At 64.6% G+C, this 57,069-nt stretch carries 52 protein-coding genes and 1 riboswitch (2 of these 53 running past the window's edge); of the genes, 29 read left to right on the top strand and 23 right to left on the bottom strand.

Annotation, left to right across the window (positions count from 1 at the left end):
* From AC1DEL_RS14150 to AC1DEL_RS14140, 3 genes are all read right to left on the bottom strand, one after another.
* Positions 1-1,713, bottom strand: partial view of a hybrid sensor histidine kinase/response regulator gene (locus AC1DEL_RS14150; RefSeq protein WP_454757544.1) — the 5' portion only. It extends 225 nt beyond the left edge of the window; the window shows 1,713 of its 1,938 coding nt (coding positions 1-1,713); the start codon lies at positions 1,711-1,713; its stop codon lies beyond the left edge, outside the window.
* A gap of 108 nt (positions 1,714-1,821) precedes the next feature.
* The gene (locus AC1DEL_RS14145) at positions 1,822-4,065 is read right to left on the bottom strand and encodes an NADP-dependent isocitrate dehydrogenase (RefSeq protein ID WP_092295863.1); all 2,244 of its coding nucleotides are present in this window, start codon (positions 4,063-4,065) and stop codon (positions 1,822-1,824) included.
* Between the two features lie 225 nt (positions 4,066-4,290).
* The gene (locus tag AC1DEL_RS14140; RefSeq protein ID WP_441592644.1) at positions 4,291-5,175 is read right to left on the bottom strand and encodes a YihY/virulence factor BrkB family protein; all 885 of its coding nucleotides are present in this window, start codon (positions 5,173-5,175) and stop codon (positions 4,291-4,293) included.
* Positions 5,176-5,379: 204 nt separating this feature from the next.
* Between AC1DEL_RS14140 and AC1DEL_RS14135 the strand changes: the two genes are divergently transcribed.
* Positions 5,380-6,012: a LysE family translocator gene (locus AC1DEL_RS14135; RefSeq protein ID WP_092295857.1), complete on the top strand. Its 633-nt coding sequence runs from the start codon at positions 5,380-5,382 to the stop codon at positions 6,010-6,012.
* 6 nt (positions 6,013-6,018) lie between these two features.
* Here AC1DEL_RS14135 and AC1DEL_RS14130 read toward each other — a convergent pair whose 3' ends face one another.
* Positions 6,019-7,047: an FUSC family protein gene (locus AC1DEL_RS14130; RefSeq protein WP_092295854.1), complete on the bottom strand. Its 1,029-nt coding sequence runs from the start codon at positions 7,045-7,047 to the stop codon at positions 6,019-6,021.
* A gap of 266 nt (positions 7,048-7,313) precedes the next feature.
* On the opposite strand from AC1DEL_RS14130, the gene AC1DEL_RS14125 reads away from it, so the two are divergent.
* From AC1DEL_RS14125 to AC1DEL_RS14095, 7 genes are all read left to right on the top strand, one after another.
* Complete coding sequence (locus AC1DEL_RS14125) at positions 7,314-10,277, top strand: type VI secretion system Vgr family protein (protein WP_477125330.1); 2,964 nt, start codon at positions 7,314-7,316, stop codon at positions 10,275-10,277.
* 38 nt (positions 10,278-10,315) lie between these two features.
* Entirely contained in the window at positions 10,316-15,046 is a 4,731-nt protein-coding gene (locus AC1DEL_RS14120) for an RHS repeat-associated core domain-containing protein (RefSeq protein ID WP_477125331.1), read from the top strand.
* A gap of 3 nt (positions 15,047-15,049) precedes the next feature.
* On the top strand, positions 15,050-15,457 hold the full coding sequence (locus AC1DEL_RS14115; protein ID WP_477125332.1) for a hypothetical protein: 408 nt from the start codon (positions 15,050-15,052) through the stop codon (positions 15,455-15,457).
* A 136-nt stretch (positions 15,458-15,593) separates the two neighbouring features.
* Entirely contained in the window at positions 15,594-16,085 is a 492-nt protein-coding gene (locus AC1DEL_RS14110) for a hypothetical protein (RefSeq protein ID WP_477153802.1), read from the top strand.
* Positions 16,086-16,112: 27 nt separating this feature from the next.
* Positions 16,113-16,499 carry a hypothetical protein gene (locus AC1DEL_RS14105; protein WP_477125333.1) on the top strand — a complete coding sequence of 129 codons (387 nt, stop codon included), beginning with the start codon at positions 16,113-16,115 and terminating at the stop codon, positions 16,497-16,499.
* 185 nt (positions 16,500-16,684) lie between these two features.
* Positions 16,685-17,089 carry a hypothetical protein gene (locus AC1DEL_RS14100; protein ID WP_477125334.1) on the top strand — a complete coding sequence of 135 codons (405 nt, stop codon included), beginning with the start codon at positions 16,685-16,687 and terminating at the stop codon, positions 17,087-17,089.
* A 46-nt stretch (positions 17,090-17,135) separates the two neighbouring features.
* Positions 17,136-17,516, top strand: a complete 381-nt coding sequence (locus tag AC1DEL_RS14095) for a hypothetical protein (RefSeq protein WP_477125335.1) — start codon at positions 17,136-17,138, stop codon at positions 17,514-17,516.
* Between the two features lie 156 nt (positions 17,517-17,672).
* Here the strand turns inward: AC1DEL_RS14095 and AC1DEL_RS14090 are convergent, their stop codons facing one another.
* From AC1DEL_RS14090 to flgA, 4 genes are all read right to left on the bottom strand, one after another.
* The gene (locus tag AC1DEL_RS14090; protein ID WP_177219943.1) at positions 17,673-17,843 is read right to left on the bottom strand and encodes a hypothetical protein; all 171 of its coding nucleotides are present in this window, start codon (positions 17,841-17,843) and stop codon (positions 17,673-17,675) included.
* A gap of 172 nt (positions 17,844-18,015) precedes the next feature.
* Positions 18,016-18,477, bottom strand: a complete 462-nt coding sequence (locus AC1DEL_RS14085) for a flagella synthesis protein FlgN (protein WP_092295848.1) — start codon at positions 18,475-18,477, stop codon at positions 18,016-18,018.
* Positions 18,478-18,486: 9 nt separating this feature from the next.
* Positions 18,487-18,804, bottom strand: coding sequence for a flagellar biosynthesis anti-sigma factor FlgM (flgM, locus tag AC1DEL_RS14080; protein WP_149138701.1), 318 nt, complete (start codon positions 18,802-18,804; stop codon positions 18,487-18,489).
* A 184-nt stretch (positions 18,805-18,988) separates the two neighbouring features.
* Complete coding sequence (flgA, locus tag AC1DEL_RS14075; protein ID WP_441592638.1) at positions 18,989-19,726, bottom strand: flagellar basal body P-ring formation chaperone FlgA; 738 nt, start codon at positions 19,724-19,726, stop codon at positions 18,989-18,991.
* A 288-nt stretch (positions 19,727-20,014) separates the two neighbouring features.
* Between flgA and flgB the strand changes: the two genes are divergently transcribed.
* The 11 genes from flgB (at position 20,015) to flgL (ending at position 30,820) form a co-directional block, all read left to right on the top strand.
* A complete protein-coding gene (flgB, locus tag AC1DEL_RS14070; protein WP_092295839.1) occupies positions 20,015-20,422 on the top strand; it encodes a flagellar basal body rod protein FlgB in 408 nt (135 codons plus the stop codon).
* A 12-nt stretch (positions 20,423-20,434) separates the two neighbouring features.
* Positions 20,435-20,842: a flagellar basal body rod protein FlgC gene (flgC, locus tag AC1DEL_RS14065; protein ID WP_092295836.1), complete on the top strand. Its 408-nt coding sequence runs from the start codon at positions 20,435-20,437 to the stop codon at positions 20,840-20,842.
* Between the two features lie 45 nt (positions 20,843-20,887).
* Positions 20,888-21,550, top strand: coding sequence for a flagellar hook assembly protein FlgD (gene flgD / locus AC1DEL_RS14060; protein WP_092295833.1), 663 nt, complete (start codon positions 20,888-20,890; stop codon positions 21,548-21,550).
* Between the two features lie 73 nt (positions 21,551-21,623).
* Positions 21,624-22,847 carry a flagellar hook protein FlgE gene (gene flgE, locus AC1DEL_RS14055; RefSeq protein ID WP_477125336.1) on the top strand — a complete coding sequence of 408 codons (1,224 nt, stop codon included), beginning with the start codon at positions 21,624-21,626 and terminating at the stop codon, positions 22,845-22,847.
* A gap of 31 nt (positions 22,848-22,878) precedes the next feature.
* A complete protein-coding gene (flgF, locus tag AC1DEL_RS14050; protein WP_092295826.1) occupies positions 22,879-23,622 on the top strand; it encodes a flagellar basal-body rod protein FlgF in 744 nt (247 codons plus the stop codon).
* Between the two features lie 36 nt (positions 23,623-23,658).
* The gene (gene flgG / locus AC1DEL_RS14045) at positions 23,659-24,444 is read left to right on the top strand and encodes a flagellar basal-body rod protein FlgG (protein ID WP_092295824.1); all 786 of its coding nucleotides are present in this window, start codon (positions 23,659-23,661) and stop codon (positions 24,442-24,444) included.
* Between the two features lie 11 nt (positions 24,445-24,455).
* Positions 24,456-25,154, top strand: a complete 699-nt coding sequence (gene flgH / locus AC1DEL_RS14040; protein WP_244844726.1) for a flagellar basal body L-ring protein FlgH — start codon at positions 24,456-24,458, stop codon at positions 25,152-25,154.
* Between the two features lie 7 nt (positions 25,155-25,161).
* A complete protein-coding gene (locus AC1DEL_RS14035) occupies positions 25,162-26,355 on the top strand; it encodes a flagellar basal body P-ring protein FlgI (RefSeq protein ID WP_092295818.1) in 1,194 nt (397 codons plus the stop codon).
* Positions 26,355-27,368 (top strand): flagellar assembly peptidoglycan hydrolase FlgJ, encoded by a 1,014-nt coding sequence (flgJ, locus tag AC1DEL_RS14030; RefSeq protein ID WP_441592637.1) that lies wholly within the window; start codon positions 26,355-26,357, stop codon positions 27,366-27,368. The genes AC1DEL_RS14035 and flgJ overlap by 1 nt, the downstream gene beginning before the upstream one ends.
* Before the next feature lie 253 nt (positions 27,369-27,621).
* Positions 27,622-29,541: a flagellar hook-associated protein FlgK gene (flgK, locus tag AC1DEL_RS14025; protein ID WP_092295809.1), complete on the top strand. Its 1,920-nt coding sequence runs from the start codon at positions 27,622-27,624 to the stop codon at positions 29,539-29,541.
* A 43-nt stretch (positions 29,542-29,584) separates the two neighbouring features.
* The gene (gene flgL, locus AC1DEL_RS14020; RefSeq protein ID WP_092295805.1) at positions 29,585-30,820 is read left to right on the top strand and encodes a flagellar hook-associated protein FlgL; all 1,236 of its coding nucleotides are present in this window, start codon (positions 29,585-29,587) and stop codon (positions 30,818-30,820) included.
* A gap of 69 nt (positions 30,821-30,889) precedes the next feature.
* On the opposite strand, the gene AC1DEL_RS14015 is transcribed toward flgL, so the two are convergent.
* From AC1DEL_RS14015 to msuE, 6 genes are all read right to left on the bottom strand, one after another.
* On the bottom strand, positions 30,890-31,069 hold the full coding sequence (locus AC1DEL_RS14015) for a hypothetical protein (protein ID WP_477125337.1): 180 nt from the start codon (positions 31,067-31,069) through the stop codon (positions 30,890-30,892).
* 65 nt (positions 31,070-31,134) lie between these two features.
* On the bottom strand, positions 31,135-31,902 hold the full coding sequence (gene map / locus AC1DEL_RS14010) for a type I methionyl aminopeptidase (RefSeq protein WP_477125338.1): 768 nt from the start codon (positions 31,900-31,902) through the stop codon (positions 31,135-31,137).
* Positions 31,899-32,108: a ParD-like family protein gene (locus tag AC1DEL_RS14005; protein ID WP_092295796.1), complete on the bottom strand. Its 210-nt coding sequence runs from the start codon at positions 32,106-32,108 to the stop codon at positions 31,899-31,901. The genes map and AC1DEL_RS14005 overlap by 4 nt, the downstream gene beginning before the upstream one ends.
* Before the next feature lie 128 nt (positions 32,109-32,236).
* Positions 32,237-33,262: a methionine synthase gene (locus tag AC1DEL_RS14000; protein ID WP_092295793.1), complete on the bottom strand. Its 1,026-nt coding sequence runs from the start codon at positions 33,260-33,262 to the stop codon at positions 32,237-32,239.
* 89 nt (positions 33,263-33,351) lie between these two features.
* Positions 33,352-34,335 (bottom strand): DUF1852 domain-containing protein, encoded by a 984-nt coding sequence (locus AC1DEL_RS13995; RefSeq protein WP_441592634.1) that lies wholly within the window; start codon positions 34,333-34,335, stop codon positions 33,352-33,354.
* Positions 34,336-34,378: 43 nt separating this feature from the next.
* Complete coding sequence (gene msuE / locus AC1DEL_RS13990; protein ID WP_092295787.1) at positions 34,379-34,960, bottom strand: FMN reductase; 582 nt, start codon at positions 34,958-34,960, stop codon at positions 34,379-34,381.
* Positions 34,961-35,184: 224 nt separating this feature from the next.
* Positions 35,185-35,435: riboswitch (cobalamin riboswitch) on the top strand.
* Positions 35,436-35,651: 216 nt separating this feature from the next.
* On the opposite strand from msuE, the gene AC1DEL_RS13985 reads away from it, so the two are divergent.
* Genes AC1DEL_RS13985 through cobW form a run of 3 tightly spaced genes read left to right on the top strand, consistent with a single transcriptional unit; the run spans position 35,652 to position 40,251 of the window.
* Entirely contained in the window at positions 35,652-37,679 is a 2,028-nt protein-coding gene (locus AC1DEL_RS13985) for a TonB-dependent receptor (protein WP_477125339.1), read from the top strand.
* Positions 37,680-37,689: 10 nt separating this feature from the next.
* Positions 37,690-39,138, top strand: coding sequence for a PepSY domain-containing protein (locus AC1DEL_RS13980; RefSeq protein ID WP_092295781.1), 1,449 nt, complete (start codon positions 37,690-37,692; stop codon positions 39,136-39,138).
* A 48-nt stretch (positions 39,139-39,186) separates the two neighbouring features.
* Positions 39,187-40,251, top strand: coding sequence for a cobalamin biosynthesis protein CobW (gene cobW / locus AC1DEL_RS13975; protein WP_092295778.1), 1,065 nt, complete (start codon positions 39,187-39,189; stop codon positions 40,249-40,251).
* A 102-nt stretch (positions 40,252-40,353) separates the two neighbouring features.
* On the opposite strand, the gene AC1DEL_RS13970 is transcribed toward cobW, so the two are convergent.
* The 3 genes from AC1DEL_RS13970 to AC1DEL_RS13960 form a co-directional block, all read right to left on the bottom strand.
* A complete protein-coding gene (locus AC1DEL_RS13970) occupies positions 40,354-41,253 on the bottom strand; it encodes a LysR family transcriptional regulator (protein WP_477125340.1) in 900 nt (299 codons plus the stop codon).
* A 253-nt stretch (positions 41,254-41,506) separates the two neighbouring features.
* On the bottom strand, positions 41,507-42,244 hold the full coding sequence (locus tag AC1DEL_RS13965) for a CbtA family protein (protein WP_092295772.1): 738 nt from the start codon (positions 42,242-42,244) through the stop codon (positions 41,507-41,509).
* A 12-nt stretch (positions 42,245-42,256) separates the two neighbouring features.
* Entirely contained in the window at positions 42,257-42,469 is a 213-nt protein-coding gene (locus AC1DEL_RS13960) for a CbtB domain-containing protein (protein WP_441592629.1), read from the bottom strand.
* A 187-nt stretch (positions 42,470-42,656) separates the two neighbouring features.
* Here AC1DEL_RS13960 and AC1DEL_RS13955 point away from each other — a divergent pair, with 187 nt between their 5' ends.
* Positions 42,657-43,232 (top strand): histidine phosphatase family protein, encoded by a 576-nt coding sequence (locus AC1DEL_RS13955; protein ID WP_477105334.1) that lies wholly within the window; start codon positions 42,657-42,659, stop codon positions 43,230-43,232.
* Here AC1DEL_RS13955 and AC1DEL_RS13950 read toward each other — a convergent pair.
* Positions 43,223-44,728, bottom strand: a complete 1,506-nt coding sequence (locus tag AC1DEL_RS13950) for a DASS family sodium-coupled anion symporter (protein ID WP_092295763.1) — start codon at positions 44,726-44,728, stop codon at positions 43,223-43,225. The genes AC1DEL_RS13955 and AC1DEL_RS13950 overlap by 10 nt on opposite strands.
* 143 nt (positions 44,729-44,871) lie before the next feature.
* Positions 44,872-45,816, bottom strand: coding sequence for a lactate/malate family dehydrogenase (locus tag AC1DEL_RS13945; protein WP_441592626.1), 945 nt, complete (start codon positions 45,814-45,816; stop codon positions 44,872-44,874).
* A gap of 190 nt (positions 45,817-46,006) precedes the next feature.
* Here AC1DEL_RS13945 and AC1DEL_RS13940 point away from each other — a divergent pair, with 190 nt between their 5' ends.
* The 6 genes from AC1DEL_RS13940 (at position 46,007) to AC1DEL_RS13915 (ending at position 53,826) form a co-directional block, all read left to right on the top strand.
* Positions 46,007-46,645, top strand: a complete 639-nt coding sequence (locus tag AC1DEL_RS13940) for a 4Fe-4S dicluster domain-containing protein (RefSeq protein ID WP_477125422.1) — start codon at positions 46,007-46,009, stop codon at positions 46,643-46,645.
* 14 nt (positions 46,646-46,659) lie between these two features.
* Positions 46,660-48,309, top strand: coding sequence for an FAD-binding protein (locus AC1DEL_RS13935; protein ID WP_477125341.1), 1,650 nt, complete (start codon positions 46,660-46,662; stop codon positions 48,307-48,309).
* A gap of 19 nt (positions 48,310-48,328) precedes the next feature.
* Positions 48,329-49,573: a complex I 51 kDa subunit family protein gene (locus AC1DEL_RS13930; protein ID WP_477125342.1), complete on the top strand. Its 1,245-nt coding sequence runs from the start codon at positions 48,329-48,331 to the stop codon at positions 49,571-49,573.
* A 64-nt stretch (positions 49,574-49,637) separates the two neighbouring features.
* Positions 49,638-50,666: a hypothetical protein gene (locus AC1DEL_RS13925; protein WP_092296221.1), complete on the top strand. Its 1,029-nt coding sequence runs from the start codon at positions 49,638-49,640 to the stop codon at positions 50,664-50,666.
* 135 nt (positions 50,667-50,801) lie between these two features.
* The gene (locus AC1DEL_RS13920) at positions 50,802-52,292 is read left to right on the top strand and encodes a DUF1254 domain-containing protein (protein ID WP_477125343.1); all 1,491 of its coding nucleotides are present in this window, start codon (positions 50,802-50,804) and stop codon (positions 52,290-52,292) included.
* Between the two features lie 49 nt (positions 52,293-52,341).
* On the top strand, positions 52,342-53,826 hold the full coding sequence (locus AC1DEL_RS13915) for a DUF1254 domain-containing protein (RefSeq protein WP_477125344.1): 1,485 nt from the start codon (positions 52,342-52,344) through the stop codon (positions 53,824-53,826).
* Positions 53,827-53,867: 41 nt separating this feature from the next.
* Here the strand turns inward: AC1DEL_RS13915 and AC1DEL_RS13910 are convergent, their stop codons facing one another.
* From AC1DEL_RS13910 to AC1DEL_RS13895, 4 genes are all read right to left on the bottom strand, one after another.
* Complete coding sequence (locus AC1DEL_RS13910; RefSeq protein WP_441592623.1) at positions 53,868-54,833, bottom strand: Bug family tripartite tricarboxylate transporter substrate binding protein; 966 nt, start codon at positions 54,831-54,833, stop codon at positions 53,868-53,870.
* A 132-nt stretch (positions 54,834-54,965) separates the two neighbouring features.
* Entirely contained in the window at positions 54,966-56,462 is a 1,497-nt protein-coding gene (locus tag AC1DEL_RS13905; RefSeq protein ID WP_477125345.1) for an FAD-dependent oxidoreductase, read from the bottom strand.
* The gene (locus AC1DEL_RS13900; protein WP_218158036.1) at positions 56,459-56,767 is read right to left on the bottom strand and encodes a (2Fe-2S)-binding protein; all 309 of its coding nucleotides are present in this window, start codon (positions 56,765-56,767) and stop codon (positions 56,459-56,461) included. Before AC1DEL_RS13900 ends, AC1DEL_RS13905 begins: the two co-directional genes overlap by 4 nt.
* On the bottom strand, positions 56,751-57,069 hold the end of the coding sequence (locus tag AC1DEL_RS13895; protein ID WP_477125346.1) for an NAD(P)/FAD-dependent oxidoreductase. It continues 824 nt past the right edge of the window; only the last 319 of its 1,143 coding nucleotides appear in the window; its start codon lies beyond the right edge, outside the window; it ends in the stop codon at positions 56,751-56,753. The genes AC1DEL_RS13900 and AC1DEL_RS13895 overlap by 17 nt, the downstream gene beginning before the upstream one ends.

The following is a 57,069-nucleotide window of genomic DNA, read 5'->3' as shown; positions in this document are numbered from 1 at the left end:
GTCCAGCAGCACCACGTCCGGCCACCATTGGGCGAGGGCCTCCAGCGCGCTCGCGCCATCGTAGGCCACCGTGGCGGTCGCGCCGTACATGTCCAGCAGCATCGCCACGCTGTCGGCGGCATCGCGGTTGTCGTCCACCACCAGCACGCGCACCGGGTTGGGCAGCGAGCCGGGCCGGCTTTTCGCGTCGTCAGCCGCGGCGGGGCCATCGCTGGCCGGCAGCGAGACGGTGAAGGTACTGCCGAGCCCCAGCCCGGGGCTGGCGGCCTGGACGTCGCCGCCATGCATCTGCGCCAGCTTGCGCGTCGTGGCGAGCCCGATGCCGAGCCCGCCCTGCGAGCGCGGCGCGTTCTTGTCGAACTGGCCGAACAGCGCGAACAGCCGCCCCAGATGCCCGGGCGGGATGCCGATGCCGGTGTCGGCCACGGCGGCGTGGATGCCGGCGGCGTCGCGCCACGCGTGCACGTCGATGCGTCCACCCGGGTCGGTGTAGCGCACCGCGTTCGCCAGCAGGTTGCCGAGGATCTGCGCCAGCCGCACCGCGTCGCCGAGCACCGGCAGCGGGGTGTCGGCCGGCTGGAGCGTCAGCACGTGGCCCGCCTGGATGGCGGCGGGGCGGGCGGCCTCCACGGCATTGCGCAGCACGTCGGCGAGGTCGAGCGGCTCAACCTTCAGCTCGATCACGCCCCGCGTGATGCGGGAGACTTCCATCAGCTCGTCGATCAGCCGCATCATGTGCTCCACCTGCCGATCGAGCATGGCCTGGAGGCGCGGCGCGTCCATCCGGGTGGCAGCGGCGGCCTGGAGCTGGAGCGCATTGTGGATGGTGGCCAGCGGGTTGCGTAGCTCGTGGGCCAGCGTGGCGAGGAATTCGTCCTTGCGGGCGTCGGCCTCGCGCAGGATGGCTTCGGCCTGCTTGCGCACCGTGATGTCGAGCGCCGTACCCAGCACATTGGCTTGATGCCGCCGGCGACCCTCGCCCTCGAACTCGACCTGTCCATTGGCCGCGTGCCAGTGCTCGCTGCCATCGGGCCAGAGGATGCGGTAGTCCACCTCGAAGCCGCCGCCACCACTCTCGTCGGCCGTGGCGATGGCGGTTTCCACGGCCTGCAGCAGCCGGGGCCGGTCATCGGGGTGCACGCGCTGGAGGGTCTCGGCCAGCGGCATGACTTCGGCCTCGCCGCCGCCGCGCAGCTCGCGCATGCGCGCATCCATATAGACCAGCCCGGTTTCCGTGTCCTGCCGGAAGGTGCCGAGCCGGGCGATGGCCACGGCCAGTTGTGCCTGGGTTTCGGTCTTGCGCAGCGCCGCCTCGGCCTCGCGCCGGGCGGTGATGTCGCGGAACAGGACGCCGACCAGCGGGCGCACCCCATCGCCCACGCGGAAGGCGTAGACCTCGAACCAGCGGTCCAGCGCGCGCGCCTGCTCGACGAAGCGACGCGGATGGCCGCGCAGCGCCACCTCGCCATAGATCTCGAACCAGTGGGCCTCGTGCCCGGGTGCGAGGTCGCGCATATTGCGGCCCTGCGCCTGATGCAGCCCGGTCTGGGCCTCGAACACGTGGTTGACGGTGACGAAGCGGTAGTCGATCGCCCGGTCGCCGTCGAAGATCACCTCGATGACGCAGAACGCCTGGTCGATCGCGTCCGCCAGCGCGTGGAAGGCGGCGCTGTCTAGGCCGGCGGCGGCGAGGGCATGCGGGGATTCCTGCACGATGTGGCTTGCCTGGTGGTCAATGCAAAAACGGCCGGCACCACGCATTGCGCGGGTCCGGCCGTTCCGGCGATTCCGCCCCGGGTGCCGGGGCGGAGGGAGCAGTCATCAGCCCTTCACGGCCTCCAGGGCCGCGTTGAGCGTCTTGCTCGGGCGCATCACCGCGTCCAGCTTGTCGAAGTCAGGCTTGTAGTAGCCGCCGATGTCGGCTGCCTTGCCCTGCACGTCCGACAGCTCGCCGACAATGGTCTTCTCGTTGTCGGTCAGCGTCTTGGCCAGCGGTGCGAAGGTCTTGGCCAGTTCGGCGTCGTCCTTCTGCGCGGCCAGTTCCTGGGCCCAGTACATGGCCAGGTAGAACTGGCTGCCGCGGTTGTCGAGCTGGCCGGTCTTCGGCGACGGGCTCTTGTTGTTGTCGAGCAGCTTGCCCGTGGCGGCGTCCAGCGTCTTGGCCAGCACCTTGGCGCGGGCGTTGCCGGACTTGATGCCCAGCTCTTCCAGCGACACGGCCAGGGCCAGGAACTCGCCCAGCGAATCCCAGCGCAGGTGGTTCTCTTCCACCAGCTGGGCCACGTGCTTCGGAGCCGAACCGCCGGCGCCGGTCTCGTACAGGCCGCCACCGGCCATCAGCGGCACGATCGACAGCATCTTGGCGCTGGTGCCCAGTTCCATGATCGGGAACAGGTCGGTCAGATAGTCGCGCAGGATGTTGCCGGTCACCGAGATGGTGTCCAGGCCGCGGATCACGCGTTCCAGCGTGTAGCGCATGGCGCGCACCTGCGACATGATCTGGATGTCCAGGCCGTTGGTGTCGTAGTCCTTCAGGTAGGTTTCCACCTTCTTGATCAGCTCGGCCTCGTGCGGACGGTACGGGTCCAGCCAGAACACGGCCGGCGTGCCCGAGTTGCGGGCGCGGGTCACGGCCAGCTTCACCCAGTCGCGGATCGGGGCGTCCTTGACCTGGCACATGCGCCAGATGTCGCCCTGCTCGACCTTCTGCGTCAGCGCCGTCAGCACTTCATTGGTGGCGTTGTCGACGATGCGGGCCTCGCCGTCTTCGGCAATCTCGAACGTCTTGTCGTGCGAGCCGTACTCTTCGGCCTTCTGCGCCATCAGGCCGACGTTCGGCACCGTGCCCATCGTCACCGGGTCAAAGGCACCGTTGGTCTTGCAGAAGTTGATGATTTCCTGGTAGATCCGGGCGAAGGTCGATTCCGGGATCAGGCACTTGGTGTCCTTGGTGCGCCCGTCGGCGCCCCACATCTTGCCGCCGATACGGATCATGGCCGGCATCGAGGCATCGACGATCACGTCGTTCGGTGCGTGCAGGTTCGAGATGCCCTTGGCCGAATCCACCATCGCCAGTTCCGGGCGATGTTCGTGGCAGGCGTGCATGTCGCGGATGACTTCCTCGCGCTTCGACTCCGGCAGGGCCTCGATCTTGGTGTACAGGTCCACCAGGCCGTTGTTCACGTTCACGCCCAGTTCGTCGAACAGCTTCTGGTGCTTGGCGAAGGCGTCCTTGTAGAAGACCTTCACGGCGTGGCCGAACACGATCGGGTGCGACACCTTCATCATGGTCGCCTTCACGTGCAGGCTCAGCATGACGCCGGTCTTGCGCGCGTCTTCCATCTGTTCTTCGTAGAAGGCCAGCAGGGCCTTCTTGCTCATGAACATGCTGTCGATGACTTCGCCGTCCAGCAGGGCCACCTTCGACTTCAGGACGATGGTCTTGCCGCTCTTGGTGACCAGTTCCATGCGCACGTCACGTGCGCGGTCCAGCGTGATCGACTTTTCGCCGTGGTAGAAGTCGCCATGCTTCATGTGCGCCACGTGGGTGCGCGAAGCCATGCTCCAGTCACCCATGCTGTGCGGGTGCTTGCGGGCGAAGTTCTTCACGGCGGCCGGTGCGCGGCGGTCGGAGTTGCCTTCGCGCAGCACGGGGTTCACGGCGCTGCCCAGGCACTTGGAGTAGCGCTTCTGGATGGCCTTTTCTTCGTCGTTCTTCGGATCTTCCGGGTAGTCGGGGATCTTGTAGCCCTTCGACTGGAGTTCCTTGATCGCGCTGACGAGCTGGAACAGCGAGGCGCTGATGTTCGGCAGCTTGATGATGTTGGTGTCCGGCAGCAGCGTCAGGCGGCCCAGTTCGGCCAGGTTGTCCGGCACGCGCTGCTCTTCGGTCAGGAATTCGGGGAATTCGCCCAGGATGCGGCCAGCCACCGAGATGTCGCTGGTCTCGACGTTCACGCCAGCCGGGGCTGCGAACGTGCGGATGATGGGCAGGAAGGCACTGGTCGCCAGCAGCGGAGCTTCGTCGGTCAGGGTGTAGATGATGGTTGGCTGCTGGGTACTCATTGCTTATCTCGCATCAAGAATCAGGTTGGAAAATGCCCCGGGTGGGTCACAGCCGGGGGCAAGACCCGAATTTTGCCTTATTTTTGGTGTCGGGAGGGGCGAACCATTGCGGTTTTTGCGCGGATGTATGCAAAGGCATTCAGATGTCGAAGTCGTCTCTGTCGCGCATCAAGCCTGCAAGTCCGTCAATTGTCGGCCATCTTCATTCAAATTGCCGACTGACGGCTAGGTGTGGAACCCTTGCGGCGCAGGGTCCACGCCGGAGCGCTCCACGGCGGCAATGACCTGGGCGCCGAACAGCAGCAGCGTGGCGGCAATCTCCAGGCTCAGCAGCACCACGATGGCCGTGGTCAGGGAGCCGTACACCCGCCCCACCTGCGACAGCGTGGCGAAATACCAGACCAGCACGTGGCGGGACACCTCCCAGAGCACGCAGGCGAAGACCGCCCCCACCAGCGCATGGCGCACGGACAGCCGGCCCACCGGCATGACGAGGTAGATCGAGGTCAGCAGCAGGATCTCGCCGGCCAGCCCGAGCAGGTAGAGCAGGGTGCCGGACAGGCGGTCCAGCGACCATTCATGGCCGAGCACCTCCAGGTGCCGTTCGCCGATGGTCTGGAGCCCGCCCGCCACCAGCGTCACCACCAGCAGTCCCACGCTCAGCACGAGGATGTAGCAATAGGGCAGGATGGCCGAGACGAGGAAATGCCGCCGCCGGATGGCCACGCGATGGATGAAGATGACCGACATGGCGTTCTCCAGCACGGTGAAGGCCAGCGAACTGAAGAAGATCATCGTCACCAGCAGCACCCAGCCGAGGGCGCGGTGGTCCATGAAGCGCGCCAGTTCGGCCACCAGCGCGCGCGACTGCCCGGGCAGTAGCCATTCCAGATAGCGCGCCAGCGTATCGAGCAGCCGAGCCGGGTCGATCACGTGCGACAGGCCAATCAGCATCAGGATCAGCAAGGGCACGATCGACAGCAGCGCGTAGTACGCCACCGCCCCGGCCAGCAGCAGGCCCTGGTTGGCGCGGAATTCCCGGAGCGTGGTCAGGATGAAACGCCCGGGGTGCTGGAGGACGTGCCGGATGCGGGTGTCGAGGATGGGCATGGGAGGCAAGGAGGCGTCACAGACCAATGTGGCCCATCGGCGGTGCCCCGGCAAGGCGAGTTTGTCCGACACGGTGCCCGGGGCTGTACACGGTGCTGTACAGATCGGCCCGAAAGTCATGCCGATCTGTATCCAATCGACGCTGGCCCCCGTCCCTATAATGGCCCAATCCCCCGAAGTCGCCCTTTTTGAAGGAAATCCGACATGCTCGACTGGCACGACCTGGCCTTTTTCGCCCTGGCGGCCCTTGTTCTGGTGCTGACGCCGGGGCCGAACATGATCTATTGCGTGTCCCGCGCGCTGTGCCAGGGCCGAGCGGCGGGGCTGGTCTCGCTGGCGGGCGTGCTGCTCGGGTTTGTGGTCCACCTGATGGCCGCCGCGCTGGGGCTGACCGCGCTGCTGATGGCGGTGCCCTTCGCCTTCGATGCCATCCGGCTGGCCGGCGCGGCCTACCTGCTCTGGCTGGCCTGGCAGGCGGTGCGCCCCGGCGGCGCCGCGCCGTTCCAGGCCCGGGCGCTGCCCGACGATCCACCGCGCAAGTTGTTCAGCATGGGCTTTGTCACCAATCTGCTGAATCCCAAGGTGGCGATGTTCTACCTGTCGTTCTTCCCGCAGTTCCTGCATCCCGAGCAGGGCTCGGTGCTGTGGCAGAGCCTGCAACTGGGCGCGGTGCAGATCGGCGTCAGCGGCGCGGTGAATTTGCTGCTGGTGATGGGGGCGTCCGGGATTACCGCATTCCTGTCGCGTAGCGAGCGGTGGTTGCGTGCGCAGCGCTATGTGATGGGAACCGTACTTGGCGCGCTGGCCATGCGCATCGCGCTGACAGACCGGAAGTAGCCCGATTCAGCGCGTGGCGTAGGGAAAGTGATGCTGCGCCGCCATCTGGGACAGATGGTCGCGCAGATGGCCCAGCTCGGCCGACAGCTGCAGCGTCAGGAACGCGAACGAGCTATGGCCGATGGACGGATCGTCCGGGTGCGGCGCCGGCAGGGTGATGTTCTGGCGAACCATGGACTCGTCGCCGGCTTCCAGCGCGCTGGAAATTTCCAGCAGCAGGTCGCGGATGCAGTGCTCGTCCCCGCAGGCATCGATGCTCTCGGGCGGAATCGTCGCCAACATCTCCAGCGCGCTGATGCACACCCGCGCGCAGTGCTGGACCTCCTCCAGATCCGCCGGCAGCGTGCCGGTTTCCTTCGCTACCGAGGGGATCAGGCTGCGCAGCTGCACCAGCGGCGGGCCCAGCTTCATCATGGCCTGCTGCCGCTCGCTCTCATCCGCAAAACCCCGTTCGATCTTGGCGTGCACGGCCGCACAGGCGCGCAGCAGCCCGGCCAGCTTGAAACGCCACGAATATGACGCATAGGCCGGCAGCGCGAACGAGAACACCAGCGCGATGGCCGTGCCGATCATCACATCAACCGTGCGCCAGAGCGCGTCATAGACGTTCTGGTCACCGTGGCCAGCCGTGATGACCACCGTAATGCCAGCCAGCAGCGCGATATATCCCCCCTTGCCGACCGCATGGTAGGCCGCATACCCGCACGCCACGGCGATCAGCAGGTAGGTCAGCAGCGGAATGCGGAAGTAGCTTTCCTGGAGGATCAGGAAGAGGCCGACGAAGGCGCCGATCAGCGTGCCCACCCCGCGCTCGGCGGCGCGGCGGCGGATATTGCCGTGATGCTGGAGCCCGCCAATGACCACGAGCACCGTGATCGACGCCCATTCGCCATGCGGCACGTTGATGCCGGTGGTCAGCGCGATGGACACCAGCAGGGCCAGCGCCACGCGCGTGGCGTGGAAGATGCGGGCCTGGCGGAATCGGCGATCGGGGTCGAACAGCGCGCTTGTTGTATTTCGCAGGGCCTCAAGCATGGGGGCGATCACCTTCAGGGGGGGCCGGGACGCTTGTAGTGTATAGAGCCCGGCGCACGATCCGCAACATGGGCCGCCGCTTCCCTGGCGCTGGGGGTTCCTGGCCGCCATCTGAAGTCATGCAGATCTCATTGAAGTTTATCTAAGCGCACTTTCGAACTTGTCATATTCGATGATGCGAGCCTTCGCCGCATTGTGCTGGCTGCGCCGCGCAGCAGCCGATGCAGCCGTCGCCTTGCCTTCATCCTGTGTCGACATGCTCCGATATGCGCAACCCCTCGCCGTCGCCGTCGCCGTCCCGTACCGTCTCTGTCCGTTGCGCCGGTCTGCCCACGTTGATGGGTGCACCGGCGCTGGTGTTCTCGCGGTTGTCCGGGACGGAGCGGCTGTGCGAGTTGTTCGAATACGAAGTGCAGCTGAAGACGCCCGACGCCCGGTATGCGCCGTCCGGTCCGGCGGCGAACCTCGACACGCAGGCCCTGCGCGGCCAGGAACTGACGGTGGCCATCGAACTCGATGGCAGCGGCACCGGGCCAGTTGGCCGCACCGGCGTGGGCACGCGGGAGATCACGGGGCTGATTACCGACGTGCGTGGCCCGATCCCGCAAGGCCGGCAGATCGCCTACTGCCTGACGCTGCGCCCGTGGCTCTGGCTGGCCACGCTGACCACGAACTTCCGCGTCTTTCAGCAACAGACCGTGGTCGGGATCCTCGAAGCGCTGCTCTCCGCCTACACCTTCCCCATCGAATGGCGCCTCGACGTGGGCCGCTACCCCAGCCGTGAATACCAGGTCCAGTACGGCGAGAGCGACTTCGATTTCTTCCAGCGCCTGACCCAGGAGTGGGGCATTTCCTGGCACATCGCGCACAGCGATGGCAAGCACCGGCTGGTGCTGACCGATGCCAACAGTGCCTTCGCGCCATACACCAGCCCCGCCTACCACACCATTCGCTGGCAGCGCAGCGCGGACCGCATCGACGAGGAGTGCCTGCACGCGCTCGTGCTGCACGACCGCCTCGTGTCCGGCCAATGGACCAGCTCCGACTACGATTTCGTCAAGCCAGGTGCGGATCTGGCGGTGCGCTCGGCGGCGCCGCTCGATACCGCGCATGCCGAGGCAGAGATCTATGAATATCCGGGCGACCATGGCCAGCCCGCCACCGACAACGACCCGTGGCGCGAAGGCGGCCATCTCGCCCAGTTGCGGATGGAGGCACTCCGCCAGCACGGCAGTCGGGCGAGCGGACGCGGCCACGTGCGCGCGATGGTGCCCGGATGCACGTTCAAGCTGAGCCATTTTGTCCAGGACAAGGCCAATCGCGAGTACCTGATCCTCGGCACCGATCTGGAGATCGAGGATGTCCCCGAAGTGTCGGGCATGGGCCAGCAGTGGCGTTGCGAGGTCGCCTTCACGGCGCAGCCGACGAACGTGCTGTTCCGGCCCGAGCGGACCCAGCCCAAGCCGCGCACCAGCGGCCCGCAGACCGCCACGGTGGTAGGGCCGGAGGGCGAGGAGACGTGGACCGACGCGTACGGGCGCATCCGTATCCAGATGCATTGGGACCGGATCGGCCAGCGCAACGCCAACAGCTCATGTTGGGTGCGGGTGTCTTCGGCGTGGCAGGGCAATCGCTTCGGGGCGGTGCACGTGCCGCGCATCGGCCAGGAGGTGGTGGTCGAGCACCTGAATGGCGATCCCGATTGTCCCATCGTCACCGGCCGTGTACCGAACCGTCTCAATATGCCGCAGTGGCCGCTGCCGGCGCAGCACGCGCTGTCCGGCTTTGTCAGCAAGGAATTGCATGGCGAGCGGGCCAACGCCTTTGTCCAGGACGATACCCAGGGAGAAATCCAGACCCAGCTGCAGAGCGGCCATCAGACCTCGTGGCTGGGCCTCGGCTTTCTGACGCGCGTGCTGCACGGCGCCGGGCGCAAGGACAAACGGGGCGAGGGTTTCGAGCTGCGCACGGACGGGCAGGGCGTCGTGCGCGCCCACGGCATGCTGCTGACCACCGAGCGACGTGCCAACGCCCGGGCGCATCACAAGGACATGGGCGAGACCGTGGAGCGGCTGGCCGTGGCGCGCGCGCAGCAGGAAACGCTGGCCGAACTGGCGCAGCAGCACGCGGCGCAGGACGCGGCCGACCAGGCCGACCACGCCGAAGTGGCCCGCGCCATCCAGCAGCAGAACGAGGACATCCACGGCACAGGAACTGCCAATGCGGATGCCGGCAGCTTTCCGGAACTGTCCGCGCCGCACCTTGTGCTGGCCAGCCCGGCCGGCATCGAGGCCACCACGGCGCGCTCGACGCACCTCGCTTCGGGCGAGCATCTGGCGCTTACCAGCGGTGGGCATACCAGCCTTGCCGTGGGCAAGCGGCTGCTGGCCAGCGCGAGCCGGGGAATGCGGATCTTCATCCAGAGCATGGGGTGGCGGCTGGTGGCGGCCGGCGGCGACATCGACCTGCGTGCGCTGCGCGACAGCATCAACCTGCTGGCCCGGCTCGGGATCACAGCCACCGCCGACCGGATCACGCTGTCGGCCCGGCAGGAGCTCGTCATCAGCGGTGGCGGCAGCAGCACCACCTATGGCGCGGGCGGCATCACGCATCGCACGGGCGCCGCGTATGTCATTCGCACCGCCAGCTATGCCCTGATCACCGCGCAGCGCGGCGCCGTGGCGTTCCCGCCGGCGCGCAAGCCCGGGCAAGGCAATCTCGAACTGTTCAACCGCTACGCCAACCACACCGGCATCGGCGGGGAGTTCCGCGTGGAGGATGCCTTGGGCAAGGCCGTGGCCGGCCGGCTGAACGCTCAGGGCTTCGCGGCGGTCAGTGGGCTCGCACCGGGCCCTGCCACGGTGAGCTTCGGCAAGGACCCCGCCGATACCTGGGTCGAGGCCAGTCATGTCGGCCAGCCGGAATGGCCACCGCGCGTGGCGCGAACGGAGGAAGACAGTGCGGTGGCCCAGAGCGCCGCCGGGCTTGTCGCGGAACAGGTGCGCGCTGCCGCGAGCCGGGCCAGCGAGCTTGGCCAGACGCTGCAGAGCGCGCGACAGCTCGCCGCGGCGGTCAAGACTATTCCCGATGGTTTGGCGGAATTCGGCCTGTCCGGCGCCCAGTCACTGCTGGGCCAGGCAGTGCAGACGTCGATGCCGGTGCCGACACTGGCCAAGGCCGTATCGCATCCCACGCGGCCTTCGATCGCCACGCCGGGGTTTGTTTCCTGATTCCCGCCGAAGCCCATCCATCGCCAATACCCCAAGCCATGCCCGAACCGAGACCTTCGCCCGCTCCGCGCCCGCCCGAGACAGCAGTGGCCCCGCTCAATACCATCGACGTGGAAGATGTGGGCCGGGGTGCCGCGCAGGTCGATGCGTGGCTGCGGCAGGCCAGTGGCGGGCTGGTGACGCTGGCGCGCATCCAGACCGTGGCCGGTGGCTTGCCCGTGCTAGGCAACATCATGGCACTGGTCGATGCACTCAACGACATCTTCGTGCTGATGCGCAGCCGCTCGCGCGATGTGCTCGACTGGGCCAGCCTCGGGATCAACCTGATCGGCGTGCTGCCGTTGCCACCGGGCATGGCAGCAGCACGCATGAGCCTGCGGCCCACGCTCGCGCTGGTTCGTCAGGAACTGCGCCAGGCCGCCACTGCCACGCTCGGCGATGGGCTGATCGAGGTGTTGGTCGGGCACTTGAACGCCACCATCATCGGCGAACTCGACGACTTTGTGCAGCAGGCGCAGGCGAAGCTGGGCGGCATCCTCGACGATGCCGGCGCGCTGGGCGAGAAGCTGCTGGGCGAGATTGCAGGCGGGATGGAAGCCGTCGCGCTGGGTCGGCTCGATGCCGCCAGCAACGCGCGGTCGGCCCGCACGCAAGCCGGCATGGCGGCGGGGCAGTTGCTCAACGATCCCCGGGCGGCCATCGGCAATATCTTTGGCGCGGTGTGGCATGCCTACAAGGCGGCGGGCAAGGCGGGGGCCAATAAGGCGGTGCGCCTCGCGGTGCCCGAGACAATGCGGCAGCAGGTGGCAGCCAGCGCGGGCGCGCTGCGCGAGATGGGGCCGACATTGCGGGCGCAACTGGCGAAGCTGGCCGACCCGCAAGCCGCGCACAGCCTCGGCTGGCTGCTGGCGATACTTGCCCAGGCGGTGGCGCGCTGGCGCCAGAAGCGGCGCGCCGGCCAGAGCGCCAATGTTCACCCGAAACACACCAGCGAGGCGCGGCAACGCGCGCAGGATGGCGAGCTGGGCGCCATCGGCCGTCAGGCGCCAGCACGCGGCAGCCCGGGCTGCCGGAACTGCCCGGCGCCGTCCGGCAGCCGGCGCAGCATCAGCTTCGCCACCGGCGACGAGACGCTGTCGCACACCGATTTCATCCTGCCGGGGCAGCTGCCGCTTGCCTGGACGCGTACCTACCGCTCAAGCCTCGCCGCCTACGACACCGGTGTATCGAACCAATGCGGCGCGCGTTGGATCACCCCGTACACCACCCGCTTCGATCGGGCGTCCAAAGGCGTGGTGTATCACGCCGCCGATGGCCGCAGCCATGCCTATCCGCTCCCCGAGATCGGCAAGTTCCACCACGATCCGATCGAGAACATCACGCTTGTGCGGGTGTCGGAGAACACGCTGACGCTCGCTCGGGGCTTCGAGGGTCAGGAGACCTATCGCCTTCACGGGCAGCGCTTCCGTCTGACCGGCATCGAGCTGCGCAGCGGCGCGGGCGTGGCGCTGCACTATGACCATCGCGTTCATGGCGACACTGTGTTGTCGGACGTGATCGCCTATCAGGGAGCGGCGACGCTGGCGCATATCGGCATCCGCCCCGACGCGGCCGGGCGCATTGCCGAACTGTGGCAGATCGTCGACGGCCAGCTCGTGCGGCAGCTCTCGCGCTATACCTACGACGACGCGGGCGATCTCGTGATGGCGCAGGACGAGAACGCCGCCCATTGGGACTACACCTACCGGCATCACCTGCTCACGCGCTACACGGACCGCACCGGGCGCGGCACGAACCTGCAGTGGCACGGCGATGGCCCGGATGCACGGGCCGTACGCGAATGGGCCGACGACGGCAGCTTCGACACCCGCCTGGCGTGGGACCCCGACATCCGCGTGACCTGCGTAACCGACGCGCTCGGCCATGAAACCCGCCACTACTACGACATCCTCGGCTACACCTATCGGATCCGGTATCCCGACGGACTATCCGAATGGTTCTTCCGCGACGAGGCCAAGCATGTCGTCAGGCATGTGCATGGGGACGGCGCCGTGGACCGGTTCGCCTACGACGGACGCGGCAACCTGCTCGAGCACCTGCGCCCGGACGGCAGCGCGGTGCACTACGCCTGGGACGACGCCGATCAGCTCATTGGGATCCGGGACGCCGAGGGTGGGCTGTGGCAGCGCCGTCATGACGACCGGGGCAACCTGATCGAGGAGACGGATCCGCTCGGACACAAGACCGAATACGCCTACAACCAGGCAGGCCTGCTGGTGGAGATCCTCGACGCCCGGGGCGGGAGGAAGCAATTGGCCTACACCGCCTCGGGGCAGCTCGCCAGCTACACCGATTGCTCGGCCAAGACCAGCACCTGGCAGTACGGCGCACGCGGCGAACTGGTGAAATTCGCCAATGCGGCAGGCGAGGCCACCCAATACCAGTACGAGGGTGGCCAACTGGCCAGCGTCAGCCATCCCGATGGGCGCGCGGAAACCTTCGAGCGCGACGCGGAAGGTCGTTTGCTGGCGCATACCGATGCGCTGCGCCGGCGCACGACTTGGCACTACGGCGAGGCCGGCCTGATAGCAGGGCGCACCGATGCCGCGGGCCGTACGCTCGGCTACCAGTGGGACAAGCTCGGGCGGCTCACTACGCTCGTCAACGAGAACGACGCCAGGACCGAGTTCCACTACGACCCGGTGGGGCGCCTGCTTGAGGAAACCGGCTTCGACGGCAAGACGACGCGCCACTACCATGACCCGGCTACGGGCAGGCTGACAAGGAGCGTCGATGCCGGGCAACTGCAAACCACGTACGCGTTCGATGCCTCTGGTCGCCTGATTCGCCGCGAGGCCGGCCGGCTGGATCGACAAGGCCAGGTCGGGCGCAGCGAGGCCGAGACCTTCGCCTACGATGGCAACGGCCGCATGATTCTGGCCGAGAACGCGGACAGCCGCCTGCAATGGTTCCACGACGCCGCGGGCAATGTGGTGCGAGAACATCAGCACTACCGGTGCCTGGAGCAGCCGCTGGTGGCGGTCTGGCGGCACGAGTTCGACGCGCTGCACCAGCGCATCGCCACGATCCGCCCGGACGGGCACCGCGTGGCCGTACTGACCTACGGCGCGGGCCACGTGCACGGCGTGATGCTTGATGACCGCGAACTGGTCCATCTTGAGCGCGACGACTTGCACCGGGAGGTGCTTCGCACACAGGGCAATCGGCTCTCCCACGCGCAGGCGTACGATCCGGCGGGGCGGCTGATGGAACAGACGCTGTCTCACGTCGATGGCGCGCGGGCGGGCCATCGTTTGCTGCACCGCCAGTATCAGTACGATGCGGTGGGACAGCTATCGGGCATCCATGACATGCGGCGCGGCGCGCTGCGATATCGCTATGACCCCGTGGGCCGGCTGCTCGCTGCGCACAGCGCACTGGGCAGCGAAACTTTCGCCTTCGACCCGGCCGGCAACCTGCTCGACGATCCCGATACGCGCTGGTATGCGTCCACGCCCGAACATGGACGACGGGCCACCGACAGCCGCCTGACCGGTCACCCCAGGCTGGTGGACAACCTGCTCCGGCAGTACGCGGGCACCCACTATCAATGGGACGAGTGCGGCAACCTCACGGAGCGCCGGATCCATGGCGTGACCGGGTCCTTTACGTGGGATGCCTTCAACCGGCTGGTCGGTTACCGCACTGCGGACCAGTCGGTGCAATACATCTACGACGCGCTCGGGCGCAGGCTGGTCAAGTCGTCATCCGCCCACGGCGTGACGCTTTTCGGCTGGGATGGCGACCAACTGGCGTGGGAAAGCCAGCCTGGACGCAGCACGCACTATCTCTACGAGCCCGGCGCATTCGTACCGCTGGCGCAGGCGGTGCGCCATGACGCCATCGCCCTGCATCGCGAGCCCGATTACGGGGGCGACTACGATATCGATGACGATCCGCTCTGGACCGAGGACATCGCCCCGCAGCCGTTCGACGCCATCGCCTGGTACCAATGCGATCACCTCGGCACACCGCAGGAGCTGACCGACGAGACCCGCGAGATTGCATGGTCTGCCCAGTACAAGGCATGGGGCGCCGCGCGCGAGGTCATCACCGACGCGGCGCGCAAGGCAGGCATTGCCAACCCACTGCGCTTCCAGGGCCAGTATTACGACCCCGAGACAGGGCTGCATTACAACCGGCACCGGTACTATGATCCGGTAAGCGGGCGGTATGTCAGCAAGGACCCGATTGGGCTGGAAGGCGGGATTAATGCCTACGCGTATGCACCCAATGCGCTGGAATATATTGACCCGCTGGGATTGTCAGCGCGTGAAAAGACTACGACTTTTTATCATGCGGGGGATATTAGGGGGCCTATTGATGTATCGGAGGGGCGTAGAAGATTGGATTTCAACCCCGCGGGTAAAGGCGGGTTTTATGTCACGACAAATAGAGGGCAAGCTGTTGACTGGATGGATCGGCGCAGCCATCCCAGGATCACTAAATTTGTGATCCCGAATTCTGAATTGGCAAAGCTGGACGTTAAAGTATTCGACTCCGTTGATGCCGAATGGGCTAATTTTGTTGTTCGTGGGCGAAAAGGCACACTTCTGCATGAGTACGATGCGGTAAGTGGGCCGATGGTTGATAACCCTCGGGCGGTAAGAGAGAGGAATGCTCCACCGAAGGGAAGTGGATGTCAGTTTGCCATTTTTAGTGCCAAGGCGGCTGCGATGTTCGATAAATATAATGCGGGGGACTGTTAGTCAATGGACGCAAGTAATATCGTAGATGGTATCGTGATTGTTAATGATAGAAACCCAGAGGAAAGTGTTATTTTTAACTTTCATACCTGGGTGTCAATCATAAAAGCGATCATCGTTAGGTATTCTGAAAAGAACGAGCACGAGGCCGAAAAAATAATTATGGATTCTTGGCTCGTAAAGAGGGCTCTAGAGGATTATATGGCCATTGTCGTACGGGCACATGAACTCGATTATCATTGGGCTATGATACTCGTTCATGGGGAGCGCTATTGGCGCAGAGGGATAAGTGAGATCGAACCAGATGATTTCTGGGAATGGGAGGAGGAATATAAAAGAGATCACAACCTGAAACAGGAGAGCTTCATTTTCAGACATCCACCAAAAGCCCCTCCCGTAACACAACACATCTGAGAGGCGAAGGCGTATCGTCCAAGAGCGTCGCAAGACACGCTGGGCCCACACTGGCCAAAGGTTGTCGCGGGCGGGCGTAAAGGTGGGCACATGGATAAGATGCAGTAAGTGGCCCGATGATAGAAAATCCGGGCGGGTGAAAAATGATGCACATCCTGTGGCTAAAGGGTGTCAGTTTGCAATTTTCTCGGTGAAGCCAGTGAGATATTTGACCGACACAAAATCGGGGAGTGTTAGTGCGATGGATGAAGACAGGATCGTGGACGGCATTTTGGTTGTTGATGATGAGGATCCTGGGGCGAACGTCATTTTCAATTTTCATACCTGGGTCTCGATCATCGAGGCAATCATAGTGAGATATGCGGGAAAAACAGAGGCTGAGGCGAAAGCTCTCGTTCGTTGCTCGTCATTGGTAGAGAATGCTTTGAATGGCTATATGGCCATTGTTATGCGTTCGCACGACCTTGAATATCATTGGGCGATGCTGCTGGCGCATGGTCCGCAATACTGGATAAGGGGTATCGACTCGAATGAGCCCGAAGGTTTTTGGGGTTGGGAAAAGCAATACAGAAAAGAGCATAACTTGAAGGACCGGAGCTTTGTTTACAGTGACGAATTACCGGAGTAGCGTGCAATGTGAATAACGGGGATGATAATGGCAATGGACGAAAGAAAAATTGTCGATGGTATTCTGATTGTTGATGATAATGATCCAAGGCGGTGCGTAATTTTCAATTTCCGAACCTGGGTGGAAATAATCAAGGGGTTGATGGTTCAATACGCCGGAAAAACAGAGAAAGAAGCCGCCTCGATTCTTCTGAACTCGCCTTTGGTGGAGAATGCGTTGCGCAGCTATATGGCAGTTGGTTTGCGTGCCCATGAACTGGATTACCATTGGGCAATGCTTCTGGCACATGGTGAGGGATATTGGCGGAAAGGTATCGATACGGAGGAGCCAGATGGTTATGAAGAGTGGGACGAGCGATACAGGAAAGAGCACGACTTGAAAGAAAGAAATTTCATTTTCTATGATCAAAACTGAATTCTGCATGCCATAGCAAGAAGTGTTCAGTGAGGCTCTCGCCCTACGCCGGCTAGCGAAGGCTTTTGGGATTGGGAAAAGAAATTCAGGAAAGAGCATCGTCTGAAAGACAGGAGATTCGTCTCCAGTGATGAATTGCCGAGGTAGCGTGATAAGCACGCGTATGACTCAAAAGATTATCGGGCGTGATAGAGGAAAGCAAAATCGTAGATGGTATCGTCATCGTTAACGACCGCGACCCCAGAGAAAGTGTGGTTTTTAATTTTCGTACCTGGGTGGCAATAATCCAGGCCATTATGGTGAAGTACGGTGACCTGGGTGACGATCAGGCAAACGCCGTCCTCCTCGCTTCCTCCTTGGTGGAAAATGCGCTGGACGGATATTTGGACGTAGGCCTACGCGCCCACGAACTTGACTATCATTGGGCGATGCTGCTGTCCCATGGCCAGCAGTATTGGCGGAGAGGTATTGATTCAGCCCCGCCTGAAGGTTTTTGGGCGTGGGAAAAGCAATACAAGAAAGAGCACAAGCTGGAAGATCGGAGCTTCGTGTTTTTTCGTAACCCGGACGGTGAAAAATTGCCGAGGTAGCGTGATAGGCACAGGATCTGTGAATCATGGGGATGATGAGCTAGCAATGGATGAAAGCAAAATTGTCGATGGTATCGTCATCGTCAACGACCGCGATCCTAGAGAGAGTGTTGTTTTCAACTTCCGTACCTGGGTGGCAATAATCCAGGCCATCATGGTGAAGTATGCGGGTAAGTCGGAGGAGGAAGCCAAGTCCCTTGTCCTGGACTCACCCTTAGTAGAGCACGCTCTAGATAGATATATGGCCATTGTCGTGCGTGCACACGAACTGGACTATCACTTTGCTATGCTACTGGCTCATGGTGAGCAGTATTGGCACAGGGGTATCGATTCGGACCCGCCGGGAGATTTTTGGAAGTGGGAGGAGCAGTACAGGCTTGATCACAACCTGGAAGCGGACGACTTTATCTTCAGTGATGAGGAGTGAAATTATCGAATCGGGCCTGGGTTGCAATGAGAACGGCTAAAACAAAATCTGTGCGTTGACGCCACGGGTTCTGGGGAGCCAACGTCTCCAATCGCAACTGACGCGACATAGGGCCGAGCGCGCCTCACGGACGCGCCAGCCTGGACGGACACATCCCTACGACGGATCCTTAGTTCGCGTCCGCGAAACCGCCGACATCACTCCAATTCCCAGTACCACCAAGCAGGCAATACCGATATAAACCGGAGCCAACCCAGCGATGCTGAGGCCCCAGGCGATGCCGCCGACAAGCAGCATGAGCCCGATGAGATAGAGCGCGAAGGACATGAGTGACACCTCCCAGACAGAAAGTGGTGGCATCCGCGCGTGTCGTGCGGATGCGCCTGTCTGTCAATGTAGGCAAGGTGCCTGCCGGCCGGGATCGGTCGATGACCTAGCCTTGCGTAGGCCGGTTCTGACTACCGCCGGATTGGGACCGGCGGTGTGATGCGTATGTAACTCAGCCGGCCGCCAGGCTCACGCCGCTTGCGGCGTTCTGCGCGCGGCCGTCGCGGCCATACATCTCGTTGGGGCCCGAGCCGCCCTGGCGCAGCACCTGGATGGCTTCCTGCGTGAATTCGAGGTGGGCGTTGACGATGGCGCCGTTCAGCGCGTTGGCGTCCTTGGCCTTGCTGGCGAAGAACACCACCTTGCGCCACGCTTCGGTCACGTCCGCATCCACCAGCCCGCCCACGAGCAGGCCCGCCGGGCCCACGCGCAGGCCCAGCGCAATCATCTGCGCCTCGCGCGCCGCGGTGGCGCGCGTGAGGCCCTGAGCCAATTCCATCTTCTGGTTGAGTAGCTCGCTCAACGCCTGGAAATCCTGGCGTTTGATGGCGTCGCGCTCCTCGGCGAGGGTGCGGCCAAATGCGGCGATGGCGTCAGCTTCGAGCTTCAGGGTCTGGATCAGGGCTTGGCTCATGTCAGGGAGTTATTGGCTTTCGCCTTGGCTCAACTCGCGCAGCGAAGCGAGCAAGCCATCGGCGATCTTGCTGGGATCGATCTTGATCCTGCCTTCCGCGATTGCCTGGCGGATTTCCTCGACCTTCGCGGTATCGATGTCGTCGTCGGTCTCATTGACCAGGCGCGAACCGATCTCACGTACTTGCGCGGTCAGCGGGCTGACGCGCACGCCGGTCAGGGCGCCGGAAGTCGCGGACGAGGCGGCACCGTTGGCGGCCGGACGGGCTGCGCTGTCGGTTGCCGCGGCATCGGCGGGCAGGGACGGAGTGGATTGGTTGATCTTCACGGTGAAATCCTTGCTGGGTTCCCTTGGCTTATCGGATGTTCCACCCGGAACTTTAGGGTTTTTGCATCCTGATCAGGGTTGGGCGGCATTCTCGCACGCGCCGCCTACGCCTGCTCTTACTTCCTGCTTCCTCGGGAATCCAGGCGACTACTTCAGGCTTCTTCCGTTAAAAAAGTGACGCTTACTACTGCAGGACAACCGTGTCGCCGCTCCGGACGACGCCGCTGACGACCTGACCGTTGCGCAGACGCACCTGCACCGAATTGCCGGTGGCGGCATCGGCCAGCACCTTGCCTTCACTGGTGAGCTGGAACGAGTCACCTTCGACGGTCACGTTGACGGTCTGGCCCGACTTCACGGCAATCGACTTCTTGAGTAGATCGGTGCGCATGGGCGAGCCGGCCGCGATGCGGTTGGCTGCCACGGCGCCGGCTACCTGTGTCGGATCCGTCACAACGGCGCGCGGCAGCGCGGCCAGGTCGCCCTGGCGCATTTCGAGGTCTGCGGCGCTGATGGTCTCGCCGGGGGCCATCGCGCGGGCCGCCACATAGTAATCAGTCAATACCGACACCCGGGCCTGGACGTAGCGCGTCCAGGGCCGGTCGCCACCGCAGCGCACGCCCACGGCCACGCGGCCCCATGGGGCGGCGCCGGACGGCAGGAACGGGTCGGGAAGGATGCAATCGGGCGCGCGGCCGCCCGAAGGCGGCACCACCTGCACGCTGACCTTGCCCGGCAGGCCGGAGGCCTGGCGCAGCAGGAACTGTTCGACGACCACGCGTACGGGGTCGTCGGCAAACGGGGCGGGAGCCGACGGCGACGCCACCGGCGTGACCTGGGCGGGCGCGGCGGCGGACGGCGGGGCCAGCGCGAAGCCGGCCAGCGCCATCAGCCCGGCGGCGGCCTGGCGAGTGAGGTTCATAGGGGTCATCCCAGCAAGGATGGGGGCGGCGGCACGGGCGGGTCCGCGCGATGTCGCCACACAACATCGGAAATACAACAACGAATCTGTGGGGCAATTGTAGGCAGCCTCGCGCGAAGGGTCGGCGCGAATTGCGCGGATTTCTCGGTCCTATTCGCACGATTGGCGTGACAGGCCGGCCCCTAAGATGGCAACCCTGAAGAAGCCCCCGACCGGGATGCGTATACGTATTCCCAGGTCTACGGCAGTTTTCTCCCCGAAGTTGAAGCCAGAGCAGGAAAGGCAGACATGATCGACAGACTCGATGCGGCGTTGCGCTTCCAGCAGGAAGCCCTGAGCCTCCGGACCCAGCGGCAATCGGTGATTGCCTCGAACATCGCCCACGCGGACACGCCGGGCTACAAGGCACGCGATTTCGATTTCGCCAGCACCCTGGCGACGTCGGTGGAGCGCGGCCGCCAGAGCGAAGGCATGACGCTTTCCACCACGCAGGTGCGCCATCTGCCGGGCCAGGCGCCGACTTCGGGCAGCGCCGACCTCGACTACCGCATTCCGCTGCAGTCGAGCATGGACGGCAACACCGTGGAAATGGACACCGAGCGCGTGGCGTTCGCCGACAACACGGTGCATTTCGAAGCCGGCCTGACGGTCATGAGCAGCAAGATCAAGACGATGCTGTCGGCGATCCAGAGCTAACCAGGACCGACCATGCCCAGCATGAACATTTTCGACGTGGCCGGCTCCGCCATGGCCGCTCAGTCGCAGCGGATGAACGTGACGGCCTCCAACCTGGCCAACGCGGACAGCGCCGTGGCGCCGAACGGCCAGCCGTATCGCGCCAAGCAGGTGATTTTCGAGATGGCGCCCACGCCAGGCCAGTCCGACGTGGGCGGCGTGCAGGTGGCCGGCGTCATGGAAGACGCCGCCCCGGCACGGATGGTGCACAACCCGTCGCACCCGCTGGCGGACGCCAACGGGTACGTGACGATGCCCAATGTGAACCCGGTGGAAGAGATGGTCAACATGATCTCGGCGTCGCGTTCGTACCAGGCCAACGTGGAGGTGCTCAACACCGCCAAGACCATGATGCTGAAGACGCTGACGATCGGTCAGTAATCCACAACTTTTCGAATCCTTCCAGGAACCGCCGGAACCGACACCATGACGACCACTTCTTCCGTCAACAGCAACTCCGCCGTCAACGACGCGCTCAAGGGCGGCAGCTCCAGCGCGGCAGATCTTCAGAACAACTTCCTGAAGATGCTGGTGACGCAAATGAACAACCAGGACCCGCTCAACCCGATGGACAACGCCCAGCTCACCTCGCAGCTGGCGCAGATCAGCACGGTGAGTGGCCTGCAGACGATGAACGAGACCCTGACCGCGCTGCTCTCGCAGACCGCGGCCAGCCGCGCGATGGACTCCGCCAACCTGATCGGCAAGACCGTGATGGTGCCGGGCAACGCGATCACCGTGGCAGACGGCGTGGCCACCAAGATCGGTGTGGACGTGCCGTCCACGGCTGACTCGGTGACCGTGCAGGTGCTCGACAAGAACGGCAACGTGGTCCGCAACATCGACATGAAGGGCCAGACCGCCGGCGTGCACGACATCGCCTGGGACGGCAAGAACGACCAGGGCAACGCCGTGGCCAATGGCGAGTACACCTTCAAGGTGTCCGGCACGGCCGAGGGCAAGGATGTCAGCGCCATCGCGCTGGTCTACGGCAAGGTCCAGTCCATCAGCGGTGACAGCACCGGCGTGCTGGTCGAACTTGGCGACGGCAAGACCGCCAACGTCGACGACGTGCGCCGCATTTCCTGATCCACTTTTACGTATCACCCGGTCCGGCATACGCGCGGGCAATTCACGAACGACAGCCTTATTAGGGGAAATCATGGGTTTTGGTCAAGGGGTAAGCGGCCTGAACGCCGCCGCGTCCAACCTGGACGTGATTGGCAACAACATCGCAAACGCCAACACGGTTGGCTTCAAGCAATCCACCGCGCAGTTCGCGGACGTGTACGCGGGTTCGAAGATCGGCCTGGGCACGCGCGTGAACGCCGTGGTGCAGTCGTTCACGAACGGCAACATCGCCTCGTCGGGCCGTAACCTGGACGTGGCCATCAGCAACGGCAACGGCTTCTTCCGCCTGACCAACACCGATGGCTCGGTGTTCTACTCGCGTAACGGCCAGATGCAACGCCTGGACGACGGCCGCCTGGTCAACGCCACGGGCCTGCAGGTCACGGGCTACCCGGCTGGCACCACCGCCGGTGGCGTGGCCCCGCAGCCGATCACCATCAGCAACGCCCAGATGCCCCCGCGCGCCACGCAGACCGTGACGGCGCAGTTCCAGCTCGACTCGCGCAGCACCGTGCCGACCACGGCCTTCGCCAGCGCCCCGGGCGCGCTGCCGACCTCGGACATGTTCAACTACAGCACGGCGATCAGCGTTTATGACTCGCTGGGCAACAAGCAGCAGGTCACCGCGTACTTCGCCAAGTCGGCTGCCGCGCCGACCGTGCCGGGCGGCACCAACTGGAACATGTACCTGACCGATTCCGCGGGTAACACGCTGGCCGGCATGCCGGTCTCGATGGCCTTCGACAGCAACGGCGTGATGCAATCGACGACGCCGGCGAACCCGACGCTCGCACTGCCGGCCGCCAACGGCGCCGCCGCGCTGACCGCCAACCTGAACCTGACCGGTTCCACGCAGTTCGGCTCGGACAACGATCCGAAGAAGATCGTGCAGGACGGCTACGCCTCGGGCGCGCTGCTGGGCTTCTCGGTGCAGGAAGACGGCACGATCCTCGGTTCCTACTCGAACGAGAAGACGCTGTCGCTGGGCCAGATCGCCATGGCGACGTTCGGCAACGTGGAAGGCCTGAAGCCGGAAGGCGACAACGTGTGGTCCTCCACCGGCGCATCGGGCCAGGAACTGCTCGGCACGGCCGGTGGCGCCATGGGCACGCTGAAGTCGAACGCCGTGGAAGAGTCCAACGTGGACCTGTCCGGCCAGCTGGTCAACCTGATCGTCGCGCAGCGTAACTATCAGGCCAACGCGCAGACCATCAAGGCGCAGGACACCGTCCTGCAGACCCTGGTGAACATCTGATCCACGCTGATCTCTCCGCCGGAACGCCGACATGGACCGCATGATTTACACCGCCCTCTCGGGCGCCAAGCAGATACTCGACCAACAGGCCGCGGTATCGAACAACCTGGCCAATGCCTCCACGCCGGCGTTCCGCGCGCAGATCAACCTGTATCGCGCTGTACCGGTGGTGGGGCAGGAGACGCAGACCCGCGCCTTCACGCTGGCCTCCACGCCGGGCGCCGACATGAAGGCCGGCCCGCTGACGTACACGGGCCGCGACCTCGACGTCGCCCTGCAAGGCAACGGCTGGCTGGCGGTGCAGATGCCCGACGGCTCCGAGGCGTACACCCGCGCCGGTGCGCTGCAAATTTCGGCCGACGGCCAGCTCCAGACCTCGGTCGGCCGGCCGGTGCTGGGCGATGGCGGCCCGATGGCGGTGCCGCCGGGCGCCACGGTATCCATCGGTACCGATGGCACCGTGGTGGCGCGTGGCCCGGGCGAGGCCGCCAATGGCCTGGCCCAGGTCGGCAAGCTGCGCGTGGTATCGCCGCCGCCTGAAGGGCTGGCACGCGGTGACGACGGCTACTTCCGCCTGCGTCCCGGCGTGAACGCGCTGGAGCAGGACCCCACCGTGCGCGTGATCTCCGGCGCGCTGGAGGGCAGCAACGTGAATCCGGTGGAGGCGATGGTCGACATGATCGCCAACGCGCGCCGCTTCGAAATGCAGATGAAGATGATTACCGGCGCCGATAGCAACGACCAGCGGGCCAACGCGCTGCTGTCCAACAACTGAAGCGCGTTGCGCTGACACAGAACTCGAAGGAAAACCATGATCCGCTCACTCTGGATTGCAAAGACCGGCCTCGATGCGCAGCAGACGCAGATGGACGTGATCTCGAACAACCTGGCCAACGTGTCCACCACGGGCTTCAAGCGCAGCCGCGCCGTGTTCGAGGAACTGATGTACCAGACCATCCGCCAGCCGGGCGCGCTGTCGTCGGACCAGACCGTGCTGCCCTCGGGCATGCAGCTGGGTACCGGCGTGCGCCCCGTGGCCACGGAACGTATCCACACGCAGGGCAACCCGACGCAGACCGGCAACGCGCGCGACGTGGCCATCATCGGCCAGGGCTTCTTCCAGGTGACGATGCCGGACGGCACCACCACCTACACGCGTGACGGTTCGTTCCAGGTCGATCCGAACGGCCAGCTGGTGACCTCGAGCGGCTTCGTGCTGAACCCGGCCATCACGCTGCCGGCCAACTACACCTCGGTGAACGTAGCCCGCGACGGTACCGTCACGGTGATGCAGCCGGGCCAGACCAACGCCGCCACCGTCGGCCAGATCCAGCTCGCCACGTTCCCGAACCCGGCCGGCCTGGAAAGCCTGGGCGAGAACCTCTACGCGCAGACCGATGCCTCGGGCGCACCGAACACCACCGTGCCGGGCCTGAACGGCGCGGGCACGCTGCAGAACAACTACGTTGAAGCGTCGAACGTGAACGTGGTCGAGGAACTGGTCAGCATGATCCAGACCCAGCGCGCGTACGAAATCAACAGCAAGGCAGTGCAGACGTCCGACCAGATGTTGCAACGCCTGACCCAGATGGGATGATGGGAGTGACCATGGCCGCCAAGCTGCATCGCCTCGGTGTGTTTGCCCTGTACGCCTTTGCCGGCCTGGCCGTGCTGGCGAGCGGCGGCTGCGCACTGATGCCGAAGGAGCCCCTCGTACAGACGCCCACCACGGCACGCGCCGAGCCGCGCGCCGTGGGCGCGCCCACGGGTTCCATCTTCGCCTCGTCCTACGCGGGCAATCCGCTGTTCGAGGACCGGCGGCCACGTAACGTTGGCGACATCCTGACCATCGTGATCAGCGAGAACGTCAACGCCAGCAAGAACTCCGGGACCAATGCCAGCCGCACGGGCAGCACGACGTTGTCGTTCGACGCCGTGCCGCGTGCGCTGGCCGGGCTGTTCAGCGCCAGGTCGAATGCCGATGTCAACGGCAGCAATGCCCTGAAGGCCAGCGGCGGCGCCACCGCCGCCAACACCTTCAACGGCACCATCACCGTCACGGTGCTGGAAGTGCTGGCCAACGGCAACCTGGTGGTGTCCGGAGAAAAGCAGATGGCCATCAACCAGGGGGCGGAGTTCATCCGCTTCTCCGGCGTGGTCAATCCGCGCACGATCACCGGCGACAACGCAGTGCCGTCCACCCAGGTGGCGGATGCACGGATCGAGTACACCGCCAAGGGATACATCGACGAAGTGCAGAACATGGGCTGGCTGCAGCGCTTCTTCCTCAATGTCTTACCGTTCTGATCCCGCCATGTTTCTGCCTCCGATGCCTTTCCACAAGCCAGGCTCGCTATTGGGCACCCCGCCCGGCCTTCCTACCCGCTGGGGTCGCGCGGTCTCTCTTCCGCGCCTGTTGCTCGCGCTCGCGCTGGTCTTCGGACTGGTGGGCGCCGGCACGGCGCATGCGGAACGCCTGAAGAACCTCGTCACGTTCCAGGGCGTGCGGGACAATCCGCTGATCGGCTACGGCCTGGTCGTGGGGCTGGATAACACCGGCGACCAGACCATGCAGACGCCGTTCACCACGCAGAGCATTACGAACATGCTCTCGCAGCTCGGCGTGACATTGCCCGCCGGCAAGAACATGCAGCTGAAGAACGTGGCCGCCGTGATGGTGACCGCCACGCTGGCGCCGTACGCGCAGCCCGGCAGCCAGCTCGACGTGGTGGTCTCGTCGATGGGTAACGCCAAGAGCCTGCGCGGCGGCACGCTGCTGATGACGCCGCTCAAGGGCGCCGACGGCCAGGTGTACGCCATCGCGCAGGGCAACATGCTGGTGGGCGGCGCGGGCGCGTCGGCCAACGGCAGCAAGGTCCAGATCAACCAACTGGCCGTGGGGCGTATCGCCAACGGCGCCGTGGTGGAACGTGCCGTCGCGGCCTTCCAGCCCGAAGGCGGCTACATGAACCTGGAACTCAAGGATACGGATTTCGGCACCGCCGAGCGCGTGGTCGACGCCATCAACCGCAACCTCGGCCCCGGCACCGCCGCCGCCATGGATGGCCGCGTGGTGCAGGTGCGCGCCCCGCAGGCGCCGACGGCACGCGTGGGCTTCCTCGCACGGATCGAGAACCTCGACGTCACCCCGGCCAAGGCCGCCGCCAAGGTCATCCTGAACGCCCGCACGGGTTCCATCGTGATGAACCAGGCGGTGACGGTGGAAGACTGCGCCGTGGCGCACGGCAACCTGTCGGTGGTGATCAACACCCAACCGGTGATCAGCCAGCCGGCGCCGTTCAGCAACGGCCAGACCGTGGTGGCGCCGGTGTCGCAGATCGACCTCAAGCAGGGTGGCGGCTCGCTCCAGATCGTCAAGGCGGGCGCCTCGCTCGCCGCGGTGGTCAAGGGCCTGAACGCGCTCGGCGCCACGCCGGCCGACCTGCAGACCATCCTCGAGGCCATGCGTGCCGCCGGGGCGCTGCGCGCGGAACTGGAGATCATCTGATGTCGGGCGCCACGCTTTCCTCGCAGACGGACGTCTCGCAGCGCTTCGCGCTCGATACGCAGGGCTTCGAGGCGCTCAAGAACCAGGCTCGCGCCGGCAACAACCAGAACACCCTGCAGGCGGCCGCCAAGCAGTTCGAGGCCGTCTTCACGCAGATGGTGCTCAAGAGCATGCGCGACGCCACGCCGCAGGACGGCATGTTCGACAACGAGCAGACCAAGCTCTACATGTCGATGATGGACCAGCAGCTCTCGCAGCAGCTGTCCTCGCGCGGCATTGGCCTGGCCGATGTGATGATCCGCCAGCTGGCGCGTGCCACGGGCACGCAGCTGCCGGACACCATGGCCGCGCCCGGGGTGGGCGGGCGCCCGCAGGATGGCCAGATGGCGGCCCTGCTGGACAGCCGGGGCGCCACCGACGCCGACGGCCCGCCGCCGATCGGCACGGTGCTGCCCGGCAATGCGTGGAACCCCACCGCCGGCGTGCGCCAGTATCAGGGCCAGGCGGACTGGCAGCAGAACGGCCAGTCGCAACTGGGCCAGCTCCCGGACGACTCCCCCGAACACATCAGCAACTTCGTCAACCGGCTGGCCGCGCCGGCCATGGCCGCCTCGCGCGCCTCGGGCGTGCCGGCCAAGCTGATCGTCGGTCAGGCCGCGCTCGAATCGGGCTGGGGCCGCCGCGAGATCACCAACCCGGATGGCTCCACCACCTTCAACGTGTTCGGCATCAAGGCCGGCGCGAACTGGAAGGGGCCGACCGCCGAGGTGCTGACCACCGAATATGTCGATGGCCAGCCGCAGAAGGTGCGGGCCCGCTTCCGTGCCTACGGCTCCTACGACGAAGCGTGCGCTGACTACGCGCGACTGCTGACCACCAACTCGCGCTACGCGGGCGTGGTGGCCGCCAACAGCGCGGAAGAAGCCGCGCATGGCCTGCAGCGCGCCGGCTATGCCACCGATCCGGCCTACGGCGAGAAGCTGGTCCGGATCATGAAGAAGGTTTCGACCTGACGGATGGGCGGCATGGCAACGCATACGCCGCCCAATCTCCCGTCCCACGCTTCGCGCGGCCCGCTTTCGGTCGCGCTTTTGGCGCTTCCAGACTACGTCTTCACGCAAGTGATCGCTCACAACATGCGCGCCGGCCAACACGTGGAAATGGCCGATGAGACGCTAAAGTCCCGCGTGGTTCGCGCCGTTAACTTGCTCATCCACCGCCGCCGGCCGCACGCCGAAGGCTACCAACAGATCCGGGGTCAGACACATGTCTCTCTTTAATATCGGTCTTTCGGGCCTGAACGTGGCGCAGAACGCGCTGACGACGACCGGCCACAACTTCAGCAACGCAGCTACCGCGGGCTATACGCGCCAGAACACGATCATCGCGTCGGCGGGCGGCCAGTACACCAGCTCGGGCTTCTACGGCCAGGGCTCCAACACCATTACCGTGCAGCGCGTGTACGACAGCTTCCTGACCGGGCAGCTGCGTGGCGCCACGTCGGCCAGCGCCCAGCTGGCGACGTACGCGGACCAGCTCTCGCAGATCGACAACCTGCTGGCCGACCAGAAGGGTGGCCTCTCGCCGCTGATGCAGAAGTTCTTCGCCGCCGTGCAGGCCGTGTCGGACACGCCGGCAGACACCGCCGCGCGCCAGAGCCTGCTCTCGGCCTCCCAGGCGCTGGCCGGCCAGATCAAGTCCTCCAGCGACTACTTCAAGCAGCTCCAGGACGGCCTGAACACGCAGATCAAGTCGACGGTGACGCAGGTCAACGACTACACCAAGCAGATCGCGAACCTGAACAAGGAAATCACGCGCATGACCGCCGCCGGCGGTGGCCAGCCGCCGAACGATCTGCTCGACCAGCGCGACCAGGCCGTGGCGATGCTGACCGAACTGGTCGGCGCCAAGGTGGTGGTGCAGGACGGTGGCACGTACAACGTGTTCGTCGGCAACGGCCAGCCGCTGGTCATGGGCAGCGATTCGTACGACATGGTGGCGCAGCCCTCGGCCACCGACCCCGGCCGCACAACGGTGGGCTACACGCTGCTGAGCGGCAACATCATCGAAGCCCCCGAGGGCTCGGTGACGGGCGGCTCGCTCGGCGGCATCCTGAAGTTCCGCTCGGACTCCCTGGAGCCGGCGCAGAACGCCATCGGCCGTCTCTCGCTGGCCATCGGCCAGACGTTCAACGACCAGCACAAGCTGGGCATCGACCTGAACGGCGCCATCGGCACGGACATGTTCTCGCTGGGCTCGCCGGTGGTCTACGCCAACAAGAACAACACCTCGGCGGCGATCGCCTCGGCCACCATCACGAACGCCGGCAACCTGACGACCAGCGACTACGCGCTGAAGTTCGATGGCACCAACTACACGCTGACGCGCCTCTCGGACAACAAAGTGGTGGCCTCGCAGGCGGGCGCCCCGACCGCCGCCACGCCGATGGTCGTCGATGGTGTCTCGATCAGCCTCAGCGCGCCGATGAACGCCAACGACTCGTTCCAGATCCAGCCGACGCGCAACGCCGCCGCCAGCTTCGGGACGCTGATCACCGACCCTGCCAAGGTAGCCGCGGCTTCCCCGGCGCGCGCGGACGTCAACAAGAACAACACCGGCACGGGCACCGCCAAGCTCACCAATGTGGCGCAGGGCTTTGCACTGCTGGCGAATGCGCCGATCACGGCCACCTACAACAGCGGCACGGGCACCTACACGTTCACCAACGCGCTGGGCGCGGCAGTCGTGCCGACCAGCACCGCGCCCAACGGCACGGGCACCGACGTGACCTTCAACGGCATGACGTTCACGTTCAACGGCGCGCCGAATAACGGCGACACCTTCACGCTGGCCAACAACACCGGCGCCGTGGCCGACAACGGCAACGCGCTGGCGCTGGCCAAGCTGCAGACGGCCAAGACGATCAACGGCACGTCGAGCTTCAACGACGCCTACGCGCAGCTGGTCAACGACGTGGGCAGCGCGACGAAGTCGGCGACCATCGCCTCGACCTCGCAGGACAGCATCACCAACCAGATCTATGTGGCCCAGCAGTCGGTCTCGGGCGTGAACATGGACGAGGAAACCGTGAACATGCTCAAGTTCCAGCAGCTGTACCAGGCGAACGCACGCGTGATCCAGACGGCCAGCACGCTGTTCGACACCCTCATCGGCATCGGCGCGTAATCGCGGCGGCCAACGATCTCAACGGATACGAAGGAATCTCGCCATGCGCGTCGCAACCTCTACCCTGTACCATCAGGGCCTGGCCTCGATGAACGGCCAGCAATCGGCCCTGCTGCACGTGCAGCAGCAGCTCGGCACCGGCCGCCGCATCCTGACGCCGTCCGACGACCCCGTGGCCGCCACGCGCGCCCTGGGCGTGTCGCAGTCCGGTGCAGTGAACACGCAGTACACCACGTCGCGCAGGCAGGCCACGGCCTCCCTCGGCCTGGAAGACAACACGCTGGCCACCGTCACCACGACGATCCAGAACATCCAGACCATGCTGGTGAACGCCGGTAACGGCACGCTGAGCGACAACGACCGCGCGTCGCTGGCCACTGCGCTGCAAGGCCAGTTCGACCAGCTGATGGGCCTGGCCAACGCCGACGACGGCAACGGCAACTACATCTTCGCCGGCCTGCAGTCGGGCACCGTGCCGTTCTCGCTCAACGCGGCGGGCGGTGCGATGTACCAGGGCGACACCGGCCACCAGCTGCTGCAGGTGGATGCCGCGCGCCAGATGGAAGCGGGCAACAACGGTTCGGAAGTGTTCATGAGCGTCACCGGCAACGCGGGCTACGTGCTCAAGGGCAATTCGGCCAATACCGGCACGGGCACCTACAGCGCGATCTCGGTCACGGACCCGACCGACCCGCTGTACGGCCACTCGCTGACGCTGACGTTCCAGACCGACGCCGGCACGGGCAAGATGCAGTACAGCATCATGGACACCACCACCGGCACCGCCGTGGGCACCCCGACGGACTACTCTGAAAACGTGGCCATCAAGGTGGCAGGCGTGTCGTTCTCGGTGAAGGGCGTCCCGGCAGACGGCGACACCATGACCGCCAAGCCGGCGCAGCAGGCCGGCGCGGACGTGTTCGCAAACCTGAAGGCCGTGATCGACGCGCTGAAGGCCCCGATCAACACCGGCCTGAACCAGGAAGCGGCGAACGCCAACCTGCAGAACGTGATCGCCACGGGCATCCGCCAGTTCAGCAACTCCCTGGACAACGTGCTGACGGTGCGCTCGTCGGTGGGCTCGCGCCTGAATGAAGTCGACGCGCTGGACACCATCGGCGAGAACCGCGCGCTGTCCAACGCGCAGACCCTGTCGGGCCTGCAGGACCTGGACTACGCGGCCGCCATCAGCGAGTTCTATCAGCGCCAGACCGCGCTGCAAGGCGCGCAGCAGTCGTTCATGCAGATCCAGGGGATGAACCTGTTCAAGTTTCTGTAAGTGGGAGCCGGGCCGCTAGTCGGCCCGGTGGAAAGCGCTTCGTTGAAAGCCAGCCATCGGCTGGCTTTTTCATTTTCCCTTGTCTTTGGTCATGCGGGCCACCAGATGCCGGACCAGATGCATCGGCCCCAGCAGCTTCGATCCTAGCATCGCGTCGATGTCGGATCGGGCGGGCTCCAGGAACGGCTTGAATACCAGTGAGGCGGCTGTCGTGACCAGGTGATCGATCTTGGGGATGGCGCGAGCCAAGGCTTCGACTTCGGACTCGACCCCAATATCGACACGATGCGTGGTAACCCCTGCCTCAACACGGGTCAGTTCGGCATTCTTTCATCCGCGCGTAGCGTCAGAACCCGGACGCCGTGTCGAGTTACGGCGACTGTGTGCTCGAACTGTGCGGACAGCTTTCCGTCACCCGTCACCACAGTCCAGCCGTCGGCTTCCGTATGAACCGCATGCCGCCCCTGATTGATCATCGGCTCGATGGTGAACACCATGCCTTCTCGCAGCACCAGACCCGTGTTCGGCTTTCCCCAATGCAGGACCTCTGGGGGCTCGTGCATTTCTCGACCGATGCCGTGCCCGCAGTATTCCCGCACGACTGAGTAGCCATTGCGGCGAGCATGTCGCTCAATGGCATACCCCACATCACCTAGTCTCGCGCCTGGGCGGACGGCTTTGATTCCTTTCCACATCGCTTCATACGTTACGCGCACGAGTTGTTTGGCAAGCGGAGAGACTTCGCCGACCAGATACGTCTTACTGGAATCCGCAATGTAGCCATTGTTCTCCAGCGTGATATCGAAATTCACTATGTCGCCGTCCTGGAGGACCTCCGCGGGGGACGGAACGCCGTGGCAAACGACGTGGTTACGGGAGGCATTGAGGGCGTAGGCGTACCCGTACTGCCCTTTGCTGGCTGGGCGCGCGTGGAGTTCGTCGACAATGAAGTGGTCCACCAGATCGTTGACCTGCATGGTGGACATGCCGATCAGATTCAGGCGATCCAGGCGAGAAAAAACCTCTGCCAATAGCCTGCCCGATTCGGCCATCAGGGCAATTTCCCCAGGTTCCTTGGTCACGAAGCCACCTTCAAGCTTTGCGCAACAACACCCGCAGCCCGCAGTTCGCGAGTGACGATCTCATTGAAGCTTTGCGTGGGATTCATTTCGCACAGCATGCCAATCTTCATCCAGAACGCTGCCTGAGCGTTGATAGACCGACATGACACGCCGCTTGCCTTGCGCAACTGATCATGCAACTCGCCATCGATGTTCACGATGCCCATAGTGCCATCCATATATGAAACATATACGAATCATATAGGCAATCGCGCCGGCGATGCAAGCCCTGTGTCGCTCCACTCCTGGTCAGCCCAACAGAATCCGCGGCCAAGATCGGACGACCATGTGGGCGTCACGCCGTGGTGAGCCGCTCCTTTGCCAGCCTCGTGCCTGCTGCCAGCGCCTCCAGCTTGCGCCACGCCACATCCCGACCCATCGGCGCCAGGCCGCAATTCGTGCACGGGAACAGCCGCTCCTTCGGCACGAACTCCAGCGCCCGGCCGATGGTGTCAGCCACTTCCTCGGGTGTCTCGACCACGTCGCTGGCCACATCGATCACGCCGACCAGCACGTCCTTACCGGCCAGCAGCCCCATCAGGTCGGGCGGCACATGGGAGTGGATGCATTCCAGGCTCACCTGGTCGATGCAGCTGCGGGCCAGCGCGGGGAACACCGTCTCATACTGGCGCCATTGGTCGCCCAGGGTGCTCTTCCAGTCCGTATTGGCCTTGATGCCGTAGCCGTAGCAGATATGCACCGCCGTCGTACAGGTCAAGCCCTGCGCCGCGCGCTCGAGCGCCTGCACGCCCCAGTCGGCGGCATCCTTCATGTAGACATTGAAGGCGGGCTCGTCGAACTGGATGATGTCTACGCCGTCGGCCTGAAGCGCCAGGGCCTCCTGGTTGAGCAACTCGGCGAAGGCGAAGGCCATCTTGACCTTGTCGCCGTAGAAGCGGTCCGCCACGGTGTCGACGATGGTCATCGGGCCGGGCAGGGTGAACTTCAGTTTCTTCTTCGTGTGTGCGCGCGCCAGCTGTGCTTCGAAAGCATGCACGCGGCCCTTCAGGCGCAGGGCCGAAACCACCTGCGGCACCATCGCGTCGTAGCGGTTGTCGCGGATGCCCATCTTCACCTTGTGCTCGAAGTCGATGCCCTCGACCTGCTCGAGAAAGCCGTGCACGAAGTGCTGTCGCGATTGCTCGCCGTCGCACACGATGTCCAGGCCTGCGTCTTCCTGGGCCTTGATCCACAGTAACGTCGCGTCGGCCTTGGCCTGGCGAAGCGCGTCGCCTTCAGCCTTCCACTGAGGCCAGAGTTTGTTTGTTTCAGCCAGCCAGCCTGGCTTCGGCAGGCTGCCGGCGATGGAGGTTTCAAACATCTGAGGATTCCTTTCAAGCAACGATGGGTGTGGCAAGCATACTTCGGGACCGTTTTTCCCGATCAGCCACGGGACGGCGTGTTATGGGGTCAGAGCGCGAAATTGGCAGACCATTGATCAAGGACGTTCTTGTACGGCTTGATGAAGTTCTCCTCCGCAAATTTCCCCTGCTGGACAGCCAGCTGGCTGCGTTCTTCCCGGTCATAGACAATCTGCGTCAACGAGTAATCCTGGTTCTTCAGGCTCGGTTGATAGCGTTTCCCTGCTGCAGAATTGGCGTTGTAAATCTCGGGGCGATAAATCTTCTGAAAGGTTTCCATTGTGCTGATGGTGCCGATCAACTCGAGATCTGTGTAGTCGCCCAGAAGATCGCCGAAAAAGTAGAAAGCCAAGGGTGCAACGCCATTCGGAGGCATGAAGAAACGAACCTGCATCCCCATCTTTGCGAAGTATCGGTCGGTCGAGGACAGTTCATTCTGTTGATACTCGACCCCAAGTACGGGGTGCTGGTTTCCGGTCCGCTGATAGGTCTTGCTGGTCGATGCGCTTATGGAGATGACAGGCGGCTTGTGGAAGCGCTCCTTGTAAGTGCGCGAGGCAACAAACTGCTTGAACAGCTTTCCATGCAAGTCACCAAAATCGTCTGGCGTGCGGAATTCCGCTCGATCAACGTTGTACCTTGGAAGCAAGACGCTGAAGTCGTAATCGCGTACGTAGGAGGAGAAGTTATTCCCCACGATGCCGTCGATGCGTTTGTGCGTTTTCTTGTCGAGAATGCAGGTTTTCAGTATCTCGATCAACGGAAATGCATCGTTGCCGCGCTTGGCGTCGACACTCATCTCCACGGAGATGATCTCGAGCTCGACAGCGTAGCGATCTCCGGTCGGATTGTCCCAATGCGCCAGGTCATTGAAGCGATTGTCAATCATCCTCAACGTGTTGCGCAGATTCTGTTGCCTACTCTTTCCCCGGGCCAGGTTGGCAAAATTGGTGGTTACGCGCGTACTGTCCGATGGCTGATAGTTTTCATCGAAAAGAATGCTCTTGAGGCTAAAGGCAAGTTCTTTGTTCATTGCGATCCAGTGACCTAATTTTTGAGAGAAGTCGATTCTTGTTTCAGGCCACAACCACTTCCTCGGCCAGAGCGGGCCTTGCGTGGTGCGTCAGTTCGACCAACGGCAGTGCCCGTTGGATCGCCAGCCTGGCCCGCTCGATGAGGGCCTGGTTCTGCAGGCGGTAGTCGACGAAATCCTTGTCGGTCGCGTAGACACCCAGCGGCAATGTGCGCGCCTGGAAGAAGCTGAACAGCGGCCGCAACTGGTGGTCGATCACCAGGGCATGGCGCTCGCTGCCACCGGTGGCAGCCAACAACACAGGCTTGTCGATCAAGGCGTCCTGATGAATGAAGTCGAAGAAGTGCTTGAACAGTCCGGTGTAGGAGCCGCGGAACACCGGTGTTGCCACCACCAGGACGTCAGCTTGCTCAACCGCCGCAAGTTCCCGCTCCACCGTGTCGGGCAAGTGGGTGCGCCAGACCGCACCGGCAAGCCGCGGTGCGAGCTGACCCAGTTCAACCAAGCGCTGTTCGCACGGAAGTTCGTCTGCGATCAGGTCTAGCAGGTGCTCTGCCAGGGCTGCAGACTTGGAGGGGCGTTGTAGCCCGCCGGAAACCGCTACTAGACGGAGTGGACGTGTCATTTTTGCTTTCATCTGTTGCGAGGCTCACGCGACATGCCAATCGTATGGATGTGCATCGATGAAGTAAAATGGCTTTATTTCAACAATCCATGAGCAGTAGTCATGTGAGTTATCGGGCGCACCCGCCGGGTCATCCCGCTCTCACGCCTCCGTGCTCCCCAGATCAGCATGTGCGCTTTGTAACCGTCCGTTACGGGTAGAATGCGCACCGCGGCACGTCCCCTGTGCCGCCCGTGATTGCAGGTGCCCGCGATGCTCGTGGGTTAAACGGGAAACAGGTACGTCGCCGAGCCGCGACCAAGCCTGTGCTGCCCCCGCAACGGTAAGCAGGTTCGGGAACTGTCATGTCGATCCATCGGATCGGCGGCCACTGCGCGATTGTCATCGTTGTCATCGCGTGGGAAGGCGACGGATTCCCGGGAGCGCACGCTCCCCGCCTGTCAGCCCGGATACCGGCCTGTTGTCATCATCGAAATCTTTCGCACGGACGGGGTCGTCCGGCTTCACGATGACATACAACTTGTTCGCGCATTCCGCTGGCCGCCCGCGCTCGGCCCAGATTTCGTCACGCCCTGCGCGTGGGCGTCGACCGCGCGTGCTGGCCGCATCACTTGGTGCCGTGGCCGGCCTTAATCTTCCCTGTGCTTTCGCACAGGAAACCTCCGAACAGAAGGACACGTCACTGCCGCCCGTGGTCGTCAGTGAGGCCGTCTATCCCGGCCTGGCGCTCTCGAAACCCGAATACACGGGCAGCCGCATGGGCCTGACGCCGCTCGAGACGCCGGCCAGCGTCGAAGTCATCAGCGGCGAGACCATCCGCGCGCGGGGCGACCAGAGCGTGCGCGAGGCCGTGACCCGGGCAACCGGCATCACCGGCAATCCGTCGCCGGGCAACGGCGGCACCTCGCTGACCGCGCGCGGCTTCGCCGGGCAGGGCTCGGTCATGCAGCTGCTGGACGGCACGCGCATGTACGTGGCCTCCGGTACGGTGACCTTTCCGTTCGATACGTGGTCGGTAGACCGCATCGAGGTCCTGCGCGGCCCCGCATCGGTCATGTATGGCGAAGGGGCGATCGGCGGCGTGGTCAATGTGGTGCAGAAGAAGCCGATCCGAGGCCCGATCGAGAACGAACTCCAGATCACGGGCGGCACCGAGAAGACCGCGCGCGTGGCCTTCGACAGTGGCGGCAAGGTCAACGACAACCTGTCGTACCGCTTCGCCACGGCCTACAACCGGACGGCTGGCTGGGTGGATCGGGGCGATGCCAACAACCTGATGGTGTCGGCGTCCGTGCGGCTGGACGTGAATCCGGAATTCAACCTGACGCTGTCCTATGACGACGGCACCCAGCATCCGCAGCAATACCTCGGCACGCCGCTGGTCAACGGCAGCCTGGACCGCTCGCTGCGCAAGAAGAACTACAACGTTGGCGATGCCGAGATCAGCTATCGCGACCGCTGGACGCGCCTGAACGCCGAATGGACGCCGAACGACCGCGTCACCGTGCGCAACCAGTTCTACTACCTGACCAGCCACCGTCACTGGCGCGACAGCGAGACCTACACCTATCTGCCGGCCACCTCGCAGGTGCGCCGCGGGGACTACCTGGAAATCCTGCACGACCAGGAGCAGGTGGGCAACCGCGCCGACATGACGGTGCGCAGCAAGCTGTTCGGGCTCGATAACACCACGACGGTGGGCTTCGACGTCAACAAGGTCAACTTCACCCACTCGAACAACTCGCCCTATGGCGGCACCTCCACCGTACCGGCGCGTGATTTCGATCCGGGCCTGTTCTTCAGCCCGCCGGGCGTCGTTACCTCGCCGCGCTTCCGCAGCAACACCACGCAGTACGCGCTGTTCGGTGAGCACCGTATCGCCTTCACGCCGCAGTGGTCGGTCATCGGCGGGGTGCGCTTCGACCATGCCGACCTGACGCGCACCGACCTCGTGGCCGGCTCGGCCTGGGACAAGACCTTCGCCAACACCACGTGGCGCGTGGGCACCGTCTACCAGTTCACCCCGAGCCTGGCCGTCTACGCCCAGTACGCCACCGCGACCGATCCGCTCGGCGCGCTGATCACCACGTCCGACGCGCAGCGCAACTTCAACCTCGCCACCGGCAAGCAGGTGGAAGTGGGCATGAAGCAGGCGTTCTGGGGCAATCGCGGCGAATGGACCTTCGCGGCGTACGAGATCCGCAAGAACGACCTGCTTTCGCGCGATCCGGTCAATCCGACCATCACCCAGCAGGTGGGCGAGCAGTCGTCGCGCGGGCTGGAAGCCTCGGCGAGCGTGGAAGTGCTGCGCGGTCTGCGCCTCGACGTCAACGGCACCGTGCTGCGCGCGCGCTATGACGACTTCAACGAGTCGGTCGGCGGGGTGCTGGTCTCCCGGGGCGGCAACGTGCCGACGAGCGTGCCGCAACAGGCCGCCAACGCGTGGCTGACGTGGAACTTCATCCCGCAATGGACCTTCGGCGCGGGCCTGCGCTATGTCGGCGGACGTTACGCGGACACGGCCAACCGCGTGCGCGTGCCGAGCTATACGACGGTGGATACGGCGCTGTCGTGGCGTGTCTCGAAGCAGGCGGCGCTGACGCTGCGCGTCTACAACCTGTTCAACAAGGACTACGCCGAATCGGTCTCGAACGGGGGCCAGCAATGGCTGCTGGGGCGTCCGCGTTCGGCGGAGTTGTCGGCCAACTTCTACTTCTGAGGCCCGGGCGATGTGGCGCAAGATCCGGCGCTGGCTGTACCTGATCCATCGCTGGATGGGCATCGCCGGCTGCCTGTTGATCGCGATGTGGTTCGGCTCGGGGCTGGTGATGATGTACGTCGGCTTTCCCGCGCTGACCGATGCCGAGCGGCTGGCCAGCCTGCCGCCGCTCGATGTGCGTGCCGTGGCCACGACGCCCGATGCGGCGATGGCGGCGGCGGGGCTGTCCAGCTTTCCACGCAGCCTGCGGCTTGAGATGGCGGGCAGCCTGCCCGTCTATCGCATGGTTGATGGCAAGGGTCAGCCCCATACCGTGGCGGCCACCGATGGCCGCGTCATCGAGCGCGTCGATGCAGCCACGGCGCAGGCCACTGCCCAGCAGTTCACCGGCAAGCCTGCGCGCTGGATCGAGACCGCCGAACGAGACCAGTGGACCGTGCCGAATGGCCTCAACGCGTGGCGTCCGCTGCATCGCATCGCCATCGATGACGGACACGGCACCGAGCTGTACATCTCGGCGAAGACCGGCGAGATCATGCGCGATACCGATCGCGCGGAGCGGTTCTGGAACTGGCTCGGCTCGGTGCCGCACTGGCTGTATTTCACGCCGATCCGCAAGGACCCGCCGCTGTGGCGGCAGGTGGTGCTGTGGACGTCCGGGCCCTGCGTGGTGGTGGCCATCACGGGAATCTGGATTGGCTGGCTGCGGCTACGCGTGCGGCGGCGCTTTGCGCACGGCAGCATGGCGGGCGTCTCGCCGTACCACGGCTGGATGGCCTGGCATCACATGGCCGGGCTCGTCGGCGCGCTGTTCCTGCTGTTCTGGCTGATCTCGGGATGGCTCTCCGTCAATCCTAACCAGTGGTTCAACGGGCGCAGCTTCGACGGCGCGGCCCTGCAGCGCTACGCGGGGCATGCCGGGGCCTCGTTCCCCGCGCCGGACTGGCGTGCCACGCTGGCAGACCGCAGTGCGCGCGAGGTCCGTATGGTGTGGGTCGGCAGCACGCCCATGTTGCAGGTGGCCGCCGGCAAGGGCGTTGTCACGGTGCTCGATCCGGGCAGTGGTGCGCCAGTGCGCTGGGACCCGGGCATGCTCTCGCGTATCGCCGGCACCCTGATGCCGGACGCTAAAGTCGTGGCCAGCGTCATGCAGGCCGAGGCCGACACCTACTGGTACAGTCACCACAACGCGCGCAGGCTGCCCGTGTTGCGCGTGACCTTCGACGACGCCGACAACACCTGGGCCTATGTCGATCCCTCGACGGGTCAGGTCATCGGCCGCAGTGACGACAGCCGCCGTCTCTATCGCTGGCTGTTCAACGCCGTACACAGCTATGACTTCGTTTCGCTCACGCAGCATCGCCCGTCATGGGATGTGGTGGTGTGGGTGCTGTCGCTGGTGGGTCTGGTGATGTCCGTCAGCGGGGTGGTCGTGGGCTGGCGGCGGTTGCGCCGCTGATTCTCGCCACCCCTTTCCATTTTCAACTTTCAAGCATCAGGTGATTCCATGCAAACCGCAAAAATTCCCGCCACGATCGTCACGGGCTTCCTGGGCAGCGGCAAGACCACCTTGCTGCGCCATATCCTCGAGAATGCCAACGGGCGCCGTATCGCTGTCATCGTCAACGAATTTGGCGAGCTGGGCATCGACGGGGAAATCCTGAAGGGCTGCGGCATTGGCTGCGACGAGCAGGGCGAGCCCACCGGCCAACTCTATGAACTGGCCAACGGCTGCCTGTGCTGCACCGTGCAGGAAGAGTTCTTCCCGGTCATGGAACAACTGCTCGAGCGCCGCGACCAGATCGATCACGTGCTGATCGAGACTTCGGGTCTGGCGCTGCCGAAGCCGCTGGTGCAGGCATTCCACTGGCCGAGCATCCGCAACGCGTTCACGGTGGATTCGGTGGTCACGGTGGTGGATGGCCCCGCCGCCGCCGCCGGCCAGTTCGCCGCGAATCCGGTGGCGGTAGACGCGCAGCGCCGCGCCGATCCGAACCTCGATCACGAGTCGCCGCTGCACGAGCTGTTCGAAGACCAGCTCGCCAGCGCGGATCTGGTCATCCTGAACAAGACCGACCTGATGGATGCCGCCCAGATTGCCGCAGTGGAGGCGCTGGTACGGCCCGAGATTCCGGCCGAAGTGAAGATCGTGCCGGCGCAGGCGGGGTCGCTCGATGTGAACAGCCTGCTGGGACTGAACCGCGCGTCGGAAGAGACGATCCACCAGCGCGTTGATCATCATGGCAGCGCGGACGACGCCGACCACGCCGATCATCATCACGATGAATTCGATTCGGTGGTGGTGGAGGCTGGCACCGTTGACCGCGAGGCATTGGTTGGCGCGCTCCAGAAGCTGGTGGCCGACCACACGATCTATCGCGTCAAGGGTTTCGCCGAACTCCCGGGCAAGGCAATGCGACTGGTGCTGCACGGCGTGGGGCAACGATTCGACAGCTACTTCGACCGTGCCTGGCGTGCTGACGAAGCGCGGGGCACGCGCGTGGTGCTGATCGGCCAGGAACTGGATGGCGCCGCGTTGCAAGCCGCGCTGGATCAGGCGCTGGCCGGCTGAATCAGAAAACGCTGTATTCCGATGTGGGCGGAAGTTGGGTGCTTTCACGCGTGCCGGGTCGGTGACGCGCTGCGATACGCGCGCCTGATGGCGTTACGTCGTTCAGTTGGGGGCGAGGTCCGCTGAACGGCGGGCCAGTTCGATGAAGGCTTGTACGTAATCGATCTCGATGTCGCTTTCCCGCGCGCCAAGGAAGATCTGCTTGGCGACGCCATGTGGGCCCAGCCGTACCGCCGTGACATCCATCTTTTCCGCATATTCGGCCACCAGCCAGCGCGGCAGGGCCGCGATGCCACGCCCGCTGGCCACCATCTGCATCATGATGTCCGTGGTCTCGATGGTCTTGTGGCGCTTGGGCGTGACGCCCGCCGGCTGCAGGAACAGGTTGTAGATGTCCAGGCGATCGGTGGCCACGGGATAGGTGATCAGCACTTCGTTCGTCAGCGCGTCGGCGTCTACGTGGGGCAAGCCGGCGAGCCGGTGGCCGCGATTGATGACCAGCACCTGCTCGTAGTCGAACACCGGCTCGAAATGCAGGCCGGGCTTGTAGAGTGGATCCGGCGTTACCAGCATGTCGATCTCATACCCGTACAGCGCGCCGATACCGCCGAACTGGAACTTCTGCTTGACGTCGACATCCACGTCCGGCCATGTCGATAGGTAGGGCGAGACGATCTTGAGCAGCCACTGATAGCAGGGATGGCACTCCATGCCTATCCGCAGCGTGCCGCGCTCGCCCTGCGCAAACTGGTGGACCCGTTCTTCGGCCAGATCGAGCTGGGGCAGCACGCGGTTGGCCACCGCCAGCAGGTAGGAGCCCGCCTGGGTCAGCCGCAGACTGCGGCCTTCCCGCAGCCAGATGTCGGTACCCAACTGCAACTCGAGCTTTTTCATTGCATGGCTCAGTGCCGACTGCGTCAGGCACAGCACCGAAGCGGCCGCTGTCAGGGAGCCCTCACGGTCCACTTCCCGGATGATTGCCAGGTGAATGCGTTCAAGCATGATTGAGATTCATGTATTTTTGAATAACGATCATTTTACTTCATTGATTGGCCTTCCTACAATCGGACATCGACGATCTCCTCCGTGATCCAGATCGACGATGAGTTGCTCGACGCGTTCGACGACTTCAAGTATCCGAACGAGATCGGGCTGCGAAGACGCTGCGCGCGCAATAGTCGGCAAGGCTGTCGCGGCCCAAAACAAACATCCCCGCCACGGCGGGGATGTTTGTTTTGGGCTCGGCTATCAGACGTCAGGCATGCCTGACGCCGCGTCGCTCCTCCAGCCGCCGGTGTGCCAGCGTGGCAAACAGCAGACCAAGACCTGCCCAGAGCGTGGCCTGGATACCGAAGGCGGCCATCCTGAAGCGCCACAGCAGGACGGCTGAGAATTCGTCGGGGATCTCGTTGACTTCCGGCAGCAACCCTTGCGCCAGCAGCGCGATGACCACATAGATGGCCGCCGCGCCCAGCGTGGCGTGCCAGGTGCCGTGGCTCGCCGCAAGCTTGCGGGCAACGATGACCGCAATCACCATCGCCGCCAACGACAGGGCGATCATGGTGAAGAACAAGGCGGTGCGAAGGCCGATCGTCGAAGGATCGCCGATGGCCGGCGGATTCGGTGGGTATTTGATAAACGGCACCAGCACGGTCGCGATGTAGCCAAGCAGCGCCATCAGCACGGACGTCGGGCGCGCGCCCAGCTTGCCAATCCGGCCGTAGACAAAGGCGAACGTCAGCGCAAACAGGCCACCTACCGCGCTGCCGAACACCGCCAGCCCGACAAACAGCCCGAGCCCGGCCTGTACGTCACGGCTGACCAGTTCGGGCATCTCATGCTGGTGGCTACCGCCCATTGCCTGCTCCATCCGCGCTTCGTACGCGATGGCGCCCTCCACCTCCGGTTCTCCAACGACCTTGGCAACACCGAATGCCAGCAGGCTCGCCAGGAACCCCGCGATCATGCCGCGGACCAGAAGACTTCTCACCATGGCGGCGCGTCCTCAGTGACAGGGAAAGCCGAGCAGGTGACGTCCGTCGTGCACAAACTCATGCACATACATCGTATTGAAGATGGCGGCGGCACCTTCCTCCACGCCGACGAAGTAGATCGCCAGCAGCAGGAGCATGCTGCCAAAGATGGCCCAGGGCAGCAGTTCGGGAACCGGGATGGATACCGGCTCGATGGCCGGCGAAAGGGTGGCGCTTGCGTGCATGGCAGATCTCCTTGAGGATGACGCGTCCCGTAACGGATGGATGAGGCGTTGAGGAGGTCTGACTTGGCAGCCTGCTTCGTCGAAACGACGCTTCAGATTGCGATACAGTGGCGCGACCGTGCCGGATTCCAACCGGCTTCTCCCCAGCGCATATGCGTGCATTCTAATCGACTGGACGACCTGACACGTGACAACCCGCCTGACATTGCTCTGCGTACCGGCCACGGCAGCCCTGCGCGCCGGGCGGTTTCCGGCCGACGAATCCCTGGATCCCGGACAGGCCGACGACGTGGCCCGGCTCGCCACCGCGCTCGGGGCGCCAGACCAGGTGCTCAGCAGCCCGGCACGCTGCGCACGGGAGGCCGCCATGGCGCTGGGCCATTCGCCGATCATCGAACCCGCGCTGGGGGAGGTCGACTACGGCAGATGGTTGGGGCGCTCGCTCAAGGAAATCGGCATTGCGGAACCTGCCGCACTGTCTGCCTGGTTGTCCGATCCGGACATGGTCGCGCACGGCGGGGAATCCCTGTCCGCGTTTTGCGAACGTGTGCGGCGGTGGATGGGGCCCTATGCCAGCCCCGCCTCGCACACGCTGGTCGTCACGCATGCGAGCGTCATCAAGGCCATCGTCCTCCATGCATTGGAGGCGCCGGTGAGGACCTACTGGCAAATCGACGTTGCGCCTTTGTCCACACTGACGCTGTCAAGACAGCAAGATCGATGGCGATTGTCTTTGGGTGAATCGCTGCGGTTTCACCAGTAGCCAAGCACCTTCCACCAGACGGTGCCGACCACCGCGAAGATCAGCAGTTCGACCACGCACATCACAAAGCCAACGCGCCACCAGTTCCCCATCGTGACGTAGCCACTGCCGAAGATGATTGGCGAGGTGCCCGTCGCATAGTGGGTCAGCGTCATCATGATCGCCGAGCCGGCCGCCATCAGCAGCATGAACGGCACCACATACGCGGGCGGTATCAGATTCACGCCGACCGTCAGGAAGGCGAGCATCATCGCGCTGATGTGTGCCGTCGTGCTGGCGAACAGGTAGTGCGAGAACACGAAGACCGCTACCAGGATCGCGGCCGTGCCGCCCCAACCGATGCCGCTGGCCACGATCGCGTTGCTCATGCCGGTTGAGAACCAGCCGATCACACCCTGCTTGTTCAGTTGCTCGGCCAGCATGATCAGCGCGCCGAACCATATCAGCGTGTCCCAGGCGCTCTTTTCGGACAGTACATCGTCCCAGTCGATGGTGCCCGTAATGATCAGCACGAACAGGCCGACGAAGGCGACCACCGTGGGGTCCAGCGTGAGCGCCGGGCCGAACACCATCGCCGGAATGTTGGCCCACAACAGCAGCAGGAGCGCGAAGGTGAAGATCATGACCCGTTCCTTCGGCGACACCGGGCCCATCTTCGCCATTTCGGCGTGCGCATACTCCACCGCATTGGGTGTGGCCTTGAGCTGCGGCGGCGACAAGACATAGATCACCATCGGCATCACCAGCATGCATAGCAGGCCGGGCAGCAGCATGCAGAGCGCCCAGCTCATCCAGCTCAGATGCAGTGCCTGATTGGTTGCCTTGGCGATGTAGTCCACCACTAGCGGGTTCGGTGCGGTGGCGGTCACGAACATGGCCGAGGAGATCGGGTTGGCGTGATAGTTGACCAACGCCAGGTAGGTGCCGACCTTGCCCTCGGTGCCCTTGGCCGGGTCCGAGTCGAATGCCGTGGCGATCGACTTCATGATCGGATGCACGATGCCGCCACCGCGCGCCGTATTGCTTGGCGTGAACGGCGCCAGCACCAGTTCGCAGGTGGCCAGCCCATAGCCGATGCCGATCGTGCGTTTCCCCATCAGGGCGATGAACATCAGGCCGATACGGGTGCCCAGGCCCGTCTTCTTCACGCCGCGGGAGATCAGGATGGCGACCACGATCAACCAGATCAGCGGACTGTCGAAGGCGGTCAGCGCATCGGCGATGGCCCCCTTGGACGAGGTCGAGGTCACCTGCGACAGCGAGAGGACCACGATGGCCATCATCGCCATCACGCCGATCGGCATGACCTTCAGGATGATCGCCACGATGGTTGTCAGGAAGATGGCAACCAGACCCCAGGCCTTGGGCGTGAGCCCCTCTGGCACAGGCCACAGCAGCAGGGTGACCAGCACCACCGTCGTGATCAGGGCGGGGCCGAGTCTAAAGGGGACTACGCTGTTGAAGTATTGGAACGCCGCTTTCAGTTTTGTAAGCATGGTGCGATCCTTCCCAGTCGTCTTTGCTTATGGTTTATATGACTTTTTCGGCAGAAGTGCCAGCGTGACGCCGACGCCGCCAAGCTGAGTGGAAGCCGTCAGGATCTGACATCGAACGGATTTGTCCGAAGCGTGCAATGCCCCTACCGGTGGCGCACGCTGTCGGTGGCCTCCTTGACGATGCGCGCACTGCGCTGCAGGGCTTCGCGCTCGGTGGGGTCCAGTTCCGGATAAGCCAGTAACTGCGCGCCACTGCCATTGACCACCATCGGCAGCGACAGACATACCTCCGGTACGCCTTCGACTTCCGCATGCACAATGCCGACCGTGAGAATGAGGTCCGTGTCGTGGACGATGGCCTGGCAAATTCGCCCGATCGCACTGGCGATGCCGTAATGCGTGGCGCCCTTGCCTTCCTTGATGAGCTTGGCAGCCTCGTGCACGGAGCGCAGGATCAGATCCCGGCTGGCAGGCCCAAGCTCCTTGCCGCTCTTCGCCAGGAACGTTTCCAGGGGCATGCCGGAGACCGTTGCGCCGGACCAGCCGATCAGCGCGGATTCCCCGTGTTCGCCGAGAACGTGGGCGTGAATCGCAGGCGCCACGATGCCCAGTCGCTCGGAGAGCAGCGACCGCAACCGGCCGGTGTCGAGCGAGGTGCCCGTGCTGATGACGCGCTCCGGCGCGCAGCGGAGGCGGTCAAACACGACGGCGGCCAACACATCGCAGGGATTGCTCGCGATGAGGTAGATCGCATCCGGGGCCAGCGGGGCGATGCGATCGACGATCTCCGTCGCGATGCCTGCATTGGTTTTGGCCAGGTCCAGGCGAGTTTGCCCTGGCTTCACGCCGACGCCGGCGGTGATCACGACGAGGTCCGCGTCGCGCGCGTTCTCGTAATCGCCGGCATAGAAGCGGTTGTGTCCCCAGAATGCCGCAGCGTGGGCGAGGTCCATCGCCTGCCCTTCGGCCCGGACGCGTGCGACATCGATGATGACGATTTCCGCGCTCGGGATGGCCCCCGACGCAAACAGGGCCGCCGATCCGCCAACCAGTCCTGCTCCGACGATGACGATCTTGGGTTGCCGCATGGCGTACCTCCGTCGTGCCTGGAGAATCGAGCCTGAACCTGGGCCGGTTTCGCGCTACATCAGCGGAAAGTGAAGTGAAGGCCGCGTGGCAGTTCGTGAGCCTTTCATATGCTATGGTTTATATGACCTTTTCGATAGAAGCGCCAGTGTGGCGTTGGCGCCGCGAACGACGGAGTGCAACCCGATGGGACTGGTACGCTTGAGCATCGACGGCCATCAGGTCCAGGCGCCGGCCAACTGCTCCATCCTGCAGGCCTTCCTCTACGCAGGCGAGACGCTGGTCGAGGGCGTTGGCTGCATGGGGCAGGGGGTCTGCGGTTCGTGCCGCGTCATGGTGCGGCACAGCGGCGAGCAGGAGGTGAAGACGGCCCTCGGATGCGAGACGCTGGTCGAAGCGGGCATGCAGGTGGCCTTCCTGGATTACTTCACCGTCTCGTCTCGCCACAGGTATCGCCTGGACGAAATCGGCGACAGCTGGCAGGCGCTGCGCACCCTCTCTGAAATATTCCCGGAAGCCTCCCATTGTCGTCACTGCAGCGGCTGCGATCGCGCCTGCCCGAAGGGTCTCGACGTCCAGCGCGGCGTCAATCTCGCCGTGGCGGGCGAACTGGCTGAGTCGAGCGATGTCTTCGACGAGTGTGTCATGTGCAACCTCTGCACGCTGGCCTGCCCCGAGCATATCCGGCCCAACCATCTCGGCCTGTTCGTGCGGCGGATGATCGCGTCACAGTCGCTGCGTCCGGCGAACCTGATGCGCCGGCTGCAGCAGATCGAGCGCGGCGAAATGAAGATCGATTTCGACGCGCCTGGCGCGCAGCTGCCACGCTGATCGGAACCACAACGATGCCCGCTGGCATTCCCTTCGAAGACGCGCGCAAGCGCTACCGGCCCGGTGCGGTACCAACGGTCCGCAGCGACGACACTTCTGTCGACGAGCTTCTCAAGGGCTATCACCCCGACCATGGGCTCAATGCGCGTGTGGCGCTGAGCATCGGCGTGAACCAGGGGGACCCCTGTCAGCCGGATCTCGCACGCTATCTCCAGGCCAATGCGCTGATCGACGATATCGACATCGCCGGCGCGCAAGTGATCAGCACCGACGTCCTGATCATCGGCGGCGGCGGTGGCGGCTGCGCGGCGGCGCTCATTGCAGCAAAGCAAGGCGCGCAGGTGATCCTCGCCACCAAGCTGCGCCTGGGTGACAGCAACACCGTCATGGCCGAAGGCGGGATTCAGGCGGCCGTCGGCGAGGACGACAGTCCCCAGTTGCACTTCGAGGACACCCTGCGCGCCGGACACTTCTGCGGCGAGCCAGAACTCGTGGCGCAGATGGTGATGGATGGCCCCGACGTCATTCGCTGGCTGATCCAGCTTGGCGTGATGTTCGACCTGGAGGAAGGCCGGCCCATGGGCGGCAACCTTCTGCGCAAGAAGCCCGGTGGCGCTTCGGCGGCGCGCATCCTGTCCTATCGGGACTACACCGGCCTGGAGATGACGCGCGTGCTGCGCGAGGCGGTGGACCTCGATCCCGCAGTCGAGGTGTGGAACCGCTGCCCGGCGGTCGAACTGCTGTCCGACGAGCGGGGCCGCTGCGCCGGGGCCGTGATCTATAACCTGGAGTCGCGTACCTATGTGCTGGTGCGCGCGCGTGCCGTGATTCTCGCCACCGGCGGGGCGGGGCGGCTGCACCTGAATGCTTTTCCGACATCCAACCACTACGGCGCCACCGCGGACGGCCTGGTGCTGGCCTATCGGATCGGGGCACACCTGCGCGAACTCGACTCGTTCCAGTATCACCCCACCGGCATCGCCTATCCGGCGCACCTGGCAGGTGGACTCATTTCGGAAGCGGCGCGTTCGGCCGGTGCCAAGCTGATCAATGGCGAGGGCGAGCGCTTCGTGGACGAACTCAAGCCTCGGGACGTCGTGGCCTCGGCGATTCTGCGCGAATGCGCGCAGGGGCGTGGCATAGACCGGGACGGCCAGACCGGCGTCTTCCTCGACACGCCGACGCTGGAAATGGAGAACCCCGGCATTCTGGCCAAGCGCCTCGTGACGCTGCGCCATCTCGCGCGGAAGTGCGGTCACGATGCGGCAGTGGAGCCCTTCCTCGTTTATCCGACCCTCCACTACCAGAACGGAGGCGTGGCGATCGACAAGGACGGTGCCACGAGCGTGCCCGGCCTGTTTTGCGTCGGCGAGGTCACGGGGGGCATTCACGGGCGTAACCGCCTGATGGGAAACGCGCTGCTCGACATCCTGAGCATGGGGCGGCGTGCCGGCGCCAAGGCAGCGGAGTCTGGCGCGGGTGCCATGGCCGGCCGCGCAGGCATCGGCCATGTGCACGCCTGGCAGCGGCAATTGACGCTGGCGGGGCTACCCTTGCATGTCAAGGCACCGCAACTCTTCCCCGGCTATGCCCATTTCGACTTGCGGGTCGATGCAGCGTTGCGCCGGGGCAAGTGGGGCGGCGCGGGCGGCGGCGTCCGATGAGCGACCCACGGAGCGCGCGATGCACAAGCTGAATCAGGTTCTCCTGAGGGACGATATCCGGGTCGGCGCAGACCTGGACGCCTGGCTCGCATGCGGCGGCGGAGAGGGGCTGGCCAAGGCCCTGCGCGATCCGCTCGCCATCCTCGCCGAAATCGAACAAGCGGACCTGCGTGGGATGGGCGGTGCCGGATTCGCGACGCATCGCAAATGGGCACCGGTTGCTGCCGCCGCTGCAGGCGACAAATACATCATCTGCAACGGCAACGAAGACGAGCCCGGTACGTTCAAGGACCGCTATCTGCTGGAGCACACGCCGCACCAGGTCATCGAGGGGGCGCTCATCGCCGCAGCGGCGACCCATGCCAATCATGTCGTGCTGTACGTTAATCCGCATCAACCGTTGGCCCTCAATATGGTGCGGCAGGCGGTGGAGCAGTGGCGGGGGCACGCCCTGTTTGCGGAACTCGTTCGTCTGATTGGCGGCCCGCTGTCGCTTGACGTGATCCCCAGCTCTGGCTTGTATATCGGCGGGGAGGAGACGGCGGTGATCGCGAGTGTCGAGGGCGGATTCCCGTTCCCGAGACGCAAGCCGCCCTTTCCCGCCGAGCACGGCGTGCATGGCTCACCGACGATCGTGAACAACACCGAGACCCTGGCGCACGTACCGGGCATTCTGCGCAACGGTGCGCAGTGGTATCGCGGTCTTGGCATCGGGAATGCTGCCGGAACCAAGCTCTATTCGCTTTCGGGCGACGTCCTGCGTCCTGGCTTGTATGAATTGCCGATGGGCACGCGCCTGGAGGCCCTGGTGTTCGCGCATGGCGGTGGCATGCTCCAGGGCAAGGAGTTCAAGGCGGTCTTTACCGGCGGCCCGTCCAATACCTTGCTGACGAAGCGTGATCTCGATGTGGCACTCGATTTTGACTCCGTGCGTCAACGGCGTTCGCGTCTGGGCACCGGTGCCATGATCGTCGTGTCCGAAGGCACCAGCATCGTCCGCAAGGTCTCCGAGTACGTGAGCTTCTTCGCCCAGGGCTCATGCGGACAGTGTCCGCCCTGCAAGGGTGGCACCTTCCAGATGATGCGATTGCTCGGCCGGATCGACACGGGCCATGGCGTACGTGCCGATCTGGAAGCGCTGGAGAACCTGTGTCGCATCCTGCCCGGCAGCGGCCGTTGCGGTCTGATCGATGGCGCCGTGACGGTGGTGGAAAGCTCGCTGCAACAGTTTCGGGCGGAATACGAGGCGCTTCTGATTGCATGACGGTGTCGGACTCGCAACGGGTAGCGGCTGAAGGTCATATTGCGCGCCTGAACGGAGCATGGTGATGGGCATTCTGAACTGGCGCCGCCGCCGCGGCCCCGATGGGCAGGCGGACAACCGGCGGGAGGTGGCGGAACTGGCCGAGCGCATTACCCGGCTAAGTCCCCGCCTACGGCTATTGCCCCGCTATGCCCGGCGGCTGGCCCCCTCGATCCGCATCGCGCTCGACCACGTACGCGCGGTCGTGGCCGGCATTCCCGCACCACGGGAAGCGAGTCCGGAGACGTGGGGGACGGACCCGTACATCCACGCGTGTTTTGGCACTGGTCAGGACGTCGCACTGGCTTTCAGCCGCGCCGCCGATCTGCGCGACTATTTCGATGCGTCACCTGGCACAGACGAGGCGTTTGCGGTGCTTGGCATGGAAATGGTCGAGCGGCGCACCTTGGGCGTGGCCCTGGAGGGCGACGTCATGCGCTCGGACGTGCTGCAAACCACGGTCAGCTTCAACGATCATCAGATTCGGATATGCGGTGACAGCCACGCCGGGCTGTACAGGGAGATCGAGGCGCGCATGCTGGACCAGCTTGCGCTGCAGGGCCTTGCCAGTGCGGCGGCGGGGGGCATTGGGCGAGATGAGCGCCTGCAGGAGATGGCGTTGCTCAGCGAGCGCTTGCGGCTGCTGGAACGCCAGGGGGTGGGCATGCGTTCGATGCTTGGCGGCGATGTCTCGCCGGACCCCGAGGAACGGGAGCGCCTGCGCGCGCAGATCGCACAGATCGATGCGGCCAACGGCGACACCGCCCTGCCGGCGGGACAAGTCGATGCGCTGGAGCGCCAGATGGAAGGGCTGCAGGCAGCGCTCACCAACGCCGGCGCCTATCTCCTCATCGAGCGCCGGCGCATGCGGCTGAGCCGGATGAATGTGCTTCAACCCGATGACAGCACCGCGCCCGGCGACGACCTGGAATTCCTGACCGCAAGCATTCCAGGCGACCCCCGCCTGGTGAGAACCTTTCTGCTCGTGCGCTTTGCGCGCGCCACGATGTTGTCACGCATGACGCTATTGGAAGAGGCGGAGCGTCTGCTGTAGATCAGCGGACGGCTGTCAAGTGGCCGTTTCAGGCGAAAAGATTCACATCAGCGAACGAAAACATGCAGTACGCGGCACGCCGATGGCCGATAGGATCTTGCGGTAGTCAATCGCCCACAGATCCTAGGAGAAGCGATGCGGCAAGTTATCGGGGTTGCAGTCGCCTTGACGGCCTTCGTTGCCGGACACGCCATAGCGCAGGCAACGCGCTACGATGCCCTGGCGAACCTGCCATTCCACAACGGTTATCCGACGCCGCAGGGCGTTGCCACGCTCCAGGACGAATTGACGTTCCAGCGCGCCGTGCAGTCGTATATCTGGGCGCTGCCTGCCCTCAATATGCTCGGCATGAAGGAAGGCTCCGAGAAGACCTTCGGCAAGGGATATAACGTCCTGCCGATCTGGAAGGACCGCCTGAATGCCAAGACGCTGGTCACCACGCCGAATTCGGATGTGATCTACGCCATGGGCTACCTCGACCTGAAGGAAGACGGCCCGATGGTGATCGACGTGCCGCCCGGACTGCAAGGCATCCTCGACGACTTCTTCCAGCGCCCGATCTGCACCGAGGGGGAAATCGACGGCCGTCAGTGGTGCGGCGATGTGGGGCTGCCCGGGCCGGACAAGGGCAGGGGTGGCAAATACCTTGTGCTCCCGCCTGACTATCGCGGCGAGATTCCGGCTGGCTATATCGTGATGCGGTCGCGCACGTATGGGGTGTTCGTGTTCTGGCGCGGATTTTTCAAGGATCCTCGCCAGCTGGATGCGCCGGTAAAGGTGATGGAGCAGACCCGGATCTATCCGCTGGGCAAGGAGGCTTCCGCCCGGCCCATGCAGTTCCCCAATGCGTCGGGCGTGCCGGTAAACATGCTGTATCCAACGGATGACAAGGCATTCAACATGCTGTCGCGCTTTATCGACAACGAGTATGTCGATCCGGCCGACATGGAGATGCGCGGGATGCTGGCAGCGCTCGGGATCATCAAGGGCAAGCCGTTCGCACCGGACACGCACACGCGCGACCTGCTGGACAAGGCAGCCCGCACTGCCGCCAAGATGGGGCACTCGATCTCGTACGCGCCGCAGCGTGGCGTGCCCAACGGCGTCTGGTACGAAGACCGCCGCTGGCTGAACGTGTTTCCCGGCAACGCCACCTTTACCGCCGAGACCTTCAACTACATCGATCCGCGCACGGGTTTCTTCACCAATGCGTATTCCGCCAGTCCGGGCATGGCTGTGAACATGGTCAACGTGGGTGCGAAATATCCGGCCACCTTTGTCGATGCGAAGGGCAACTTCCTATTCGGCAGCAACCGCTACAAGCTCACGCTGCCCAAGGACGTGCCGGCGGCGCTGTTCTGGTCCGCGACCATCTATGACTCGATCACCGCGTCGGGCGTGGACAACGGCCAACCGTTTCCGTCGATCAACACCATGGACCAGCCGGTACGAAATGCGGACGGATCCACCGATATCTACTTCGGCCCGACGTCGCCAGGCACAGGAAAGAACTGGCTGAAGACCCTGCCGAAGCAGGGCTACTTCGTGATCCTGCGTCTCTACGGCCCTACCCAGCCATTCTTTGACAAGACCTGGCGACCGGGCGACCTGGAAAAGCTGAGGTAGACGGCGCAGCCGCCCACCGTGGTGGCACAACGCACGACCTTTCACCGACATGAGTAACCCATCGATGATCCGCATGCCATCCGCTGCGCTGTCCCCCTTGCTCGTTGCCGTGGCGCTGGCGTCTGCCGCTGCGACGCCCACCATGGCCCTTGCCGCGCAAGACGTGCCCGGAGCGGTGGCCGGGCCCGTGGCGGGGATGAAGATGACCGATGCCTACCTGCAGATGGCGGCGCGCGACATCTACTTCTGGGCGTGGCCGATGACCAATGTCTACAACCGCCGGCTGGCGTTCAAGGACCTGCCTCAACCCGGGCTGATGGGCGGGACGGTGCCGATCGCACCGTCCAACCGGCTGTCGATGCTGACCGACTACATCGCGCCGGACGAGCGCATGGTGGCGTGCCCCAACCAGGATGTGGTCTATGGCTTCAGCGTGCTGGCGCTGGACCAGAGCCCGGTGGTGGTGCAGGTGCCCGACTTCGGCAAGCGCTTCTGGGTTTATCAGGTGGTGGATCTGGGTACCGACAGCTTTGCCGAGCTTGGCAAGATGTACGGCACCAAACCGGGCTTCTACCTGCTGGTGGGGCCCGACTGGAAGGGCAGCGTGCCGAAGGGCATCACCAAGGTGTTTCGCGCCAGGAGCAACACCGGCGTGGTGATCCCGCGCGTGTTCCAGGATGACACCGCCGCTGACAAGCAGGCCGTGCAGGCATCGCTGGCAGGCGTGAACCTGTACCCGTTGGCCGAATACACGGGCAAGATGCAGACGCGGGACTGGGCCAAGCTGCCGCATTTCCCCAATCAGAATGCGGGGGACGCCGAGACCAAATGGGTGGTGCCGGAGACATTCTGGGCGACGCTGCCGCTGGTGCTCAAAGACGCCAGGCCGCTGCCGGGCGAGGAGACGAAGTACGCCCGGGCGCTGATGCTGGCAGACGCTGCGGCAAAGGATCCGCGCGTCAAGGACATGCTGGTCAAGGCCGCCGCGCAGGCAGACAGCGAGATCGTCGATCCGCTCTTCCAGTTCCGCAACTACGGCCTGCAACTGCCCGACCACTGGAGCACCATCAGCAACGGCGCAGCTTTTGGCACGGATTACTTTGCACGCACGGCGGCGGCGAAATCCAACATCTTCGTCAATCGGCAGAAAGAGACCAAGTACTTCTATCAGGATCTGGATGCGAGCGGCGCCCGCCTGAACGGCCGAGGCGAGTACACGGTGACCTTTGCCAAGGGGGCGCAGCCCCCGGTGCAGGGATTCTGGTCGCTGACGCTCTACAACCAGCACCACTTCTTTGCCGAGAACAAGCTCAAGCGCTATTCCATCGGCACGAAGAACAAGGCCCTCAAGTACGGTGCCGACGGATCGCTCACGCTCTACATCCAGGCCGACTCGCCCGGCGCTGACAAGGAGAGCAACTGGCTGCCTGCGCCGAAGGACGAGGACTTCTCGCTGTACGTGCGCGCCTATTGGCCCGAAGCGGTTGCGCTGAACGGCAAGTGGACGCCGCCGCCTGCGGTAAGGGCGAACTAGCGCTGACGCGACGCTCGCCCTGCTTGAAGTATCGCGTGGGGTCAGTCCAGCTTGATGCCGACGGTCTTCACGACCTTGTCCCACTTCTGGGCGTCGCGGTTCACCAGTTGCGTGAACTCGACTGGGCCCAGCGCGCTCGGCTCCATGCCCTGTTTGGCGATCGAATCGCGGATCGACGGTTGCGCCACCACGGCGGCAATCTCCTGCGCGAGGCGGTTCACCGTCGGCATCGGCGTGCCGCCCGTCGTGAAAACGCCGTACCACGACACGACTTCGTACCCGGGTACGCCGGACTCGGCGATGGTCGGCACGTTCGGCATGGTTTCCACGCGCTTGGTGCTCGTCACGGCGAGGATGCGGACCTTGCCGGAATCGGCGCCGGCCTTGGCCGACGGCAGGCTCGCAAACGTCATCTGGGCCTGGCCCGCCATCACGTCCTGCATCGCCGGCGCATCGCCGCGATACGGAATGTGCGTGATGGAGACGCCAGCCATGCTCTTGAACAGTTCGGCCGACAGGTGCGAAATCGTGCCATTGCCCGGCGACGTCACATTGAGCTTGCCCGGATTGGCCTTGGCGTAGGCGAGCAGCTCCTGCACGTTCTTGACCGGCAGGTCATTGTTCACGACCAGCGCGTTGGCGGACTTGGCCACCAGCGACACCGGCTGCACGCCCTTGATGGGATCGTACGGCAGCTTGCTGTAGATGGACGGTGCGATGGCCTGGCCGCCGACGGAGCCCAGCAGCAGCACCGAGCCATCCGGCTTGGCACGCGCCATCTCGGCGGTGGCGATGGTGCTGCCGCCGCCCGGCTTGTTCTCCACCACGATGGTGACCTTGGTGTTCAGCTGAAACTGCGTGGCGACCGTGCGGGCGATGACATCGTTGCCACCGCCGGGCGCGAAGCCGACCAACATCCGCATCGGGCCCGGTGGCAAGTCCTGGGCCATGCCTTGGGCTGCGGCCAGCGCGAGGGCGAGAGCGGGGACGATCTTGGAAAACGCCATGATTGATTCTCGATAAGGGGGTTGAGGATTGCTCTCAGGATGTCGTCGCTGTGCTGGTTCGACTGGCGGGACGCGGGATGCCATGCATGACCCGGTCCGCGCTTCTGTTTTCATGTTGCTGCCTACTGCGCTTTACTTCTTGAAGCGGACCACGGCGTCCCGCGACGCCCGGGTCTGCGGCAGCGAGGCGATCTCGCCGAGCGTCACCGGCTTGGTGGGAAACCGCAGCCGGTAATAGCCCACATCACGCGGATGGCGCTGTTGTTCGTCGGCGATCAGTTCGGTCACGGTCAGCCCGCAGAGTCGTCCCTGGCACGGCCCCATGCCGCAGCGCAGGAACGCCTTCAACTGGTTCGGACCCTGACAGCCGATGCGTGCCGCGTGGCGCACCTGTTCGGCGGTGGCTTCCTCGCAGCGGCAGACGATGGTGTCGCCCACGGGGCGGCGGAACTGCGGCAGCGGGCGATAGAGCACCTCGAAGAATTCGCGGCCTCGCGTGGCGCGTGCCAGCGCGGCGTGATGCGGTGCCGCCTTGCCGTCGCGCGTGGCGATGTCGATGCGACCCAGCGCGGCAGCGGCATGCACGGCGGCGATGCGGCCCCGATGCTCGGCGGCCACGGCGCCCGCGATGCCCGCGCCATCCCCGGCAATGCTCACGTGCGGCATCGACGTTGCGCCCCATGCATCCACCTGCGGCTCCCAGCAGTCCTGGCGCTCGTTCCAGACATGCTCGGCGCCAATGGCGCGCGACAGGTTGGTATTCGGCACCACGCCCTGATGCAGCAGCAGCTGGTCGATCGCCATGCTGTGGCGCTGGCCCGCCGCCTGATAGCGCAGTTCGGCGACCTGACCGCCGGCGCCGGCGATGGCCTCGAGCGCCGTGACGCCGCTCACGATCGGCACGGCCTTGCGGACCGCGCGCAGCAGCTTCAGCCCCTTGGCCAGATAGGGCGAGCGAAGGAAACCCCAGGCGTGCGGCAGCGCCTTGCGCCATTGGCCGCTATCGGTCGTCTCGAGAATCGCCTCGAGCTTCACGCCGGCATTCAGGTATTGATAGGCGAGCAGGTAGAGCAGGGGGCCGCCGCCCGCCAGCACCGTGCGCCCTTCGGGCACCACGCCCGAGGTCTTCAGCAGGATCTGCGCGGCACCGGCCGTGATCACGCCCGGCAAGGTCCAGCCCGGAATCGGGAAGGGCCGCTCCTGCGCGCCGGTGGCCAGGATGAGATGGCGGCAGTGCAGCAGCGCGGCCTGCGGATCCTGACCGGGCCGGGCCACCGAATAGGCGACCTCGAAGCCGGCGGGTTGGCCATCGCCCTCCGTACCCGGCTGCGGCTCGCGCGCATTGATCGACCAGACAGTTGCCGCCGACAGATGGCGCGCACCGCTGTTGGCAAACGGCTCCAGCAGGCTCTGGCCGTGCCAGTAGTCTTCGCCCAGGATCGCGCGATTCTGTACCGGCGTGCTGCTGATGGCGCGATAGATCTGTCCGCCGGGTGCCGGCTGTTCGTCGATCAGCACCGTCGACAGGCCCAGCGCGGCAGCCTCGGTGGCCCCGGCCAGCCCGGCAGGGCCGGCGCCGACCACGAGCAGGTCGCACGCAGTGATGTCGATCTCGATGTCGAGGCTCATGCCGCCACCTCGCGTGCGCCGTGCTGGCGTTCCACGGTCATGCCATCGTGCACGCGCGCCATGCAGGCCTGCTGGTTGGGCCGGCCGTCGATGCGGACCAGGCAGTCGTAGCAGATGCCCATCATGCAATAGGGGCCGCGTGCGGCGCCGGACACGGCCGTGTCGCGGCAGGCCAGCACGCCGGCGGCGAACAGGGCCGCGGCCACGCTGTCGCCTTCCCGGCATTCCAGCGCGGTGCCATCCACGGTGACCCGTACTTTGCGATCCGTCGCTTGCAGGACGGCCGCGTCAATGCGTCTGAACATGGAATCTCCGGGTCGAAAAAGTGGCCAGCTCGGGTGGCAGCTCGCCTGCGGCGATCATGGGGGCGAGGTTCATGGCGTGCGTGGCGGCCAGCGTCACGCCGCTATGGCAGGTGACGATGAACGCGCCCGGATGCGTCGCCGATTGTTCGTAGACCGGGAAGCCGTCCTTGGCGCGCACGCGCAGGGCGGACCAGGCGCGCACCGCGCGCACGTCGCGCAGGGCGGGCAGGGTGCGCACGGCACGGTCGGCCAGCGTGGCCAGTACCGGCAGCGTGGTGACCTGTTCGGCGTAGCCCGCCTCT

It is taken from the genome of Cupriavidus sp. 10L43_2, from assembly GCF_056395265.1.
This window is presented reverse-complemented; position numbering and strand designations above follow the sequence as displayed.

What these genes read in the sequence shown, in the direction of transcription:
- AC1DEL_RS14135 (WP_092295857.1), top strand. Translation starts at nt 5,380, where the DNA reads ATGCTCGACTGGCACGACCTGGCCTTTTTCGCCCTGGCGGCCCTTGTT.
- AC1DEL_RS14125 (WP_477125330.1), top strand. Translation starts at nt 7,314, where the DNA reads ATGCGCAACCCCTCGCCGTCGCCGTCGCCGTCCCGTACCGTCTCTGTC.
- AC1DEL_RS14140 (WP_441592644.1), bottom strand. Translation starts at nt 5,175, where the DNA reads ATGCCCATCCTCGACACCCGCATCCGGCACGTCCTCCAGCACCCCGGG.
- flgE (WP_477125336.1), top strand. Translation starts at nt 21,624, where the DNA reads ATGGGTTTTGGTCAAGGGGTAAGCGGCCTGAACGCCGCCGCGTCCAAC.
- flgJ (WP_441592637.1), top strand. Translation starts at nt 26,355, where the DNA reads ATGTCGGGCGCCACGCTTTCCTCGCAGACGGACGTCTCGCAGCGCTTC.
- flgA (WP_441592638.1), bottom strand. Translation starts at nt 19,726, where the DNA reads ATGAACCTCACTCGCCAGGCCGCCGCCGGGCTGATGGCGCTGGCCGGC.
- cobW (WP_092295778.1), top strand. Translation starts at nt 39,187, where the DNA reads ATGCAAACCGCAAAAATTCCCGCCACGATCGTCACGGGCTTCCTGGGC.
- AC1DEL_RS14000 (WP_092295793.1), bottom strand. Translation starts at nt 33,262, where the DNA reads ATGTTTGAAACCTCCATCGCCGGCAGCCTGCCGAAGCCAGGCTGGCTG.
- AC1DEL_RS14085 (WP_092295848.1), bottom strand. Translation starts at nt 18,477, where the DNA reads ATGAGCCAAGCCCTGATCCAGACCCTGAAGCTCGAAGCTGACGCCATC.
- AC1DEL_RS13960 (WP_441592629.1), bottom strand. Translation starts at nt 42,469, where the DNA reads ATGCACGCAAGCGCCACCCTTTCGCCGGCCATCGAGCCGGTATCCATC.
- AC1DEL_RS13965 (WP_092295772.1), bottom strand. Translation starts at nt 42,244, where the DNA reads ATGGTGAGAAGTCTTCTGGTCCGCGGCATGATCGCGGGGTTCCTGGCG.
- AC1DEL_RS13935 (WP_477125341.1), top strand. Translation starts at nt 46,660, where the DNA reads ATGCCCGCTGGCATTCCCTTCGAAGACGCGCGCAAGCGCTACCGGCCC.
- AC1DEL_RS13905 (WP_477125345.1), bottom strand. Translation starts at nt 56,462, where the DNA reads ATGAGCCTCGACATCGAGATCGACATCACTGCGTGCGACCTGCTCGTG.
- AC1DEL_RS14005 (WP_092295796.1), bottom strand. Translation starts at nt 32,108, where the DNA reads ATGGGCATCGTGAACATCGATGGCGAGTTGCATGATCAGTTGCGCAAG.
- AC1DEL_RS14120 (WP_477125331.1), top strand. Translation starts at nt 10,316, where the DNA reads ATGCCCGAACCGAGACCTTCGCCCGCTCCGCGCCCGCCCGAGACAGCA.
- flgK (WP_092295809.1), top strand. Translation starts at nt 27,622, where the DNA reads ATGTCTCTCTTTAATATCGGTCTTTCGGGCCTGAACGTGGCGCAGAAC.
- flgD (WP_092295833.1), top strand. Translation starts at nt 20,888, where the DNA reads ATGACGACCACTTCTTCCGTCAACAGCAACTCCGCCGTCAACGACGCG.
- AC1DEL_RS13970 (WP_477125340.1), bottom strand. Translation starts at nt 41,253, where the DNA reads ATGCTTGAACGCATTCACCTGGCAATCATCCGGGAAGTGGACCGTGAG.
- flgB (WP_092295839.1), top strand. Translation starts at nt 20,015, where the DNA reads ATGATCGACAGACTCGATGCGGCGTTGCGCTTCCAGCAGGAAGCCCTG.
- AC1DEL_RS14145 (WP_092295863.1), bottom strand. Translation starts at nt 4,065, where the DNA reads ATGAGTACCCAGCAGCCAACCATCATCTACACCCTGACCGACGAAGCT.
- AC1DEL_RS14035 (WP_092295818.1), top strand. Translation starts at nt 25,162, where the DNA reads ATGTTTCTGCCTCCGATGCCTTTCCACAAGCCAGGCTCGCTATTGGGC.
- flgL (WP_092295805.1), top strand. Translation starts at nt 29,585, where the DNA reads ATGCGCGTCGCAACCTCTACCCTGTACCATCAGGGCCTGGCCTCGATG.
- AC1DEL_RS13950 (WP_092295763.1), bottom strand. Translation starts at nt 44,728, where the DNA reads ATGCTTACAAAACTGAAAGCGGCGTTCCAATACTTCAACAGCGTAGTC.
- AC1DEL_RS13915 (WP_477125344.1), top strand. Translation starts at nt 52,342, where the DNA reads ATGAGTAACCCATCGATGATCCGCATGCCATCCGCTGCGCTGTCCCCC.
- AC1DEL_RS13980 (WP_092295781.1), top strand. Translation starts at nt 37,690, where the DNA reads ATGTGGCGCAAGATCCGGCGCTGGCTGTACCTGATCCATCGCTGGATG.
- AC1DEL_RS14090 (WP_177219943.1), bottom strand. Translation starts at nt 17,843, where the DNA reads ATGTCCTTCGCGCTCTATCTCATCGGGCTCATGCTGCTTGTCGGCGGC.
- flgC (WP_092295836.1), top strand. Translation starts at nt 20,435, where the DNA reads ATGCCCAGCATGAACATTTTCGACGTGGCCGGCTCCGCCATGGCCGCT.
- AC1DEL_RS13920 (WP_477125343.1), top strand. Translation starts at nt 50,802, where the DNA reads ATGCGGCAAGTTATCGGGGTTGCAGTCGCCTTGACGGCCTTCGTTGCC.
- AC1DEL_RS13925 (WP_092296221.1), top strand. Translation starts at nt 49,638, where the DNA reads ATGGGCATTCTGAACTGGCGCCGCCGCCGCGGCCCCGATGGGCAGGCG.
- AC1DEL_RS13900 (WP_218158036.1), bottom strand. Translation starts at nt 56,767, where the DNA reads ATGTTCAGACGCATTGACGCGGCCGTCCTGCAAGCGACGGATCGCAAA.
- AC1DEL_RS13945 (WP_441592626.1), bottom strand. Translation starts at nt 45,816, where the DNA reads ATGCGGCAACCCAAGATCGTCATCGTCGGAGCAGGACTGGTTGGCGGA.
- AC1DEL_RS14095 (WP_477125335.1), top strand. Translation starts at nt 17,136, where the DNA reads ATGGATGAAAGCAAAATTGTCGATGGTATCGTCATCGTCAACGACCGC.
- AC1DEL_RS14115 (WP_477125332.1), top strand. Translation starts at nt 15,050, where the DNA reads ATGGACGCAAGTAATATCGTAGATGGTATCGTGATTGTTAATGATAGA.
- AC1DEL_RS13930 (WP_477125342.1), top strand. Translation starts at nt 48,329, where the DNA reads ATGCACAAGCTGAATCAGGTTCTCCTGAGGGACGATATCCGGGTCGGC.
- flgG (WP_092295824.1), top strand. Translation starts at nt 23,659, where the DNA reads ATGATCCGCTCACTCTGGATTGCAAAGACCGGCCTCGATGCGCAGCAG.
- AC1DEL_RS13995 (WP_441592634.1), bottom strand. Translation starts at nt 34,335, where the DNA reads ATGAACAAAGAACTTGCCTTTAGCCTCAAGAGCATTCTTTTCGATGAA.
- AC1DEL_RS14130 (WP_092295854.1), bottom strand. Translation starts at nt 7,047, where the DNA reads ATGCTTGAGGCCCTGCGAAATACAACAAGCGCGCTGTTCGACCCCGAT.
- AC1DEL_RS14105 (WP_477125333.1), top strand. Translation starts at nt 16,113, where the DNA reads ATGGCAATGGACGAAAGAAAAATTGTCGATGGTATTCTGATTGTTGAT.
- msuE (WP_092295787.1), bottom strand. Translation starts at nt 34,960, where the DNA reads ATGACACGTCCACTCCGTCTAGTAGCGGTTTCCGGCGGGCTACAACGC.
- flgH (WP_244844726.1), top strand. Translation starts at nt 24,456, where the DNA reads ATGGCCGCCAAGCTGCATCGCCTCGGTGTGTTTGCCCTGTACGCCTTT.
- AC1DEL_RS13910 (WP_441592623.1), bottom strand. Translation starts at nt 54,833, where the DNA reads ATGGCGTTTTCCAAGATCGTCCCCGCTCTCGCCCTCGCGCTGGCCGCA.
- flgF (WP_092295826.1), top strand. Translation starts at nt 22,879, where the DNA reads ATGGACCGCATGATTTACACCGCCCTCTCGGGCGCCAAGCAGATACTC.